The organism is Streptomyces sp. NPDC041814, assembly GCF_055590565.1.
This window is the reverse complement of sequence record NZ_JBVJAM010000015.1, coordinates 1-57,401: the sequence shown is the minus strand read 5'-3', so window position 1 is coordinate 57,401 and position 57,401 is coordinate 1. Positions and strand designations below refer to the sequence as shown.

The 57,401-nt window shown below is 72.2% G+C and carries 46 protein-coding genes, 1 tRNA gene and 1 riboswitch (1 of these 48 running past the window's edge); of the genes, 17 read left to right on the top strand and 30 right to left on the bottom strand.

The annotated features are described in order from the left end of the window. Nucleotides 1–1,463: the 3' portion of an elongation factor G gene (gene fusA / locus ACZ6C6_RS30320; RefSeq protein WP_469207349.1), read on the top strand. It extends 622 nt beyond the left edge of the window; only the last 1,463 of its 2,085 coding nucleotides appear in the window; its start codon lies beyond the left edge, outside the window; its stop codon occupies nucleotides 1,461–1,463. 56 nt (nucleotides 1,464–1,519) lie between these two features. On the opposite strand, the gene ACZ6C6_RS30315 is transcribed toward fusA, so the two are convergent. Further along, nucleotides 1,520–2,971, bottom strand: coding sequence for a glyceraldehyde-3-phosphate dehydrogenase (locus tag ACZ6C6_RS30315; protein ID WP_469207347.1), 1,452 nt, complete (start codon nucleotides 2,969–2,971; stop codon nucleotides 1,520–1,522). A 262-nt stretch (nucleotides 2,972–3,233) separates the two neighbouring features. On the opposite strand from ACZ6C6_RS30315, the gene ACZ6C6_RS30310 reads away from it, so the two are divergent. After that, the gene (locus ACZ6C6_RS30310; protein WP_469207345.1) at nucleotides 3,234–4,946 is read left to right on the top strand and encodes an RICIN domain-containing protein; all 1,713 of its coding nucleotides are present in this window, start codon (nucleotides 3,234–3,236) and stop codon (nucleotides 4,944–4,946) included. 58 nt (nucleotides 4,947–5,004) lie between these two features. Here the strand turns inward: ACZ6C6_RS30310 and ACZ6C6_RS30305 are convergent, their stop codons facing one another. The 4 genes from ACZ6C6_RS30305 to ACZ6C6_RS30290 form a co-directional block, all read right to left on the bottom strand. Continuing rightward, on the bottom strand, nucleotides 5,005–6,828 hold the full coding sequence (locus ACZ6C6_RS30305; RefSeq protein ID WP_469207343.1) for a glycoside hydrolase family 2 protein: 1,824 nt from the start codon (nucleotides 6,826–6,828) through the stop codon (nucleotides 5,005–5,007). A gap of 71 nt (nucleotides 6,829–6,899) precedes the next feature. Then, the gene (locus ACZ6C6_RS30300; protein ID WP_469207341.1) at nucleotides 6,900–7,796 is read right to left on the bottom strand and encodes a carbohydrate ABC transporter permease; all 897 of its coding nucleotides are present in this window, start codon (nucleotides 7,794–7,796) and stop codon (nucleotides 6,900–6,902) included. A gap of 2 nt (nucleotides 7,797–7,798) precedes the next feature. After that, on the bottom strand, nucleotides 7,799–8,734 hold the full coding sequence (locus ACZ6C6_RS30295) for a carbohydrate ABC transporter permease (RefSeq protein WP_469207339.1): 936 nt from the start codon (nucleotides 8,732–8,734) through the stop codon (nucleotides 7,799–7,801). A 22-nt stretch (nucleotides 8,735–8,756) separates the two neighbouring features. Then, nucleotides 8,757–10,130, bottom strand: coding sequence for an extracellular solute-binding protein (locus tag ACZ6C6_RS30290; protein ID WP_469207337.1), 1,374 nt, complete (start codon nucleotides 10,128–10,130; stop codon nucleotides 8,757–8,759). A 250-nt stretch (nucleotides 10,131–10,380) separates the two neighbouring features. On the opposite strand from ACZ6C6_RS30290, the gene ACZ6C6_RS30285 reads away from it, so the two are divergent. After that, nucleotides 10,381–11,442 (top strand): LacI family DNA-binding transcriptional regulator, encoded by a 1,062-nt coding sequence (locus ACZ6C6_RS30285; RefSeq protein WP_469207335.1) that lies wholly within the window; start codon nucleotides 10,381–10,383, stop codon nucleotides 11,440–11,442. A 10-nt stretch (nucleotides 11,443–11,452) separates the two neighbouring features. Here ACZ6C6_RS30285 and ACZ6C6_RS30280 read toward each other — a convergent pair whose 3' ends face one another. The 7 genes from ACZ6C6_RS30280 to ACZ6C6_RS30250 form a co-directional block, all read right to left on the bottom strand. After that, nucleotides 11,453–12,055 carry an HAD family hydrolase gene (locus ACZ6C6_RS30280; protein ID WP_469207333.1) on the bottom strand — a complete coding sequence of 201 codons (603 nt, stop codon included), beginning with the start codon at nucleotides 12,053–12,055 and terminating at the stop codon, nucleotides 11,453–11,455. A gap of 78 nt (nucleotides 12,056–12,133) precedes the next feature. Beyond that, nucleotides 12,134–12,207, bottom strand: a tRNA-Pro gene (locus ACZ6C6_RS30275). Nucleotides 12,208–12,326: 119 nt separating this feature from the next. Continuing rightward, on the bottom strand, nucleotides 12,327–14,519 hold the full coding sequence (locus tag ACZ6C6_RS30270; RefSeq protein ID WP_469207331.1) for a right-handed parallel beta-helix repeat-containing protein: 2,193 nt from the start codon (nucleotides 14,517–14,519) through the stop codon (nucleotides 12,327–12,329). Then, complete coding sequence (locus ACZ6C6_RS30265) at nucleotides 14,516–15,982, bottom strand: M1 family metallopeptidase (protein WP_469207329.1); 1,467 nt, start codon at nucleotides 15,980–15,982, stop codon at nucleotides 14,516–14,518. Before ACZ6C6_RS30265 ends, ACZ6C6_RS30270 begins: the two co-directional genes overlap by 4 nt. Then, nucleotides 15,979–17,652, bottom strand: a complete 1,674-nt coding sequence (locus tag ACZ6C6_RS30260; protein ID WP_469207327.1) for an extracellular solute-binding protein — start codon at nucleotides 17,650–17,652, stop codon at nucleotides 15,979–15,981. The genes ACZ6C6_RS30265 and ACZ6C6_RS30260 overlap by 4 nt, the downstream gene beginning before the upstream one ends. Nucleotides 17,653–17,703: 51 nt before the next feature. Beyond that, entirely contained in the window at nucleotides 17,704–18,564 is an 861-nt protein-coding gene (locus ACZ6C6_RS30255) for a carbohydrate ABC transporter permease (RefSeq protein WP_361021160.1), read from the bottom strand. Nucleotides 18,565–18,646: 82 nt separating this feature from the next. Then, nucleotides 18,647–19,669 carry an ABC transporter permease gene (locus ACZ6C6_RS30250; protein WP_469207325.1) on the bottom strand — a complete coding sequence of 341 codons (1,023 nt, stop codon included), beginning with the start codon at nucleotides 19,667–19,669 and terminating at the stop codon, nucleotides 18,647–18,649. A 340-nt stretch (nucleotides 19,670–20,009) separates the two neighbouring features. On the opposite strand from ACZ6C6_RS30250, the gene ACZ6C6_RS30245 reads away from it, so the two are divergent. The 5 genes from ACZ6C6_RS30245 to ACZ6C6_RS30225 all read left to right on the top strand — a co-directional run bounded on the left by ACZ6C6_RS30245 (nucleotide 20,010) and on the right by ACZ6C6_RS30225 (nucleotide 28,141). Further along, nucleotides 20,010–20,999: a hydroxyacid dehydrogenase gene (locus ACZ6C6_RS30245; RefSeq protein WP_469207323.1), complete on the top strand. Its 990-nt coding sequence runs from the start codon at nucleotides 20,010–20,012 to the stop codon at nucleotides 20,997–20,999. Between the two features lie 95 nt (nucleotides 21,000–21,094). Then, nucleotides 21,095–22,189 carry a LacI family DNA-binding transcriptional regulator gene (locus tag ACZ6C6_RS30240; RefSeq protein WP_469207616.1) on the top strand — a complete coding sequence of 365 codons (1,095 nt, stop codon included), beginning with the start codon at nucleotides 21,095–21,097 and terminating at the stop codon, nucleotides 22,187–22,189. 157 nt (nucleotides 22,190–22,346) lie between these two features. Further along, complete coding sequence (locus ACZ6C6_RS30235; RefSeq protein WP_469207322.1) at nucleotides 22,347–23,741, top strand: M60 family metallopeptidase; 1,395 nt, start codon at nucleotides 22,347–22,349, stop codon at nucleotides 23,739–23,741. A 28-nt stretch (nucleotides 23,742–23,769) separates the two neighbouring features. Further along, nucleotides 23,770–26,190 (top strand): polysaccharide lyase 8 family protein, encoded by a 2,421-nt coding sequence (locus ACZ6C6_RS30230; RefSeq protein ID WP_469207320.1) that lies wholly within the window; start codon nucleotides 23,770–23,772, stop codon nucleotides 26,188–26,190. 28 nt (nucleotides 26,191–26,218) lie between these two features. Next, nucleotides 26,219–28,141, top strand: coding sequence for a DUF2264 domain-containing protein (locus ACZ6C6_RS30225; RefSeq protein ID WP_469207318.1), 1,923 nt, complete (start codon nucleotides 26,219–26,221; stop codon nucleotides 28,139–28,141). On the opposite strand, the gene ACZ6C6_RS30220 is transcribed toward ACZ6C6_RS30225, so the two are convergent. From ACZ6C6_RS30220 to ACZ6C6_RS30195, 6 genes are all read right to left on the bottom strand, one after another. Beyond that, nucleotides 28,142–28,729, bottom strand: coding sequence for a GAF domain-containing protein (locus ACZ6C6_RS30220; RefSeq protein WP_469207316.1), 588 nt, complete (start codon nucleotides 28,727–28,729; stop codon nucleotides 28,142–28,144). Next, entirely contained in the window at nucleotides 28,726–29,460 is a 735-nt protein-coding gene (locus ACZ6C6_RS30215) for a GTP-binding protein (protein WP_469207314.1), read from the bottom strand. The genes ACZ6C6_RS30220 and ACZ6C6_RS30215 overlap by 4 nt, the downstream gene beginning before the upstream one ends. Further along, on the bottom strand, nucleotides 29,438–29,809 hold the full coding sequence (locus ACZ6C6_RS30210) for a DUF742 domain-containing protein (protein WP_469207312.1): 372 nt from the start codon (nucleotides 29,807–29,809) through the stop codon (nucleotides 29,438–29,440). Before ACZ6C6_RS30210 ends, ACZ6C6_RS30215 begins: the two co-directional genes overlap by 23 nt. Nucleotides 29,810–29,811: 2 nt before the next feature. After that, entirely contained in the window at nucleotides 29,812–30,246 is a 435-nt protein-coding gene (locus tag ACZ6C6_RS30205) for a roadblock/LC7 domain-containing protein (RefSeq protein WP_073965658.1), read from the bottom strand. A gap of 7 nt (nucleotides 30,247–30,253) precedes the next feature. Continuing rightward, nucleotides 30,254–32,128, bottom strand: a complete 1,875-nt coding sequence (locus tag ACZ6C6_RS30200; protein ID WP_469207310.1) for a sensor histidine kinase — start codon at nucleotides 32,126–32,128, stop codon at nucleotides 30,254–30,256. 365 nt (nucleotides 32,129–32,493) lie between these two features. Further along, complete coding sequence (locus ACZ6C6_RS30195) at nucleotides 32,494–33,762, bottom strand: MBL fold metallo-hydrolase (RefSeq protein ID WP_469207308.1); 1,269 nt, start codon at nucleotides 33,760–33,762, stop codon at nucleotides 32,494–32,496. 328 nt (nucleotides 33,763–34,090) lie between these two features. Between ACZ6C6_RS30195 and ACZ6C6_RS30190 the strand changes: the two genes are divergently transcribed. Both ACZ6C6_RS30190 and ACZ6C6_RS30185 read left to right on the top strand, forming a co-directional pair. After that, nucleotides 34,091–35,299: a Glu/Leu/Phe/Val dehydrogenase dimerization domain-containing protein gene (locus ACZ6C6_RS30190; protein WP_469207306.1), complete on the top strand. Its 1,209-nt coding sequence runs from the start codon at nucleotides 34,091–34,093 to the stop codon at nucleotides 35,297–35,299. 80 nt (nucleotides 35,300–35,379) lie between these two features. After that, nucleotides 35,380–35,970, top strand: coding sequence for a TetR/AcrR family transcriptional regulator (locus ACZ6C6_RS30185; protein WP_469207614.1), 591 nt, complete (start codon nucleotides 35,380–35,382; stop codon nucleotides 35,968–35,970). 42 nt (nucleotides 35,971–36,012) lie between these two features. Here ACZ6C6_RS30185 and ACZ6C6_RS30180 read toward each other — a convergent pair whose 3' ends face one another. Continuing rightward, on the bottom strand, nucleotides 36,013–37,017 hold the full coding sequence (locus ACZ6C6_RS30180) for a DUF6745 domain-containing protein (protein ID WP_469207304.1): 1,005 nt from the start codon (nucleotides 37,015–37,017) through the stop codon (nucleotides 36,013–36,015). 88 nt (nucleotides 37,018–37,105) lie between these two features. Further along, nucleotides 37,106–37,432, bottom strand: coding sequence for a hypothetical protein (locus ACZ6C6_RS30175; protein ID WP_018100127.1), 327 nt, complete (start codon nucleotides 37,430–37,432; stop codon nucleotides 37,106–37,108). A gap of 174 nt (nucleotides 37,433–37,606) precedes the next feature. On the opposite strand from ACZ6C6_RS30175, the gene ACZ6C6_RS30170 reads away from it, so the two are divergent. From ACZ6C6_RS30170 to ACZ6C6_RS30145, 6 genes are read left to right on the top strand one after another with little or no spacing between them, the layout of a single operon-like run. Continuing rightward, on the top strand, nucleotides 37,607–38,554 hold the full coding sequence (locus tag ACZ6C6_RS30170; RefSeq protein ID WP_469207302.1) for an STM4015 family protein: 948 nt from the start codon (nucleotides 37,607–37,609) through the stop codon (nucleotides 38,552–38,554). Between the two features lie 7 nt (nucleotides 38,555–38,561). Further along, nucleotides 38,562–39,524 carry an STM4015 family protein gene (locus ACZ6C6_RS30165; protein WP_469207300.1) on the top strand — a complete coding sequence of 321 codons (963 nt, stop codon included), beginning with the start codon at nucleotides 38,562–38,564 and terminating at the stop codon, nucleotides 39,522–39,524. Next, on the top strand, nucleotides 39,505–40,650 hold the full coding sequence (locus ACZ6C6_RS30160) for an STM4014 family protein (protein WP_469207298.1): 1,146 nt from the start codon (nucleotides 39,505–39,507) through the stop codon (nucleotides 40,648–40,650). The genes ACZ6C6_RS30165 and ACZ6C6_RS30160 overlap by 20 nt, the downstream gene beginning before the upstream one ends. Before the next feature lie 28 nt (nucleotides 40,651–40,678). Beyond that, complete coding sequence (locus ACZ6C6_RS30155; protein ID WP_469207296.1) at nucleotides 40,679–41,491, top strand: STM4013/SEN3800 family hydrolase; 813 nt, start codon at nucleotides 40,679–40,681, stop codon at nucleotides 41,489–41,491. Continuing rightward, on the top strand, nucleotides 41,488–42,837 hold the full coding sequence (locus tag ACZ6C6_RS30150) for an STM4012 family radical SAM protein (protein ID WP_469207294.1): 1,350 nt from the start codon (nucleotides 41,488–41,490) through the stop codon (nucleotides 42,835–42,837). Before ACZ6C6_RS30155 ends, ACZ6C6_RS30150 begins: the two co-directional genes overlap by 4 nt. A 7-nt stretch (nucleotides 42,838–42,844) precedes the next feature. Then, nucleotides 42,845–43,732: an STM4011 family radical SAM protein gene (locus ACZ6C6_RS30145; RefSeq protein ID WP_469207292.1), complete on the top strand. Its 888-nt coding sequence runs from the start codon at nucleotides 42,845–42,847 to the stop codon at nucleotides 43,730–43,732. Between the two features lie 19 nt (nucleotides 43,733–43,751). Here ACZ6C6_RS30145 and ACZ6C6_RS30140 read toward each other — a convergent pair whose 3' ends face one another. The 3 genes from ACZ6C6_RS30140 to ACZ6C6_RS30130 form a co-directional block, all read right to left on the bottom strand. Beyond that, entirely contained in the window at nucleotides 43,752–44,600 is an 849-nt protein-coding gene (locus tag ACZ6C6_RS30140) for an SGNH/GDSL hydrolase family protein (protein ID WP_469207291.1), read from the bottom strand. Nucleotides 44,601–44,783: 183 nt separating this feature from the next. After that, nucleotides 44,784–45,710: a M23 family metallopeptidase gene (locus ACZ6C6_RS30135; protein ID WP_469207289.1), complete on the bottom strand. Its 927-nt coding sequence runs from the start codon at nucleotides 45,708–45,710 to the stop codon at nucleotides 44,784–44,786. A 3-nt stretch (nucleotides 45,711–45,713) separates the two neighbouring features. Continuing rightward, nucleotides 45,714–45,875: riboswitch (cyclic di-AMP (ydaO/yuaA leader) on the bottom strand. Nucleotides 45,876–46,164: 289 nt separating this feature from the next. After that, nucleotides 46,165–48,255, bottom strand: coding sequence for an alpha-galactosidase (locus ACZ6C6_RS30130; protein ID WP_469207287.1), 2,091 nt, complete (start codon nucleotides 48,253–48,255; stop codon nucleotides 46,165–46,167). Nucleotides 48,256–48,450: 195 nt separating this feature from the next. Between ACZ6C6_RS30130 and ACZ6C6_RS30125 the strand changes: the two genes are divergently transcribed. Next, nucleotides 48,451–49,263, top strand: a complete 813-nt coding sequence (locus ACZ6C6_RS30125) for a tyrosine-protein phosphatase (protein WP_469207285.1) — start codon at nucleotides 48,451–48,453, stop codon at nucleotides 49,261–49,263. Nucleotides 49,264–49,268: 5 nt separating this feature from the next. Here ACZ6C6_RS30125 and ACZ6C6_RS30120 read toward each other — a convergent pair whose 3' ends face one another. From ACZ6C6_RS30120 to shc, 7 genes are all read right to left on the bottom strand, one after another. Then, nucleotides 49,269–49,445 (bottom strand): DUF6126 family protein, encoded by a 177-nt coding sequence (locus ACZ6C6_RS30120; protein ID WP_365682997.1) that lies wholly within the window; start codon nucleotides 49,443–49,445, stop codon nucleotides 49,269–49,271. A 39-nt stretch (nucleotides 49,446–49,484) separates the two neighbouring features. Then, complete coding sequence (locus ACZ6C6_RS30115) at nucleotides 49,485–50,093, bottom strand: helix-turn-helix domain-containing protein (protein ID WP_469207283.1); 609 nt, start codon at nucleotides 50,091–50,093, stop codon at nucleotides 49,485–49,487. Nucleotides 50,094–50,154: 61 nt separating this feature from the next. Then, nucleotides 50,155–51,552, bottom strand: coding sequence for an aspartate aminotransferase family protein (locus ACZ6C6_RS30110; protein WP_365683000.1), 1,398 nt, complete (start codon nucleotides 51,550–51,552; stop codon nucleotides 50,155–50,157). Further along, nucleotides 51,549–53,456 (bottom strand): 1-deoxy-D-xylulose-5-phosphate synthase, encoded by a 1,908-nt coding sequence (gene dxs, locus ACZ6C6_RS30105; RefSeq protein WP_469207281.1) that lies wholly within the window; start codon nucleotides 53,454–53,456, stop codon nucleotides 51,549–51,551. The genes ACZ6C6_RS30110 and dxs overlap by 4 nt, the downstream gene beginning before the upstream one ends. 82 nt (nucleotides 53,457–53,538) lie before the next feature. After that, on the bottom strand, nucleotides 53,539–54,558 hold the full coding sequence (gene hpnH / locus ACZ6C6_RS30100; protein ID WP_469207278.1) for an adenosyl-hopene transferase HpnH: 1,020 nt from the start codon (nucleotides 54,556–54,558) through the stop codon (nucleotides 53,539–53,541). 5 nt (nucleotides 54,559–54,563) lie between these two features. After that, on the bottom strand, nucleotides 54,564–55,217 hold the full coding sequence (locus tag ACZ6C6_RS30095; protein WP_469207277.1) for a phosphorylase family protein: 654 nt from the start codon (nucleotides 55,215–55,217) through the stop codon (nucleotides 54,564–54,566). Then, entirely contained in the window at nucleotides 55,217–57,220 is a 2,004-nt protein-coding gene (gene shc / locus ACZ6C6_RS30090; RefSeq protein WP_469207275.1) for a squalene--hopene cyclase, read from the bottom strand. Before shc ends, ACZ6C6_RS30095 begins: the two co-directional genes overlap by 1 nt. Nucleotides 57,221–57,401 lie beyond the last annotated feature (181 nt).

Here is a 57,401-nt window from a genome sequence, read left to right as displayed (position 1 = left end):
TGCGCGAGGAGGCGGCCCGGCGCCGGCGGCTCCTGGAGGAGGCGGTGGCGGAGCTGCATCCAGCGGCCCTGGAGGAGTTCTGCGTACGCTCCGAGCTCTCCGCGGGGACGCTGGCCGGGGCGCTGCGGGATCTGACCCGGACCGGTGAGGGGGTCGTGGTGCTGTGCGGTTCGGCGTACCGGAACCGGGGTGTCGAACCGTTGCTGGAGGCGGTCGTCGCGTACCTGCCCTCCCCTCTCGACGTGCCGCCGGTACGGGGCCTGCTCGACGGGGCGGTGCAGGAGCGGGCCGCCGATCCTCAAGGCCCCTTCGCCGCGCTGGCGTTCAAGGTGAACGCGACCGCGACGGGCCGGCTGACGTATCTGCGCGTGTACTCGGGAACGATCCGGAAGGGGGAGACGGTGCTGGACGCGACCACCCGGCGCAGTGAGCGTGTCGGGCGCATCCTGCGGGTCCAGGCGGACCGGCATGTGGACGTGGACGCGGCGGTGGCCGGGGACATCGTCGCGGTCATCGGCCCGAAGGCCGTCCGCCCCGGTGCCACGCTGTGCGCGCCCGGCGCCCCGCTGGTCCTGGAACCGCCCGCGGTGGCCGACCCGGTCGTGTCCGTGGCGGTGGAGGCGCGGCGGAGCACGGACACGGAACGGCTGATGGCCGCCCTGGTCCGGCTGGCCGAGGAGGATCCGTCGCTCGTGGTGCGGACGGACCCCGAGACCGGTCAGACCGTTCTCTCGGGCATGGGCGAACTGCACCTGGAGGTGGCCGCGGAGAAGATCCGCCGCGACCAGGGTCTGGACGTCCGGGTCGGCCGGCCGCAGGTCGCGCACCGGGAGACGCTGGTGCGCGGGGTGTCCGGTCTGGTCTACCGGCACGTCAAACAGGACGGCGGGGCCGGGCAGTTCGCGCACGTCGTCATCGACGTCGAACCGCTGGAGGCCACCGACGGCGAGGAGGCGGCGGAGTTCGCTTTCGGTTCGGCGGTCGTCGGCGGCCGGGTACCGCAGGAGTATGTGCGGGCGGTCGAGGCAGGCTGCCGGGACGCGCTGGCCGAGGGGCCGCTCGGCGGGCATCCGGTGACCGGGGTGCGGGTGACGCTGACCGATGGCGCGACGCATCCCAAGGACTCCTCGGAGATGGCGTTCCGTACGGCGGGGCGGTTCGCGCTGCGGGAGGCCCTGCGGGCGAGCGCGATGGTGCTGCTGGAGCCGGTGGTCGAGGTGACGGTCACTGTGCCCGGTGACGCGGTCGGCGGGGTGCTCGGCGACCTGGCCGCCCGGCGCGGCCGGGTCTCCGGCTCCACGACGCGGGGCGGCGCGGCGGTGGTGACGGCGACCGTGCCGCTGGCCGAGCTGTTCGGTTACGCGACGCGGCTGCGCAGCCGTACGCAGGGCCGGGGCACGTTCACCACCCGGGCGACGGGGTACGCGCCCGCGCCCGCCGTCACGGTCTCCGGGACCGGCTGACGGAAGGGTCCCGCCCGCCATCGCGGCGGGCGGGACCTGTCGTCGTCGGGCGGGGGTCAGGCGACCGGGACCGGGACCGGGAAGGTCGGGTACTCGACGCCCGAGACGTACTGGACGACCCGGATGACCTGGCACGAGTAGCCGAACTCGTTGTCGTACCAGAGGTAGAGGATCGCGTTGTCGCCGTCGACCTGGGTGGGGCCGGCGTCCACGATGGAGGCGTGGCGCGAGCCGATGAAGTCGCTCGACACCGCGTCGGGGGCGGTCGTGAAGTCGATCTGCCGCTTGAGCGGGGAGGTCAGCGACACCTCGCGGAGGTGGTCGAGGACCTCGGTGCGGGTGGTCTCGCGGCCCAGCTTCAGGCTGAGGATGGCGATCGACACGTCCGGGACGGGGACGCGGATCGAGCTGCCCGTGATCGTCGCCTCCAGGTCGGGCAGCGCCTTCGCGACGGCGGAGGCGGCGCCCGTCTCGGTGATGACCATGTTGAGCGGCGCGGAGCGGCCACGGCGGTCGGAGCCGTGGTAGTTGTCCAGCAGGTTCTGGTCGTTGGTGAACGAGTGGATGGTCTCCACGTGTCCGCGCAGCACGCCGTACTCGTCGGCCATCGCCTTCAGCGGCGGCACGATCGCGTTGGTGGTGCAGGAGGCGCAGGAGATGATCTGCTCGTCGGGCTTGATCATGTCGTGGTTGACGCCGTGCACGACGTTGAGGACGTCGCCCTTGCCGGGGGCGGTCAGCACGACCTTGGCGATGCCGGGGCGCAGGTGCTTGGACAGGCCCTCGCGGTCGCGCCACTTGCCGGTGTTGTCGATGAGGATGGCGTCGTCGATGCCGTAGGCGGTGTAGTCGACGGAGGTCGGGTCGTCCGAGTAGATGACCTGGATCTCGTTGCCGTTGGCGACGATCCGGTTGTTGGCCTCGTCCACGGTGATCGTGCCCTGGAACTGGCCGTGGATGGAGTCGCGGCGCAGCAGTGAGGCGCGCTTGACGATGTCCTGGCCCGCTCCCTTGCGGACCACGATGGCGCGCAGCCGCAGGCCGTTGCCGGAGCCCGCCTTCTCGATGAGCAGCCGGGCGAGCAGGCGGCCGATCCGGCCGAAGCCGTAGAGGACGACGTCGCGCGCCTCGCGGCGTTCGATCTTGTTGTCCCCGGTGGCGCCGTCGACGGCCTCCGCGGTGAATTCCGCCGCGCTGAGGCCGCGGTCGTCGGCCTTGTAGGTGGCGGCGAGCATGCCGATGTCGATCTGGGAGGGGCCCAGGTCGAGGGTGGTGAGGGCCTGGAGGAAGGGCAGGGTCTCGGTGACCGAGAGCTCCGCGCCGTCGATCTGCCGGGCGAATCGGTGGGTCTTGAGGATGCTCACCACCGATTTGTTCACCAGCGAGCGGCTGTGCAGGAGGACGGTGACGTCCCGCTCGCGGTGCAGCTTCCCGATGATCGGGATCATCGATTCCGCGATCTCCTCGCGGTTTTTCCAGTTGGTGAACGCGTCGTCATTGACAGTCACAGGTTTATCTTTCGAGCTAGGCGGCGCTCATATGGTAACCGGACCTTCATTCGAGCACTCACCCGGTCCGACCGTTCACCCTCGCCTGCCGACGCACATCGACCGCCCCGTGCGCCGCGAGCGGTCGGCGGCTCCGCGTTCAGCAGCTCAACGGAAGCTGTCAACCCTGTTTACATCGATGTACATCCGGCCCTACTGTTTCGCCGTCAGCAGCCCCACTCGGCCACCCCCCACGCCTTCGTGCCCCCGAGGAAGGAAGCCTGTGCTCTCCTTGCGCCGACCCCCCAGACCCTCGCCCCGCCACTCCCCCACGACGCCCCGCCGCCTCGCGCGCTGGGCGGCGCGTGCCGTCGCCCCGGTCCTGGCCGCCGCCATCGGCCTGGCCTCCGCCCCGGCGTCGGCGTCGCCTGCCGCCCCTCCCGCCGCCACACCTCCCGCGCCCGTCGCCGCCGGCGCCACCCCGCTGGGCAGCGGGACCGGCCTCTACCCGAGGGTGATCCGACTGGAGCACAACGGCTCCGCCAATGGCCGCGTGCTCGCCGGGGTCGTCACCTTCAACGGCAACAACGGCGTCGGGGCCATCCACGAGAGCACCGACGGCGGAACCACCTTCCGGCAGGTGGGGAGCGTCGCCGACCCGGAGTCGTCGGGCGGCCAGGGCCTCTGCTGCGCAACCCTCTTCGAACTGCCGCGCCAGGTGGGCTCGTTGGCGCCCGGCACCCTGCTGTGGGCCGCTTCCTCCGGCCAGGACGAGCAGAACCGGCGCATGGCGCTGCGCGTCTGGCGGAGCAGCGACGTGGGCCGGACCTGGTCCTACCTTTCCACCTGCGCCACCGCGACCGGCACGGGCGGGCTGTGGGAGCCGGAGTTCTCCGTAGCCGCCGACGGGGCGCTCGTCTGCCACTACGCCGACGAGACGGACCCCGCGCACAGCCAGAAGCTCGCCGCCGCCCGCAGCTATGACGGGGTCACCTGGCAGGACCGCCGCAACACGGTCGCCGGCTCCTGGGAACCGGACCGGCCGGGGATGCCCATGGTGCGGCGGCTGCCGAACGGCTCGTACTTCATGAGCTACGAGATCTGCAATCCGGGCGGCCAGTACCAGTGCGTCGTGCACTACCGGACCTCCCCGGACGGCTGGGACTGGGGCGACCCCGCCTCGCTCGGCTACCGCCCGGAGACCGTGGACGGCAAGTACTTCCGCGCCGCGCCCACCATCGCCTGGGCTCCCGCGCCGGGCGGCGGGGCCAACGGCCGGCTCCTCCTGATCGGCCAGCAGCTCCTGAACCGCGACGGCACACCCGCCACCGACAGCGGCCGCACGATCCTCGCCAACACGGAGAACGGCACCGGTCCGTGGTACGAGATCGAGGCCCCCGTGAAGGTCTCCGCGCCGACAGCCACGTACTGCCCGAACTACAGCTCGCCGCTGCTGCCCTCGGCGGACGGGCGCACCGTCCTGGAGATCGCGACGGACTGGGACGGCGGCGTCTGCCGCCCGTACGTGGCCACCGGCCCGCTCACCGGCAGCGGTGACGCGGCCGGGGTCGTGGACGGCGCGCGCTACCGGCTGGTCAACGCCAACAGCGCCCAGTGCCTGGACGTGGCCGCCGACTCACGGGACGCGGGCGGCAACGTACAGCAGTGGACGTGCAACGGCCTCGGCCCGCAGGCGTGGACGCTGCGGGCACACGGCGACGCGTTCACCCTGACGGGCGGCAACAGCGGTTACTGCGTGGACGTGGAGAACGGATCCGCCACGCCCGGCGCCAACGTACGGCAGTGGTACTGCAACGCGGCGGCCGCCCAGGACTGGCGGCTGGAGAACGCCGGGCGGGGCTACTACCGCCTGGTCGTGAAGTCCTCCGGGCAGTGCCTGGACGTCTCGCAGGGCTCCCGTACGGCGGGCGCCAACGTCCAGCAGTGGACGTGCAACGGGCAGCAGCCGCAGCTCTGGCGGCTCGAACGGATCTGACGTCGGCGGGTGCCCGCCCCCTCTGTGTCCGGAGGGGGCGGGCACCCTCGTGTCACCGTCAGCCGGCGTCCTGCTCCTCGATCGCGGCGGGCCGCAGCTGGGCCTCCCTGATGCGGGCGATGTCCAGCTTGGTACCCCGGTCGAAGCGGTAGACGCCGTTCTGCTCCTGGAAGACGTCGGTCAGCTGGGTGTAGCAGTAGCCGAACATGTCCGGGTCCGCCAGCAGCACACTGGTCAGACCGGCGAACCGCTCGTGGAACTCGTCCTCGGTGCGCACTCGGTCGCCGTAGCCCCAGGAGACCGTACGGTCGCTGCCCGACTGCGACGCGGCGGCCTCCGGGTCCCACCAGACCCCGCCGAACTCGCTGACGAAGTAGGGCTGGCCCCGGTACGGCTGCGAGTACGCGGCGCCGTTCTCGTAGGTGTTGACGAACGGCTCCCCCTTGGCGAGCCCGGAGACGAGCTGCCGGAAGGCGGCCGGGTCCTGCTCGTAGGTGTGGGAGTCGTAGATGTCGGTCTCCAGGACCCGGTGGGAGTAGCCGGAGGCGTCGATGACCGGGCGGGTGGTGTCCATCGCCTTGGTGGCGAGGAACATCGCACGGGTCACGTCGTCGAGCTGGGTGATCCGGTCGTGGAGCTTCTGGTACGTCTCGTTGAGCGGGCACCAGCCGACGATCGAGGGGTGGGAGTAGTCGCGTTCGACGGCTTCGAGCCACTGGGCGACGAAGGAGGCGTCCGGCCGCTGGTTGTCGCCGGAGGAGCCGCCGACCTCGCAGCCCCAGTCGCCGAACTCGCCCCAGACCAGATAGCCGAGGCGGTCGGCGTGGTGGAGGAAGCGCTCCTCGAAGACCTTCTGGTGCAGCCGGGCCCCGTTGAAGCCCGCCTCCATGGCCAGCTCGATGTCGCGGACCAGGGCCTCGTCGGTGGGGGCGGTCATCAGTCCGTCCTGGTACCAGCCCTGGTCGAGCACGAGGCGCTGGAAGCGGGGGCGGCCGTTGAGGAGGACGGCCTTGCCCCGGATGGAGACGGAGCGCAGGCCCGCGTAGCTCTCGACGGTGTCGACGGATTCGCCGTCGGGGCCGAGGAGTTCGAGGCGCAGCCCGTACAGGTGGGGGTCCTCGGGGCTCCACTCGCGACGCCGGTCATCCGGGACGGGAAGGTGGAGGCGGGGGGCCAGGTCGAGGTCGGCTCGGGCCTCGGCGCGGCAGACCTCGCCGGTGCCGTCGCTGAGGACGGCGCGCACACGGTGGCCGGGAAGGTTGGCGGACAGGGGCAGTTCGAGGTGGAAGGCGCCGGCTGCCAGGTCGGGGGTGATGCGGGGGCGGCGCAGATGCGCGTCGGTGACCGGTTCGGCCCAGACCGTCTGCCAGATCCCGGTCGTCCGGGTGTAGTTGCAGTCGTGGTTCGCGTACTGGACGGCCTGCTTGCCGCGGGCCTGCGGGCCGGACTTCGGGTCGCGGGCGCGGACGGTGATCTCCACCTCGCGGCCGGCCCGGGCGAGGTCGCCGAGGTCGGCGGTGAAGGGGGTGAATCCGCCTCGGTGGCGTACGACTTCGGTGCCGTCCACCCAGACGGTGGTGTCGTGGTCGACCGCGCCGAAGTGCAGCAGCACCCGGCGGCCGGCCCACTCGGCGGGCGGGGTGAAGCGCCGCCGGTACCAGACGGCTTCCAGGAAGTCGGTGTCGCCGACGCCGGACAGCTCGGACTCGGGGGCGAAGGGTACGAGGATCTCGCCGGTCAGATCACGTTCCAGCAGCCCGCGTTCGAGACCGCTGTCCCCCTGGTCGGTCTCGAACTGCCAGGTCCCGTTGAGGTTGAGCCAGTCGCGCCGTACGAACTGCGGGCGCGGGTACTCCGGACGGGGGACGGAGGGGGTCTGCACAGGTACTCCAGATGGATCGTGGTGGCGGCCGGCCGGGAGACCGGCGCCGGGGCAGGGACAGTCGGCGGGGGTCAGCCGCCGCCGAGGCCGGTGGTGGCGACGGAGTTGACGATGCGCCGCTGGAACAGCAGGAACATCACGATCAGCGGCAGCGCGGCCAGCAGGGCCGACGCCATGGACTGGGCGTACTGGATGCCGTACGCGTCCTTGACGGTGGCGAGGCCGACCGGGAGCGTCATCAGGTCCGGGTCGTTGGTGACGATGAACGGCCACATGAAGTTGTTCCACGCGCCGATGAACACGAAGATCGCGACGGCCGCGACGATCGGGCGGGACAGCGGGAGCACGATGGACGTGAAGACCCGCAGTTCGGAGGCGCCGTCGATGCGGGCGGCGTCCTCCAGTTCGCGGGGTATCGCGTCGAAGAAGCGCTTCAGGATGAAGACCATCATGGGCGCCACCACCTGCGGCAGGATCACCGCCGCGTAGGTGTCGACCAGGTGGAACAGCGTCATCTGCTCGAAGAGCGGAACGATCAGCAGTTGCGGCGGGACCATGATCGCGGCGACGGTGACCGCGAGCAGGGTGCGGCGGCCGCGGAAGGTGCCGCGCGAGAAGCCGTACGCGGCGAGTGTGGAGACGGCCGTGGTGAGCAGGGTGACCAGGACGGAGATGAGCAGGCTGTTGAACGCCCAGGTCGGTACGTTGCCCCGTTCCAGGATCTGCCGGTACGCGGAGAGCGTGAAGGCCCCCTTGAACGGCGAGAGGCCCGACTTCATCACGTCCTGCTCGCTCTGGAGCGAGGTGGCGAGCGCCCAGACGAAGGGCAGCAGCCACGCGATGGCGAGCACAGTCAGCGCGGTCCCGGCGAGCGCCCGGGGCAGCCGTCCGTGGCCGAGCAGCAAGGGCGAGCCGGACTCCTCGCGCGGTCGGCGCGGCCTGCGCACGGGGGTGGAGATGGCGGACACGGTCAGCCCTCCTGACGGAAGAAGCGGAGTTGCAGGACGGAGACGACGATGACGATCGCGAAGAAGATGTAGCTGACCGCCGAGGCGTAGCCCAGCCGGTATCCGGTGAACCCGACGTCGTAGACGTATTCGAGGATCGGGCGGGTCGATCCGTTGGGGCCACCCTTGGTGAGGATGTAGATCTGGTCGAAGACCTTGAGGGACGCGAGGACTTGGAGCATCGCGACCAGGACGGTGGTGTGGCGCAGTTGCGGCAGGGTGACCGACCACAGCCGCCGCCAGGCGCCCGCGCCGTCGAGCGCGGCGGCCTCGTCGTACGTGGTGGGCAGGGACTGCAGGGCGGCCAGGTAGAGCAGGAAGTTGAAGCCGACGGTCCACCAGACGGTGAGGGCGGCGACCGACCACATCGCCACCGACTCGTCGGAGAGCCAGCCGACGGGCTCCATGCCCAGCGAGGTCAGCAGTTGGTTGCCGAGGCCGATGTCGGGCTGGTAGAGCCACGTCCAGATGAGGGTCACCACCGTGACCGGCAGCAGGTAGGGGGCGAAGTAGGCCAGCCGCCACACCCATTGGCCGGCCAGTCCGCTGTGCACGAGCAGGGCCATGCCGAGCGCGACCAGGACGAGCGGTACGCACGAGATGACGGTGAAGAAGACAGTGTTGCCGAGGCTGCTCCAGACGTCCGGGTCCCCGAACGCCTCGGTGTAGTTGGCGAATCCGACGAATTCGGTGCCGCGCAGGCTGAGCGAGGCGTCGGTGAGGCTCATCCAGAGGCCCTGGACGACGGGCCAGACCAGGAAGAGCGCGAACACGACCAGGAACGGCAGGACGAACAGCCCGCCGCCCCGGGTCAGCGAGCGGCGGCGCCGGGGCGCGGCCGGTGTCGCGGAGGGTGGCTGCGGGGGCGCCGACGCTCCGGCGGGCGCGGTGGTGGTCACGATGCGGCTCCTTCGGCTGTCGTCAGGCGACCGGGTTGGGTTGGCGCAGCAGCGTGTCCGCCTCGCGGACCATCTGCCGTACCGCGCTCTCGGCGGAGGTGTTGCCCAGCAGCGCCGACTGGAGCGGCTGGCACATGCGGTTCTGGAAGTTGCCGCCGGCTCCGGCGAACCAGTTCGGCGGGTCGAGCACCGCGATCTCACCGGCGGCCGCGTAGGACGACTGGGGGTCGAGCTTCGCGTACTCGGGACGTTCCTGCACCGGCAGATAGGCGGGGATGTGACCGGCGCTCGCCCAGGTCAGGCTCTGTTTGACGATCTCGGCGATGTACCGGTGGGCTTCGCGGCGGCGGGCCGGGTCGGGGTCGTCCTGGTGCGGCAGGACGAAGCTGTGCGAGTCGGCGTAGACGGCCGGCCGGGCGAAGACCTGCGGGAAGGGAGCCGCGCCCAGGTGCTTGATGCCGGACTTGCGGAACGTGGGCAGCTCCCACTCCCCCGCCATGATCATGCCGCCGCGGCCGTCCATGAAGGCGGCCATCGCTCCGTTGTAGTCGAGGCTGTTGGGGTTGGTGCGCCCGTCGAAGAGTTGCTTCATGAAGGTGACGGCCTTCACCGCGGCGTCGATGTCGATCTTCGGCGGCCCGCCGTCGGGCAGCGTGAAGGAGGCCCCGGTCTGGGCGTACAGCGCGGCGAACTGGCGCCAGCTCTGGGCGGTGTCGGTGACGTGCCCGAAGAGCACGCCGGACGTGCCGGTGATCTCGGCGAGCTTCTTGCCGGCGTCCAGGAACGCCTCGGGCGAGCCCATCGGCGCCAGGTGGCCGGAGGAGTCGAGGAGCCCGGCCTTGTCGGCCACGTCCTTGTCGTAGAACACGATGAAGGGGTGGACGTCGAGCGGGATCGCGTAGACGGTCCCGTTGTGCTGGGCGCGCTTCCAGACGGCGGGCTCGAAGTCCTTCTCGCTGACGCCGAATTCGGCGAGGAGGTCCAGGTCGAGCGGGTCGAGCAGGCCGCCGGGGGCGTATCCGGCCAGCCGTGACAGGTGCAGCACGGCGACGTCGGAGGCCCGGCCGCCCGCCGCCGACATGGCGAGTTTCGTGTAGTACGACGGGCCCCAGTCCAGGATCGTCCGGTCGACGTCGAAACCGTCGGAGCCCTTCGAGACGGCGGCGATCATCTCGTCCATGAGCATGCCGTCGCCGCCCTGGAAGAGGTCCCAGACCTTCAGCGCGGACGCCTCGCCCGCGCGGGCCGGCGAGGCGCAGCCGGTGAGCGGGCCCGCCGCCAGCAGCGCGGCCGCTCCCGCGGTCCCGTAACGCAGCAGTTCGCGGCGCCCGATGGCGGGCGGGCGGCCGGGGTCCCAGGGTCCGGGCAGCCCTCGGGCGGGAGGTGCAGAGTTCATCACTGACCTTTCGACGGCCGGACGACGTGCCCGGCCGACGGCAGGCGCCATCGGCACGGCAGCCGTCGGCCGCCCGTGCACATCGGGGGTGATCCGCGCCGGTCTCCCGGAGCGGTGACCTGTTTTTACATCGATGTACATTGGCTGTAAAGAGCTGAGTCATCTCCTGTGCCGGTTGCACCGTCCATCGGTCCGGGGACCGCGGGGGTACGGCATAGACTCGGCGCGTACCGAGGGTGGGGAGTCACGGGTGGCACGACCGAGGATCAAGGACGTCGCACGGCACGCGGGGGTGTCGGAGAAAACGGTGTCCAATGTGCTCAACGACTACGTGCATGTGTCCGACCGGACGCGGCGCGTGGTGCAGGAGGCCATCGACCACCTCGGCTACCGCATCAACCTCGCCGGGCGCCATCTGCGCAGCGGACGCACCGGCATCATCGCCCTGGTGGTGCCCGAGCTCGACGTCCCGTACTTCGCGGAGCTCGCCCGGCACGTCGTCCGGGAGGCCGAAAAGCGCTCCCTGACCGTGCTGATCCACCAGTCGGGCGGCGACCGGGAACGGGAGAGGGCCGCCCTGGCCGGTTTCGGCTCGGACTTCGTGGACGGCGTCATCCTGAGCCCGCTCGCCCTCGCGCCGGACGACCTGCGCGCCCACACCGGACCGCCGCCGACCGTCCTGCTCGGCGAGCTGCTCAACGAGGGCGCGGACCATGTGGCGATCGACAACGAACGCGCGGCCCGCGAGGCCACCGAGCACCTGCTCGCCCTGGGCCGGCGTCGCATTCTCACGGTCGGCGGCCGGGACGACGGCTGCGTCGGTACGGCCCAGGCCCGCACCCGCGGCTTCCGCCTCGCGCTGTCCGGGGCGGGCCTTCCGTACGACCCGGCGTCGCTGCTTCCGGTGGACGCGTTCCACATGAGCGACGGCGCCGAAGCGGTCCGTCGCGTACTGGCCGCCGGCATCCGGCCGGACGCCCTCCTCTGCTTGAACGACCAACTGGCGCTGGGTGCGCTGCGCGCCCTGCACGGTTACGGGGCACGGGTGCCCGAGGACGTGGCGGTGATCGGCTTCGACGATGTGGAGGGCGGGCGCTTCAGCGTGCCGTCCCTGAGCACGGTCGCCCCGGACAAGGAGGCGGTGGCCCGGGTCGCGGTGGACCTGCTGCTGCGCCGCGTCGAGGAGGCCACGCGCAGCCCGGACGCGGCGCACGACCCTGCTCCGGTGTCCCCGCAGGACCGGGTGGTGGCGCACCGCCTGGTGCTGCGCGAGTCCACGGAGGGGGCGGCCGGGCCCGACGGGGTCTGGTGAGCGGCGGAACTCAGTCCGCGAGCAGCCGCTCCAGGGTCCGCCGGAGTGCGGCGCCGCCCTCGAAGAGCACGGCGGTCAGGCCCAGCTCGCGGGCCGCCCGGACGTTGGCTTCCCGGTCGTCCACGAAGAACGCCTCACCGGGGACGGCCCCGAGCAACCCGAGCGCGCCCGCGAAGGCTTCCCCGGCGGGCTTGACCGCACCGAGCACGCAGGAGAACGCGAGCACGTCGAAGCGGTCGTTCACCTCGGGCAGCCGCTCGGGCAGCCCGGCGCGCAGCAACGCGTCGTTGTCCGTGAACAGGGCGGTCGGCCGGTCCCGTACGAGGTCGGCCGCGGCCAGGACGCCGGGGTCGGGCTCGAACGCCCCGCACCAGATGCGGCGCAGCTCCTCGGCCGTACCGGGGAACCCGAGGCGCCGCCGGAGCTCCCGCTCCACGTCACCGGCGCTGCCCTGCCCGCGGTCCCAGGCCGCGATCAGCCCGGAGTCGTAGAGCTCCGCCTCGACGCGCCGCGCGGTAAGCCCGCACGCGGCCCCGAGAGCTTCCAGCCGCCGCTCACGGTGAAAGCGGCAGACGACACCACCGAGATCGAAGAGGAAAACCCGAGGCTTCATGCGGGGAACCTAGCCGGAACGACCGAGGGCCGGTTCTGGATTTCTCCAGAACCGGCCCTGATCCACGACTGTCACCAGTCGGGACGACAGGATTTGAACCTGCGACCCCTTGACCCCCAGTCAAGTGCGCTACCAAGCTGCGCCACGTCCCGATGCCCGTCTGACCTGGGGTTTCCCCCTGGCTGAACGCGCATGAGAACAATACCGCACTTCATCGGGTGGTCACGAACCGCTTTCGCGTCCGCCACGCACCGTGTGCGAGTGGACACGGTCAGTGGATCAGCACCTGGGAGAGAGCGACCCGGCCCGTGCCGGTCTTCACGATGCGGACCGTGCGGGTGCGGCTGTCCAGGTTCACGACGGTGGGGCGGAGGGCCTTGCCGCTGACGTGCACCGTGGTGTCGTCGGTGACGATGTCGAAGTCGGACGTCGTCGTGGAGGCGTCGTTCCAGACCTCCACCTGGCGGATGTGCCGGGTGGCCCCGAGGTCCGCCTGCCACCAGGCGCCGGGCTCCGCGAGGGTGCGGGTGTCGGTGTTGGTGTCGGCGTCCAGGGCGAGCGCGGCGGTGGCGGTGCCGTCCGTCGAGGACTGGGTGGCCGTGCCGGTGCGGGCCAGGTCGGTGCGCAATTGCTCGACCGGGCCGCCGTGGGCGCCGGCGCGGGCGGCGACGGCCAGGGCGGCGGCCGGGAGGCGGTCGAGGCCGGTGTGGTTGCCGGTCATGACGGAGCCGGTGCCGCCGAGGGCGGGGGCGGCGGTGTCGGTCCAGTTGCCGCGCGCGGTGTTCCGGATGCCGTAGTCCGCCCAGTTGGACACCCACTTGTAGCCGATGCGGGTGATGACGTTGTTCTCGACGGTGATGTACGAGGACTGCTCGTCCAGGTAGATGCCGTTGCCGTCGCGCTCGGTGTTGCCGTACGCGGAGCGGTTGATGTAGTTGCCGCCGACGACCGTGCCGGGCTGGGCGCCCTGGGTGTAGATGGCGCCGCCGTCGTGCTGCTGCCGGGCGACCTCCATGACGTCGGTGATGCGGTTGCCGGTCACCTTGTTGTCGCGCAGGACGGACTTCTGCGCCTCGGGCTGGTTCCAGCCCCAGCCGACGGATATCGCCGAGTACGGGAGGTGGTCCAGGCTGTTGTGGTCGACGGTGAGCTCCGCCTCGTAACCGGCCCAGATACCGACCGCGTCGGTGTACTCGACTCCGGTGCGGCTGATCGTGTTGTACGCGACGGTGTTCCGCTCCCCGGCGAGTGCGGGCTCCGGCATGGGCTCGGTGTCGCCGACGTAGACCGCGCCCGAGGAGAGGTCGGTGAAGGTGGAGCGGGTGAGCGCGCTGTCCTTTGTGCCGGCCTCCAGGACGGCTCCGGCGCCGCCGAGGTGGGTGAAGCCCGCGGTGTCGACGGTGACCCGCAGGCCGCCGCGCACGGTGAGCGCGGCGGCCGGTTTGGTGTAGTAGCGGCCCGCGTGGTCGACGGGGCCGGTGGCTCCGGTCAGGGTGAGACCGGCCTGCATCCCCGCGTAGCCCTCGTCGGTGCCGGGCTGCCGGTAGGCCGCGTACGCGAAGCCGATGCCGCTGACCGTGAGGTCGTGGGCGCCGTCCACGGTGAGCAGCTGTTCGGTGTGCGGGGTGACGGCCCGTGCGTGGCGCATGTTCTCGCCCTCGCGCGGGAGGTAGGTGACGGTGCGGTCGGCGGAGCTCCACACGAACTCGCCCGGCTCGTCCAGGAGTTCGGCGGCGTTCTCGAAGAAGGCGACACCGCTGTAGCGGGTGGAGTCGACGGCGGTGGTGTCCCAGGCGGGGCCGGTGCGGTCGGTGCCGCTCGCGGAGTTGGTCCAGCAGGGCTGGGCGAAGGTGAGGGTGTCACCGCTGACGTCCGCGATCCGGCAGTGGTAGTTGCGCCAGCGGACACGGATGACGGCCTCGGCGTCCGTGGGGTGCGCCCAGCGGTCGATTCCGGTCGCGGTGGCGCCGGTCATACTGTCGGCGGTGGCGTCGCAGGTGGCGGCGGGGCATGCCTCGCCGCGGGCGCGGGTGGCGCGGCGGCCGTCCACGAAGAGCTGGCGCGGGGTGACCCCGGCGGGGACGGGGGCGGTCCAGGTGCCGTCGGCGTTCTCGCGCCAGCCGGTGAGGTCCCGGCCGCCGGAGAGGACGGGGTGGGCGCCGGGGGCGGCGGCCCAGGTGGTGCCGGAGTCGGCGGCGCCGAGCTCCAGGGGCGCGTCGAGCCGGTACGTGCCGTCCTTCAGGAGTACGCGGACGGCGCGGCGGTGCTCGGTGCGGGCCAGGTCACGGGCGCCCTCCGGGGTGCAGGGGCGGGCGTTGGTGCAGGCGGAGCCGCGGCCGTCCGGGGCGGCGTACAGGGTGCGGGATGCGGGCGCGGCTCCGGCCGGGGCGGCGAGCAGGGCGGTCAGGAGGGCGGCGGTGGCGGATGCGGCGGTGGCTCGTACGACGTTCAGGGGGCGATTCACGCGGTGGCCTTCCAGTCGGGGTGGCCGGGCATGGGCGGGTTGACGGCCCCGAAGAGCCAGTCGCGCAGGAACGGGTCGAGGGAGCGGTCGCGGGTGACGTCGACGGTGTGCCGGATGAACTGCTCGGAGGTGTACGTGGAGTCCTTGAAGCGCTTCACCCACTCGCGCATGACCGTGTCGAAGGAGCGCCGGCCGATGCGCTGGTTCAGGGCGTAGAGGACGAGGGCCCCGCCGTCGTAGATGTTGGTGCCGCCGAGGGCCTTGGGCAGTCCGGGCGGGCCGTCGGCGGCGCGGACGGCGTCGAGCTTCTGGTACGTGGCCTTCATCTTGTCTGCCAGGACGGACCAGCCGCGCTCCTCGCCGTACAGGCCGGCGTAGTAGACCGCGGGGCCCTCGTTGAGCCATGCCTGCTGCCAGTCGTGCGGGGTGACGGAGTCGCCGAACCACTGGTGGACGAGCTCGTGGACCATGGTGGTCTCGTAGCCGGGCTGTCCCTGGGCGTTGAGCTTGAACCAGTTGGTGCCGAAGAGGGACAGCGTCTGGTTCTCCAGCGCGTCGGTGTAGCCGTCGTAGATGTGCACCCCGTAGACGGAGAACGGGTAGCGGCCGAACTTCACCTCCAGCCAGGCCAGATGGTCGGCGGTGCGGGCGACGACCGGGGCGTACGTGTCCTCCTGGCCGCGGGGCACGATGTGGCGCAGGGGCAGGCCGCGGTGGCTGCTGCCGTACAGGTAGGTGCCCTTGACCACGGCGATGCCGATGAGTTCGGTGGCCATGCGCTCGCGGAGGGCGAAGTGCCAGACGGCCGAGCCGTCGGAGCGAGGTGTGCGGTGCGTGAACTCGCCGTTCGCGGTGGCGACGTATCCCTCGGGGGCGCTGATGTGGAAGGTCCACGTCGCCTTGTCGGAGGGGGTGTCGTTGCAGGGCAGGAAAGTGTCGGCGCGGGAGGACTGGGCGGCCGACGCGAAGCCGCCGTCGCTGCCGAACCGCCATCCGGTGAGGCCGAGCCGGGGCGCCTTGCCGTTGCCCCGGTAGCGGATCTCGACGGTGAACGCCTGGTGGTCGCGGAGGGGGCGGGCCGGGGTGACGGTGAGTTCCTGGCCGCTCCGGCCGGCGGTGAGCTGCCAGGTGGCAGGGCGGCCGGCGACGGTGACGGCGTCGATGGTGTGACCGTCGGTGTCCAGGTTGAAGGCGGACAGGTCCTGGGTGGCCTTCGCGCTGATCTCCACCGTGGCGGCGAAGTCGTACGTCACCGGAGTGAAGTCGAAGGTGAGGTCGTAGTGGGTGACCTGGTAGCCGCCGTTGCCCAGCGTCGGGAAGAGCGGGTCGCCGACGCCGTCGGAGCCGGGTTCCGGGCGGAAGCCGCGTGGCAGGGCGGCGGCGGGGGTGGAGAGGGCGGGGACGGTGACGGTTGCCGCCACCGCCGCGCCGCCGAGTGCGAGGACCGAGCGCCGGGTGGTCACTTCTTCCCCTTCTGGAAGGCTTCCTCGAACTCGCCGCGGGCCTTCTCGCCGCCCTTGGCCAGGTAGTCCTTGACCAGCTGGTCGTAGGCGGACATGGGCTTGCGGCCGGCGACGATGTCCTTGATGACGTCGCCCTTGAGCGTGCTGAGGCTGCCGTAGCCCTTGGAGTCCCAGGTGGGCGAGGAGTACCGGAGCGTCGCGTCCGGCACCATCATCGGGATCATCTTGCTGAAAGCCTCGTGGACATGGCGCACGCCCTGCTCGGAGTCGGCGCTGAAGACCGCCGGGACCGCGGAGGCGGCGAACTTCCAGGGCACGGTGACGTCCTGGGTGCCCTGTTTGGTGAGGGCCGGGTTGCCGTTGGCGTCACGGGTGAAGTCCTTGCCCTCCACCCCGTAGTTGATCAGGGTGTATTCCAGGCTGCCGAACGGCGAGGCCGCGAAGTCGGCGAACCGCAGGATCTCCTCGACCCGTTCCCCGGAGGCCTTGCTGATGTGCGTGTTCTGGAGCGCGACGTTGTCCATCCAGGTCACGGCACCCTTGCCGACCGGCACGAACGGGCGCGGATCGAACTTCTTGTCGATCGCCTTCATCGTGGCGACGTAGCCGACACCCGGCGCCAGGTAGCTGGGCATGCCGTCGTAGACGTACGCGCCCTTGCCGTTCTTGAACATGTCCGTGTACTGGGCCTTCTGGGCCCCGGACATCTGGAGGGTGCCCGGGTAGTAGCAGCCGGCCTTGTACAGCAGCCGGGCCGTCTCGACCGCCTCGCGGTACTCCGGGGTCTCCAGGTCGAGGGTGAACTTGCCGGTCTTCTCGTCCAGCCGCCAGGAGGCGGGGGCTCCGGCGGACATGGCGATGACGGTGGTGGCCCCGGCGATGATCGCGTACTGGTCCTTCTTGGGCCGGGTCAGCTCCTTGCAGACCTCCACGAAGCGGTCCAGGTCGGTGATCTGGTCCAGGCTGGTGACGCCGACCTCTTCGAACAGGTCGTGGCGGTAGAAGCCGGCGCCGCCCGTTCCGGAGCGGGCGATCGGGATGCCGTAGAGCTTGCCGCCGAAGATCGCGCCCTGCCAGGCGGCCTCCGGAATGGCGGCGAGGTTCGGGTAGTCCTTGACCGCGTCCCCGGCGAGGTGCGGGGTGAGGTCGGCGCACTTGGCCTGCAGGAAGGCGGCCTTGTTGTCGACGCCACCGCTCTCCGGGTACATGAAGAGGTCGGGCAGGCTGTCGCTCGCGACCATCGTGGAGAACTTGGTGCTGTAGTCGTCGGAGGGCACACCGGTGATGTCCACCCGGGTACCGAGCAGCTTCTCGATCTCCTGCCAGGCGGCGTTCTTGCCGCGCGAGGGCGGCGGAGGCGAGAACGTCTCCATCGTGGCGCTGATCGCCTCGGCACCCTTGAGCGGAGTGCCCTTCGTGGCCCGCAGCGGCTTGGCCGGGTAGCTGAAGAAGCCCTGCGGGACGCCGGCCGCGGTGCCCTCCAGGTCGGGCTTGAGCCCGATGTTGCGGACGGCGCTGCGCGGGAGCAGGGACGCGCTCTTGGCCTCGGCCTTCGCGGTCGTGCCGCCGTCACCGCAGGCGGCCAGCAGTGGGGCGGCGGCCAGTCCGAGACCGACGCCGGCACCCAGGCGGAAGAGTGCTCTGCGGTTGATGGGGGTGGAGCTCGACACCTGGATCTCCTTGGAAGAGGGAAGGGAAGGAGCGGGGGGTGGCTGCTGCGCTCAGCCCTTGACGGCTCCGGTGAGCACGCCCTTGGTGAAGTAGCGCTGGAGGAAGGGGTAGACGCAGAGGATCGGGACGACGGCGATGACCAGGACCGCCATCTGCACAGCCTGCTGCGGGGCGAGCACTTCGCCCGCCGAGGCGGCGTCGAGGCTCTGGCCCTGGAGGACGTAGGTGCGCAGCACCATGGGCAGCGGCCACTTGTCGGAGTCGTTGAGGTACAGGAGCGAGTTGAAGAAGGCGTTCCAGTACGTCACCGCGTAGAAGAGGCTGATGACGGCGAGGACGGCCTTGGACAGCGGCAGGACGATGCGGACCAGGATGCGGAAGTCCCCGGCGCCGTCCACCTTGGCCGCGTCGTACAGCTCCTCCGGCAGGTTCATGAAGAAGGAGCGCAGGACGACCAGGTTGAAGGCGCTGACCAGGGTGGGCATGACGAGCGCCGCGTAGGTGTCGTACAGGCCGAGTCCCTTGACCAGCAGGAAGTTCGGGATGATGCCGGCGTTGAACAGCATGGTGAACAGGGCTGTCATCAGGATGAAGCGGGAGCCGGTGACCTCGCGTCGGGAAAGGCCGTACGCCATGCCGACGGTGACGAGCAGGCTGGCGAGGGTGCCGAACACGGTGATGCCCACGGACACGATCAGGGCCCGGCTGACGACACCGCCGGTGAAGATCGTGCGGTAGGCGTCGAGGGTGGGGTGGTCCGGCCACAGGACGAGGCCGGAGCTCTTGATGATGTCGGTCTGCGAGGCGAAGCTCGTCCCGATGACGCCGACGAGCGGGTACGCGACGGCCAGGACGACCACGACGACGGCGACGGCCTTAGCGGTCTGACCGATGCGGGTCGGGCGCTCCATCCACGGCGGACGGCCGTCGGACTTGCGTACGGGGGCGGGCGGGGACTCCGGTGTGGTGGTCCGGGCCGTGGCGCGCGTCTTCTCAGCGGTCAGCACCGCGGTACACCCCTTCGTGGCCGAGTCGGTGGGCGAACTTGTTGGCGCCCAGCACGAGTGCGGTGCCGATGACCGCCTTGACGAGTCCGACGGCGGCGGCGACGCCCCAGTCGTTGTCCTTGATGCCGTGGTAGTAGACGTAGGTGTCGAGCACCTCGCCGGCGTCCGGTCCGACCGCGTCGCGCTGGAGCAGGATCTGCTCGAAGCCGACCGAGAGGATCTGCCCGAGGTTGAGGATGAGCAGCAGGATGAGCACGGGCGCGATGCCCGGCAGCGTCACGTGCCACAGCCGCCGCCGGGGTCCCGCTCCGTCGATCGCGGCGGCCTCGTACTGCTGCCGGTCGATGTTGAGGAGGGCGGCGAGGATGATGATCGTGCCCCAGCCGGCGTCCTTCCAGGCCACCTGGAGGGTGAGCAGCCAGGGGAAGGCGTCCGGGTCGCTCATCATGTCGTAGCGGGGCAGGCCCATGCTGCCGAGGACGTCGGGGAGGACGCCCGCGCCGCCCAGGATCTGCTGGAAGATCGAGACGATGATGACCCAGCCGATGAAGTGCGGCAGATAGACCACGCTCTGCACGAAGCGCCTGATGCGGTCGCTGGCGATGCTGTTGAGCAGCAGGGCCAGGGCGATGGGCACCGGGAAGAAGAACACCAGCTGGACGAGGGCGATCTCCAGGGTGTTGAACGTCGCGCTCCAGAAGGCCGGTTCGCTGAACGCGGCGGTGAAGTTGGCGAAGCCCACCCAGACGCTGTGCATGTAGCCGAGGTAGGGCTGGTAGTCCTGGAACGCCACCACGTAGCCGAGCAGCGGCACGTAGTGGAACACGATGAAGTAGAGCAGGCCGGGCAGGGTGAGCAGCAGCATCACCCGGTCGCGTTTGAGGCGCTGTCCGAGTGTGAGCCGGTGCGGGGCGGCGAGGGCCGGGCCGGGCGGCGGGGCAGGCTCCTCGGCCTGCTTTCGCCGCGTTCGCCGCTTTTCGCGCGGCAGCGGGGGTGCTGTGTCAGCCATGGTGGGTCCTGTTCGGCTGGGTGGCGCGTGGTGTGCCTTCTGCGGCGGCAAGTTAGTAAGCGGTTAACCCAAGCGTCAAGGGATCTGGGCGAACGTCTTCATCGGCGGTCCGCCTTCGGGGCGAATTCCTGGGTGGTGAATGCCAACAAAGCGGCTCTATCTGCCCGTTCCGGCTGGTCGCACGCTTGACGGTCGGCCATGGACGTCCCTAGCGTGCCGGTCATTCGATAGAACACGATTACTATCCGGAGGCAGGGTGCGAACCACCGAAGAGGCGCCGGCCCGTTCCGGTGCCGAGGCAGCGGAGCCGCCCGGGCGGCGGCCGCGCACGGTTCTGGTCATGAGCACGGGGCTGCTGGACGACGTCTTCCCGCCCGCCGTCCGGTCGCGTCTTGAGGAGACCGCCGAACTGCTGGATCCGGCGGTGATCAGCGAATTCGACTCGCCCGCCGCCGCCCGGGCCCTGTCCGCCGCGGAGGTGCTGCTGACCGGCTGGGGCTGCCCGCCGGTGGGCCCGGCGCTGCTGGACCGGGCGCCCGAACTGCGGGCCGTCGTGCATGCGGCCGGCACCGTGAAAACGTTTCTTTCACCGGCCGCGTTCGACCGCGGCATCGTCGTCTCATCGGCCGCCGCGGCCAACGCCGTGCCGGTGGCCGAGTACACCCTCGCGGCGATCATCATGGGCGCGAAGCGCGTGTTCCCGCTCGCGGGCCTCTACCGGGCCCGCCGCACCCACCGCACCGCGGCCGACCTGGACCGTCACCACTGGCTCGGCACCCATGGTCTGACCGTAGGAGTGGTCGGCGCCTCCCGCATCGGCCGCCGCGTGATCGAGCTGCTGCGGACGGCGCTGGACGCGGAGGTCCTGCTGCACGATCCGTACGTGAACGCAGCCGAGGCGGCCCTCCTCGGCGTGACCCCGGCCGACCTGGACACCCTCGTGGCGACGAGCGACGTGGTGACCCTGCACGCCCCGGACACACCCGAGACCCGGAACATGCTCGACGCCCGCCGGATCGGCCTGATGCGCCCCGGGACACTGCTCGTCAACACCGCGCGCGGCCCGCTCGTCGACACCGAGGCGCTCACCCCGCACCTGGTCAGCGGCCGGCTCGACGCGGTCCTCGACGTGACCTCGCCCGAGCCGCTGCCGCCCGGCCACCCCCTGTGGGACCTGCCCAACGTGTTCCTCACCCCGCACCTGGCGGGCGCCCAGGGCAACGAGGTCGGCCGGCTCGGCGCCCTCGCCGTGGACGAGCTGGCGCGCTACGCCCGGGGCGAGCCGTTCGGGCACCCCGTGCACCGGGCCGACCTGGGGAGGATCGCGTGACCGCCCTTCCGTCGCGGGCGCCAGGATCGCGGCGGACCGCGCCCGCCACGGCACTAGGCTCGTCGTCACACAACAGCCTTCAGGGGGTGAGCCGGATGCGCCGGCAGAGCACGGCCGGGGACGGACAGCGGCGGGCGACGGTCACCGACGTCGCCCGGCGCGCGGGCGTCTCGACGGCCACCGTCTCACGCGTCCTGAACCGCAACTACCCCGTCGCCGACGCGACGCGGGAGCGTGTGGAGTCCGCCATGCGCGAGCTCGGCTACGTGGTCAACGCGCACGCCCGCGCCCTGGCCGGGGTCTCCAACCGCACCGTCGGCATCATCGTCAACGAGGTCATCGATCCCTTCTACGCGTACATCGCGCGCGGCGTCGAACGGGAGGCGGCGCTCGGCGGACGGCTCTGCCTGGTCTGCTGCACCCAGGGCGACCCGCAGCGCGAGCTGGCCTTCATCGACCTCATGCACGAGCGCCGGGCGGACGCGGTCGTGGTCGTCGGCGGCTCCATCGCGGACCGCGGCTACACCTCGGAGCTGACGCGCCGGGCGCGCGAGCTGGACGCGGGCGGTTCGAAGCTGGTCCTGTGCGGCCGGCCCCCGCTCGGCGAGTCCGCGCCGACCGTGGCCGTGGAGTACGACAACGAGGGCGGCGCCTTCGCGATCACCGACCACCTGCTGATGCAGGGGCATGAGCGCATCCTCTACCTGGGTGGTCCGCCGAAGCTCTCCACCACCCGCGACCGGCTCGCCGGGCACCGCCGCGCCCTGGAGCTCCGGGGGGTACCCGTCGATCCCGAACTGGCCCAGCCGGGCGCCTTCAGCCGCGGTTTCGGATACCGCAGGATGGCCGAACTCCTGCGGGACGGGCCGGAGTTCACCGCTGTTTTCGCGGCCAACGACATGGTGGCGGCCGGAGCGGCGCAGGCCCTGGAGGAGGCGGGCCTGCGGGTGCCCAAGGACGTCTCGCTGGTGGGGTACGACGACATCCCGGTCGCCCAGGAGCTGCGGCCCCGGCTGACCACCGTCCACGTCCCGCTGGAGGAGATGGGCCGCCAGGCGGTACGGCTCGCCGTGTCCGGCGGGGATGAGGACGACTGGCGGGAGCCGACCACCGGGGCGCTGCGGCTCGGCACCCACATCGTGGTACGCGATTCCGTGGCACCGCGGTCCGGCAGACCGCTCCGCAAGTGACCGGTTACTTCCCGCCTGTCCGCAGTTGGCCATAGAAAATCACAGTAACTTCGCGACCCCTCTTGCGGCTCGACAGCAACCGCTTACATGCTGACGGAGCACCCCCACCGTTCCGGACGCCTTCGCCCCTCGTTCATGACTGCAGGGAGAGTTCCGCATGCGTAAGCACACCCAGTCCGCCGCCCCGGCCGCCTCCCCCGCCACCGAATCCGCCTCCTCCGTGAGCCGCCGGGCCGTCCTCGGCGCGGCGGCGGGCGCGGGAGCGGCGGTGGCCCTCGGCCTCACCGCGACCGCCGCCCAGGCCCGGCCCGGGACCGGCCTGCCCACCGGAGGCCCTTTCTCCGTGACCGTCAGCGGACGCCCCTCCGCCGAGGCCGAACGGCTGCGGCTCGGCCAGGCGTTGCGCGGCTCGGAGTTCCAGCCGACCGGGCTGTACGTGCCCCCGGGCACCGCGCTCCCGCTCACCGTCCAGCCCCACGACGGCCTGGTCCCCACGCTCTGGATCGGCGCCTGGGACTACTACGGCGAGGTCACCGAACCCCGCAGCTACCCGCTGGCCGCAGGCGCCAACACGGTGACCGACCCGCACGGCGGCCCGGTCTACCTGACGCTCACCGGCCGCGGCGAACGGGCGAGCGTGGTGTTCCGGTCCGGAGCGGTCCGGATGCCGGTCTTCACTCTGGGCAGCACCAGCGAGGCGGACTACCAGCAGCAGCTGGACACACTGGCCGAGTCGCCCTGGGTGGAGCTGCGCGCCCCGCACACGATCATGACGCTGACCCGCGAGGGCGCCCTGCTGTACCGCGACGAGGACCACGCGGCGCTGCTCGGGCTCGTCGAGACCATCATCGACTCGCACGCCCGGATCAGCGGCCTCGACGGCTCGAAGCCGGTGCACGAGCGCAAGGCGGGGCCGTACCACTTCACCGAGGTCAGCAAGGTGCCCACCGATGTCGGCGCCTACGCCACGCACGGCTACAACGGTTTCCCGCGCGCCTATCTGGACCGGGCCACCACTGTGGAAGGCCTGCGCACCCGGGGCTGGGGGCTGTATCACGAGCTCGGCCATCTCCATCAGCAGATGGCGTACAAGCCGGGCGGCCTCACCGAGGTAACTGTGAACATCTACTCGCTGGCCGCGCAGCGCACCCTGGGGCAGCCATCGAACCTGCTCACGGTAAGCCCGTCGACCGGTCTGACCGTTTTCCAGAGTTCGCGCGCCAAGTTCGGCACGCCCGGTCTCACCTACGAGAAGTCCTTCGGGGCGTACGAGAAGCTCGTGCCGCTGCGCCAGCTGGAACTGGCCTTCGGGGAGGACTTCTGGCCGCGCATGCACAAGCTGGTACGCGAGGAGAACCCGCAGTCCCACTACACCGAGGACGCCAAGCGCTACCGGGCCCTGGCCACCTACTCCAGCCGGATCGCGGGCTACGACCTCACCGACTTCTTCGTGAACACCTGGGCATTCCCCATCGATGCCACGGGCCGGGCCGAGGTGGCCGCTCTGAACCTGCCCAAGCCGCCTGTCGACCCGAGCACCCTCTCCGACTGACACCGCGACGACGAGGAAAGGAGTCATCATGCGACTGAGCAGAAGGACCCTTCTCGCCGCGAGCGGCGCCACGGCGTCGGTGGTCCTGACGACGGGTCCGGCCAGGGCGGCGCGGACCGGGGCAGCAGCCGAGGCCGAGGAGGACTCCGTCAACGACTTCGACGCCCTCCTGGAGCGGGCCGCGACCCTGCTCACCGGCGGCGCCTTCGACACCTCGGACCCCGACTTCGCTGCCGGCGTCGCCACTCTGGACAGTACGGCGGGCGCCCTGTGGGACGCCCTGGACCGGGGCACCAGTCGGACCGCCCTGTGGTCCGACCTCTCCCCGCTCGCCGACCCCGGCAACTTCGGCCAGAGCTACACCCGGCTGCGCACGCTCGCCGTCGCCTGGTCCACCCCCGGCACCTCGCTCTCCGGAAGCGCGGAGACGGCCGACGCGCTGCTCGGGGCCCTGCGGTTCGCGTATGACACGGCCTACCACCCCTCGGCACCCGAGACCGGCAACTGGTGGTTCTGGGAGATCGGGGCGCCCCGCGCGCTGATGGACTGCTGTGTCCTGCTGCGCGCGCACCTGCCCGCCGCCGATCTCGCGGACTACCTCGCGGTCGTGGACCGGTTCTGCCCCGACGCGGACCGCCGCACCAATTACCCCACGCTGCCCGAGACCGGCGCCAACCGCACCGACAAGGCGGTGATCGTGGCGCTGCGCGGGCTGCTCGGCAAGGACGCTGCCAAGGTGGCGTCCGCCCGTGACGCCCTCTCCGACGTACGCGACTCCGGCCGCAACAGCCTTTTCCGCTATACGACTTCGGGTGACGGCTTCTACGAGGACGGCTCGTTCGTCCAGCACGCCGAAGTGGCCTACACCGGTTCCTACGGCACCGTCCTGCTCGGCGGGGCGGCCTGGCTGCTGTCGCTCCTGGCCGGCTCCGCCTGGGCGGTGACCGACCCCGAGGTCGCGGTGATGTACGAGGCCGTGGAGCGGAGCTTCGTCCCGGTGGTCTTCGACGGGCTGATGATGGACGCGGTGCGCGGCCGGGCCATCTCCCGGGAACGGGCAGGCGACCACCGCGACGGGGCGGCGGCGGTAGCCGCGATCCTGCTCCTGGCCACGGGCGCCCCGGCGGAATGGTCGGACCGCTGGCGCCCGCTGGTCAAGGGCTGGCTCACCCGCAACCGCACCACCCCGTTCACCGCACTCGCCACCCTCCCCCAACTCGTTCTGGCCAAGGCGGTGCTGGCCGACAGCGGGACCCGGCCCGCACCCCGCACCACGGGCAGTTTCGTCTTCGCGGACATGGACCGGGTGGTCCACCGCCGCCCCGGCTGGGCCTGCACCTTGTCGCTGTCCTCGAAGCGCATCTCCGCGTACGAGGCGGGCAACGGCGAGAACCTGCACGGCTGGTACACCGGCGACGGCATGACGTATCTGTACGACGGCGACGACCTCGGTCAGTACAACGACGGGTTCTGGCCGACCGTCGACCCGTACCGCCTGCCGGGCACCACGGTGGACACCCGCCCGCGCGACGACCTCGGCACCGGGGCGGGCACCTCCACCTACCGGCCGCCGAACGCCGTGGCGGGCGGCGCCGAACTGGACAGCCGGTACGCGGCCGCCGCGATGGAGCTGATCGGCGCCCCCGGCAGCAGCCTGCGGGCCCGGAAGGCGTGGTTCCTGCTCGACAACACGGTCGTGGCGCTCGGCGCGGGCATCACCTCGGGCGACGGCCACCCGGTCGAGACGGTCATCGAGAACCGCAATCTTGGCGCGGACGGCCGCAACCGGCTGCTCGTGGACGGCGTCCCGCACTCGGCTGCGGCGGGGCACAACAGCGCGCCCGGAGAGGCCCGTTGGGCGCACATCGAGGGGGTCGGCGGCTATGTGCTGCCGGACGGGGCAGCCCTGCGCACCCTGCGCGAGGAGCGCACCGGCACCTGGCGGGCCATCGACACGGGCGCGGACACCGGCGGCAGCACCGACCCCGTCAACCGCCGCTATCTCACCCTCTGGCTCGACCACGGCCCCGCCCCCACCGACGCCGGGTACGCCTATGTGGTGCTGCCCGGTGCCTCGGCTGCGGCGACCGCCGCCTGGTCGGCGTCCCGGCCAGTGCGCGTCCTCGCCAACAACGCCACGGCGCAGGCGGTGGAGGACCGCAGGACCGGTCTGACCGCCGTGCACTTCTGGGCCGCCGGTACGGCCGCGGGCATCACCGCGTCCGGTCCCGCGACGGTCCTGGTGCGGCGGCGCGGCGGGCGGGCATCCGTGGCGGTGTCCGATCCGGGCCGGACGGGCACCTCCGTCACGGTGGGCCTGCCGTTCGCCGTCCGCGGGGCGACCGAGGCCGACGCCACCGTCGAGGTCACCCCAGGGCGCCGGCCATTGCTCACCGTCGCCGTCGGCGGCTCCCGGGGCCACACCCACCGCGCCGAACTCGTCCAGTAACCCCGCACACACCAGGAGCACCGCCGTCATGTCCGTCGCCCCGCATCTGCACCTGCCGCCCACCGACCGGATCCTGTCCTCCCGCACCGGCTGGACCCGGGCCCATTGGGAGGCGACAGCCGACCGGATGCTGGACGCGCTGACGCCGTACGCGACACCGGGCTTCGCCCAGTACCGGCTGCCCGGCCGGAACAGCTGGTCCGGTGTCGTGTCTGACGGACTGGAGGGTTTCGCCCGGTCGTTCCTGCTGGCCGCGTTCCGGATCGCGGGCGCGGGCGGGGCGGTCGACCCCGCCCTGACCGAGCGGTACGCGGCGGGGCTCGCGGCGGGGACCGATCCGGCGAGCGGTGAGGCGTGGCCGCGTCTGACGGACTGCTCGCAGCAGCTGGTGGAGGCGGCGTCGGTGGCCGTCGCGCTGCACGAGACCAGGCCGTGGATCTGGGACCGGCTGGACGCCCGGGTGCAGGAGCGGGTCGCCGACTGGTTCTCCGGCTTCGTCGGCGGGCGCACCTGGGACAACAACTGGCGCCTGTTCCAGGTGGTTTCCGAGCAGTTCCTGGCGTCGGTCGGCGCCCCGTACAGCAAGTCCGACATCGAGGGCGGGCTCGACCGGATCGAGGACTGGTACGTCGGCGACGGCTGGTACACCGACGGCAGCGGGCGCAATTTCGACTACTACATCGGCTGGGCCATGCATCTGTACCCGCTGCTGTGGGCGCGGATCGCCGGCCCGGACGGCGACGGCGGCCGGGCGGCCGTCTACCGGGAGCGCCTCGGGCGCTTCCTGGAGGACTACCCCCGTTTCTTCGGCGCCGACGGTGCCCCGGTTCACCAGGGCCGCTCGCTGTGCTACCGCTTCGCGTCGCTGGCCCCGGTCTGGATGGGCGCCGTCGCGGACTGCACCCCGCTCGCGCCCGGGCTCACCCGGCGCCTCGCCTCCGGGGCGCTGCGCCACTTCGCGGAGCGCGGGGTGCCCGACGAGCGGGGGCTGCTGACGCTCGGCTGGTACGACACGTTCCTGCCGACGACGCAGCCGTACTCCGGTCCGGCGTCACCGTACTGGGCGAGCAAGGGCTTCCTCGGGCTGCTGCTCCCGGCCGACCACGAGGTGTGGACGGCGCGCGAACTGCCGCTGCCCGTAGAGGAGTCGGACACCTACACCGCGCTTCCGGCGCCCGGCTGGCTGCTGCACGGCACCCGGCACGACGGGATCGTCCGGCTGGTCAACCACGGCAGCGATCACCATCCGCTCCCAGCGGCGGGCGACGCCGACCCGGACGCGGGGGCGGAGGACGACGACCCGCACTACGCGAAGCTCGCCTACTCGACGGCGACCGCCCCGGAGTCCGCGCCGCACGCCTTCGCCCGGAACATCGACAACCACCTGGCGCTGCTGGCCCCGGACGGCACCCCGTCCCGGCGGCGCCGCATCCACCCGGTGCGTTGCGAGGACCGCGTCGCCGCGTCCTGGTCGGCGGCCCGGCTGCCGGACGACGCGCACGCGTACCGGATCGAGACGACGAGCGTGCTGCACGGGCCGTGGGAGATCCGGGTGCACCGGGTCGAGGCGCCGGAGGGTGCCGTGGTCCGGGAGGGCGGCCACGCCGTCGCGCACCGGACGAGCCCGTTCGCCACCTCGGGCCCCGGCTGGGCGCTCGCCCGGACCGCCGACGGCCTGTCCAGCGCGGTGGTCGGGCTGTACGGCTGGGACGGCGGGCCCGAGGGCGCCGAGGTGGCACGGGACGTGGAGTCCAACGCGTACGGACCGCACTCGGCCGTCCCGTATCTGCGCGGTGCTCCCCACCCGGGTGGCCGGAGCGTCCATGTCACGCTCGTGGTGCTCTCCCGGGACAGCGTCCACCCCGAGGCGCTCCGCACGGCCGTGCGGGTGCGGGTGGCCGGGGAGGCGGTGACGCTGGGCTTCCTGGACGGCCGCACGGTCGAGGTCTGATCAGAAGCCCGGTTCGTGCTCCTCCCTGCGGTCGAGATGGCCGATGAGCTCCTGCGCCAGGGACTTGATGGTGTCGAGCCCCGCCCTTCCCCAGGAGCGGGGCACGGTGTCCACGGCGCAGACGGCGCCCAGGGTGATTCCGGTGCGGTCGATGAGCGGTGCCCCCAGGTAGGAGCGGATGCCTATGTCGTCCACGACCGGGTTGCCCGCGAAGCGCGGGTAGTCGCAGACGTCCTCCAGGACGAGCGCCTTGCGCCGGACGACCACGTGCGGGCAGTAGCCGTGGTCGAGGGCCACGTAACGGCCGTTGCGGCCGCTGCCCGCGGCGGTGGCCCCCAGGTCCGAGCCCCTGCGGGTCCCGGCGGGGGTGTGCAGTCCGGCGTAGAACTGCCGGTTCCCGTCGATGAAGTTGACCATCGAGAACGGCACGTCCGTCACTTCGGCCACCCTGTCGGCGAAGGCGTCGAAGTTGTCGAACGAGGCGTCGTCCCGCTCTCCCAGCCCCAGGCTCCGCAGCCGCCGCGTGCGGGCGGGCGCTTCGCCGTCGACCGGGGTGAGCAGCAGCCGCCCGGCGGCGCGCGGGATCACTGCCCGGCCCCGAATCCGGCGTGCCCGGGGAGCGGCACGGCGTCGTCGGTGGCGTTGATGAGGTGCTGGACCAGCGTCACCAGCGTGCCGGTTCCGGAGCTGGCGATGCGGGCGTCGCAGAGCACGACCGGCACCTCCGGCGACAGGTCGAGCGCGGCGCGGACCTCCTCGGGGCCGTAGCGGTGGGCGCCGTCGAACTCGTTGACGGCGACGACGAATCCGATACCGCGCCGCTCGAAGAAGTCGACGGCCGCGAAGCACTCCTCCAGTCTGCGGGTGTCCGCGATCACGACGGCTCCCAGCGCGCCCTGCGAGAGTTCGTCCCACATGAACCAGAAGCGTTCCTGGCCCGGTGTGCCGAACAGGTACAGCACGTGCTGGTCGTCCAGCGTGATGCGGCCGAAGTCCATCGCCACGGTGGTGGAGGTCTTGGATTCGACGCCCTCCAGGCTGTCGGTCCCGGCGCTCGCCTGGGTCAGCAGTTCTTCCGTGCTCAGCGGCGCGATCTCGCTGACGGCGCCGACGAACGTCGTCTTGCCGACGCCGAATCCCCCGGCGACCAGCACCTTCAACGCGACGGGGAAGCCCTCGGGCGCGGCCTGCGGCGGGACGTACTCGGCGGTGGCGGTGTCCTGCCCGTACCCGCCGCCGGATCCGTCGTCCGCGTAGCCGTAGCCATAGCCGGAGCCGTCCGGGTAGCTGTAGCCGTCAGAGCTGTCGTCGTAAGCCATCGAGCACTGCCTCCAGCAGATGTCGGTCGGTGGGCATGTCTTGGAAGGCGGGCGCGTGTGCGGTGACGGCGCCGCAGTCGACCAGGTCGGAGAGGAGGACCTTGGTCACGACGGCGGGGAGCCTCAGATGGGCGGCGATCTCGGCCACCGATGTGGGGCCCTCGCAGAGTCCCAGGGCCACCGAGTGTTCGGGGCCGAGGTGGGTCTCGGGGACGCTTCCGGTGGCCATCACCAGGGACAGCAGGTCGAGCACGGCCGTGGGACGGGTACGGCCGTTGCTCACCGTGTAGGGGCGGATGAGGCGGCCCGCCGCGTCGTCCAGCAGCGGCCCTTCCTGGGTGACCGCCATGGTCACAGCCCCGCGGTGCCCGGTGTCCCGGCCGTCTGTCTCACCGGGGTCATCAGATAGGGCCGCACGCTCTTCACCAGCATGGTCATCTCGTAGCCGAGGACGGCGGCGTCGGCGTTGCGGCCGGCGAGGACGGCCAGACAGGTGCCGGAGCCGGCGGTGGCGACGAAGAGCAGCGTCGAATCGAGCTCCACGACCACCTGCCGGACCTCGCCGTTGTCCCCGAACCTCGCCCCGGCGCTGCGGCCGAGCGAGTAGAGGCCGGCCGCCAGAGCCGCCATGTGGTCGGCGCTGTCGGCGTCCATGCCGTGGAGGGACTTCACCAGCCCGTCGGCGGAGAGCAGGACCGCGCTGCGGGTGTACGGCACGCGCTGGACCAGGCCGCTCAGCAGCCAGTCGAGGTCCGAGACCTGGCCGGACGGCGTATCGGTCGCCATGGGGCATCTACTCCTTGATGGGGTTCGCTGCGAGTGGGTCGTGGTCGCCGGGGTGGGCGCCGGCTCCGTGCAGTTGCGCGGGCTGGGCGGCGCCCCGGACGGGGAGCGGGCGGGCCGGTGCGCCCAGTTGGGCGGCCGTCGTCATGTGCGTGGCTCCGGCCGGCGCCTCGGGCGCGGGTTCCCGCTCGGCCTCGGCCCGGGCCTCGGCGAGGTCGATGCCGCGCCGGAAGGCGGCGACGAGCCCGGGGTCGTGCAGGACGGGTTCGTCCGCGGACCGGGGCGCGGGGGCCTCCCGGAGCTGCGGGACCAGGTGCTCCTGGTTGGCGCGCCTGGGCAGCAGGGGCCGGTCGGCCGCGGTCTTGGGCGCGGTCCCGTCGTCGGTCGCGGCGGCGGGCGGCGCGTGGTCCGCGGCCCGGTCCGTGCGCTCGATGCGCATCGGCAGGGGCGGGGCCTCGTCCTGGCCACCCGGGCCCGGCCGGGACGGAGTCCGGTGCGGGCTGGGCTGCTGGCTCGGGACGTAGGGCCGGCGTTCCGGCTCGGGGGCGGGCGCCGGTTCGCGCGGGGCCGGGCGGTCCTCCAGGGGCGGCGGGCGGTGCACGGGGCCGGTGGGCGGGACGGGTGCTTCTCCGGCGGCGCCGGGGGCGTCCTCGTCGGCGCCGAGCAGGGTCTGCGGGAGGACCAGGACGGCCTGGGTGCCTCCGTAGATGTTGCTCTGGAGCCGTACGGCGATGCCGTGCCGGCGGGCCAGCGAGGCGACCACGAAGAGGCCGATGCGGCCGTCCTGGAGGAGGCGCGCGACGTTGACCTGGTCGGGGTCGGTGAGCAGGGCGTTCATCCGCTTCTGTTCGTCGCCGGGCATGCCGAGTCCGCGGTCCTCGACCTCCAGGGCGAGCCCGGCGGTGACGCGCTGGGCACGCAGCAGGACCTGGGTGTGCGGGGCGGAGAACACCGTGGCGTTCTCCACGAGTTCGGCGAGGAGGTGGATGACGTCGGCCACGGCGTGCCCGCGCAGGGTGCCGTCGATCGGGGGGACGAGCTTGACCCGGGGGTACTGCTCGACCTCGGCGATCGCCGAGCGCAGCACCTCGGTCATGGTGACCGGGTTGCTCCACTGGCGGCGGGAGACGGCGCCGCCGAGCACGGCGAGGTTCTCGGCGTGGCGGCGGATGCGGGTGGCGAGGTGGTCGACGTGGAAGAGGCCCTTGAGCAGGTCCGGGTCCTCGACCTCGTGCTCCAGCTCGTCCAGCAGCTGGATCTCGCGGTGCACGAGCGACTGGAGGCGGCGGGCGAGGTTGACGAAGACCTCGACCTTCTGGTCCTCGCCGCTGGGCTCGGCGAGCCGGGAAGCCTCGACGACGGTGGCCACGGCGGCCTCCTGCTGGCGGCCCAGCTCCTGTGCCAGCAGCTCGAAGGGGTCGCCGCCGGGCGGCTGGTTCTGCGGGGCGCGCCGGGCGGGCACGGGCTCTCCGTTGCGCAGCTGTTCCACGACGCGTTGCAGGTCGGCCTGGTGCTGGGCGCTGGTCCGGCGCAGCGCGAGGCAGCGGCCGAAGACCGTGGTGGCGGCGCGGTTGGCGGCCAGGAAGGCGGCGAGGATCGCGGCGAGCGCGAGGGCGGCCGCCGAGCCGAGGGCGATCCAGAGCTCCGTGGACGGCCGTGCGTGGCCCGCGCGGGCGGTGAAGATGACGGCCCCGGCGCCTGCGAGGGCGACGGCGAGGGCCGGCAGCACGGCGGTGCGCAGGAGTTGAGGGCGTATGCGCGCCTCGGGGGTCGGGCGGGCGGCGCGTGGTCTGGCCGCGGCCGAGTGGGAACGGGCGCCCGGTCGGCCGTGCCGCCCGCCCTCTCGTCGATCCGGTCGCGCGTCGGGTGCGCGAAGTTGAGACATCAGCGTCCTCGGTACGTGGGGCCCCAGGCATCTGCGTTCATGTGGTGGCACCTACGGTGGTCGGGCATTCTCGGGTCATCGGCCGGGCAGGCCCGGAGAATATGAGCCCACCGTTGATCACCGGGCACACACGGTAGTCGCCAGAAGTGCGGCCGCGATGGGCAGTTGTGGAACTTGCCCGCCATCCGTCCCGCTCTGGTATGAGCGCTCGCACGGGCGACCGATTCCCGCGGGCAGGTTTCCGGGGCCGCCACCGTTCCCGTACGCGCGTGAGCCCCCTCGACGTGGGCCGAGGGGGCTCGTGTGCCGGTGCGCGGAGGCGCCTCCCGGACCCGAGCGGGGTCGCGGGAGGTGAAGCCGGGGGATCAGGGCTGGGGTGCCCGGTCGAGGTCCCTGCCGGAGTCCGGCGCGGTGCTGTCCGCCGGTTCGTGGAGCTGTACGTGGACGGGGGGCCAGTTGCCCCAGCCGGGGGCCGGTTCGGCGGCGACGGCGCGCCACCACGGCTCGACGGGCGGCGGATCTGCGGGCTCGAACGGCTGGCCGGGGCGCGGGGCGGCCATGGTGACGCCCACGGACCGGGTGGCGCGCATCGACCACTCGGCCGGCTCCGCCCAGGGGTGCAGCGCGAGGTTGAACGTCCCCCAGTGGATCGGCAGCATCACGCCCGCGCCGGGGTCGTCGCCCTGGAGGTCGAGGTGGGCGCGCACTCCCTCGTCGGGGCTCATGTGGATGTCGGGCCAGGCGCCCGGCTCCGGCACGCTGTCCGTGCGGTCCTTGGGCCAGTACTGGCTGTACGCGCCGATCTGGATCATGGTCGCGTCGAACGGGCCGTGCTCGGCGCCGATGGTCCGGAAGCCGGGGAAGTATCCGGTGTCGCCGCTGTGGTAGATCCGGTGCTCGGGTCCGGCGACGGCCCAGGAGGCCCAGAGGGTGTGCTGCTGGTTGCGCAGGCCGCGTCCGCAGAAGTGACGGGCGGGGGTGGCGGTGAGGCTGATGCCGGCGACCGCGGTGGTCTCGTTCCAGTCGAGCTCGCGGAGCCGGTCGGGGGCGACGCCCCAGCGTTCCAGGTGGGCGCCGACGCCGAGCGGGACCGCGAAGACCGTGTCCGTACGGGCCAGGGCGCGGATCGTCGGGAGGTCGAGGTGGTCGTAGTGGTCGTGCGAGATCACCACCACGTCGACCGGTCCCAGGGCGCCGAGCGGCACGGGGGCCGGATGCAGGCGCCGGGGTCCGGCGAACGCGAAGGGGGAACAGCGCTCGCCCCAGACCGGGTCGAACAGCACGCGCCGCCCGTCGATCTCGGCGAGGACGCTGGAGTGCCCCATCCAGGTGATCCGGAGCCCGGAGGCGGGCGGCCGGGCAAGGTCGGCGACGGTCGTGGCGTGCACGGGCACCGGGGCGGCGGGTGCCCGGAGCACCCGCTCCTCCTTGCGGAAGTAGACCCGGGCGAACTCCAGGGTGGAACCGGAGGGTCTGATCCGCGCGCCCACCGGGTTCTGGAAGACACCGTCGGCGAACTGGGGGGACCGGCGGATGCGCTCCATGCGTGCGCCGTCCGGGTCGGCCCCGAAGGCAGCGGGGCGCAGCGCACGCAGCCGGGTGCGGAGCGGGAGCCTGTGGTCAGCGCCGGTCACGGTGTCTCCTGAGGAGTCGGGGTCGTCCCATTATGGCCAAGGGGTACGACTGTGCGAGAGCGGAACACCCGGGTGGGGGCGTTCCGCACCGACCGCCTTGCCCGCGTCGCCGTCCGTACACGTGCCCGCCTCCCGCGATACCGGCGCGTTCCGGCCACCGGGGCCGCGCGGCGGCGGAGGCCGCGTTGACAGGGGCACCCGGGCTCCAGATACTGACCGACGGTTCAGTAATGCGGCCGGTGACGACGTCCCGCCGGTCCCGGCCGCCCGGGACCGTGACCCGCCCGCCCCGGGACCACCCGCCGACAGTGACCGAGGAGCACTCCCGATGACGACGCCTCCGGTGTCCCCGCCCGCCCCGCTCATCTCGCTGACCTGGACCGATCACGCCACCGGCTGCCGGGGCCACCTCGTGGTGGACCGGCTGGTGCGCGGGGTGTCCAGCGGCGGCCTCCGGATGCGGCCGGGCCTCACTCTGGAGGAGGTGGCGGGTCTGGCCCGGGGCATGACGATGAAGGAGGCCCTGCACTTCGACGCGGACCGGCCCGGGGCCCGCTACATACCGCTGGGCGGCGCCAAGGGCGGCATCGACTGCGACCCGCGCGACCCGGCGGCGTACGGCGTCCTGGTCCGCTATCTGCGGGCGGTGCGCCCGTACATCGAGAGCGTCTGGACGACCGGTGAGGACCTGGGCCTCTCGCAGGACCTGGTGGACCGCGCGGCGGCGGAGGCGGGTCTTGTCTCGACCGTGCAGGCCGTCTACCCGCTCCTCGACGACGAGGCCGGGGCCCGGCGCCGGCTGGCCGACGCCTTCGCCCTGGAGGTGGACGGCATCGGCCTGGACGAACTGGTCGGCGGCTGCGGGGTCGCCGAGGCGGCGCTCGCCGCGCTGGACCGGGACGGGGTCGCGTACGACGGTGCGCGGGTGGCTCTCCAGGGGCTCGGGACCATGGGCGGGGCGACCGCCCGCTTCCTCGCCCGGGCCGGGCTCCGCGTGGTCGCCGTAGCCGACGTCAAGGGCACGATCGCGAACCCGGACGGGCTCGACGTCGAGGCGCTGCTCGCGGCCCGGGACGCGCACGGAACCGTGGACCGGGGCGCGCTGCGCGCCGGTGACCGGGAGCTTCCGGCCGACGCCTGGCTGGTCCAGGACGCGGAGGTGCTCGTCCCGGCCGCCGTGTCCTACGCCGTGGACGCGGCGAACCAGGCCGGGATCAGGGCCCGCTGGGTGGTGGAGGCCGCGAACATGCCGGTGCTGCCGGAGGCCGAAGCGCTGCTCGCGGCGCGCGGGATCACCGTACTGCCCGATGTGGTGGCCAACTCCGGGACCAACGCCTGGTGGTGGTGGACCCTGTTCGGCGACATCCGGGCCGACGCGGAGGAGGCGTTCGCGCACACCCGGCGGGCGATGCGCGAACTGGTCGGCCTGGTGCTGGCCCGCGCGGCCGAGGACGGCTGCACCCCACGCGCGGCGGCGCACGCGGTGGCCGCCGACCGGCTGCCGGTGATGGCGGAGCGCTTCGGCTGGTACCGCTGACCCGGGGCCGCCCGGCCTGCTCCGGTCCGCCCGGGGCGGGCATTGGTTAGGGTGACCGCGTGGCAAGAGTGCGGTTGGGAGTGGCGGAGCGGCGCGAGGAGTTGCTGCGTGCCGCCGTCGAGCAGATCGAGGTGCGCGGTGTCGCGGCCGTGCGGATCGCCGATGTGGCGTCCGTGCTCGGCGTGAGCAACGCGCTCGTGCTCTATCACTTCTCCACCAAGGAGAAGCTGGTCGCGGCCGCCTTCGCGCACGCGGCCGAGAGCGATCTCGCCCATCTGCGGAAGCTGTTGGGCCGCCGCACGACCGCCGTACGCAGGCTGCGCGCGGCCGTCCGCTGGTACGCGCCGACGGGCCAGGCCAAGGGCTGGCGGCTGTGGATCGAGGGCTGGGCCGCGTCCCTCCGCGACCCTGCCCTGCGCAATGTGGCCGGCGACCTCGACCAGCAGTGGAAGGCCGAGCTGGCCGAGGTCATCGAGGAGGGCGCGGCGGCGGGCGAGTTCCACTGCGACGACCCGATGTCCGTGGCCTGGCGGCTGACCGCCCTGCTGGACGGGCTGGCCGTGCAGATGACCTCGTACAACGGTCCGCTGTCCCGGGCCACGATGCTGGAGTGGACCGAGCAGGCGCTCGCCCGTGAACTGGGCATCGACCACGAGACCCTGACGGCCTGACCGAGCTCCCTCGCTTTCCGCCCGCTCCCCCGGGCGTCCCGGTCAGGTCTGCTGGAGCGGCTCGTAGACCTCGCTGTCGAGGCCGAAGGTCCAGGCGACGCCCTCCCGGGCGGTCCTGGTCCTGGGCGGGACCCGGAGCCAGTAGGTGCGGTGGGTGCCGTCCGGTTCGGGCGTCGAGTTGACCACCTCGACCATGGCGACGTCCTCGTCACCGGTGAGCGCGATCCGCCAGAGGATGCCCGTCTCGTCGCGGTGGACCGGCTCGGCGCCCGACTCGGTGAGGTAGCGGTCGTAGCCGTAGTACTCCAGCATCACGCGGCGCAGCTCCGCGTTCTCCTCGGAGCGGATGCGCTCCGGGGTCAGCGCGGCCAGCTCGTCCAGGAACTCCCGGGGCACGGGCATGCCCCGCCAGGCGTACAGCGCGAAGCCATCCGGGTAGCGGAGCGCCGGTCCGTCGCCCCGGTCGAGGCGGCCCGCCTCGTCGCGGTGCAGGGCCTCCGGGCGCTCGCAGATCACGGCGACCCGCTCGTAGGGCCACCACCAGCCCGCGTTCCGCGCCACCGCCGCCAGTCCGTCGAGCCGGTCGCCCCGGCCGTCGAAGGCGGCGAGCCATGCCGCGTCGTGCTGCCCGAGCACCGCGTCGAGCAGGACCAGGCGCACCCGGGACTCGGCTTCGGTGTCCGCACCGGCGAGGTCGGCGACCACCCCGGCCCGTATCCGCTCGGCGAGGCCCGCGGTGCTCTCCCAGAGCTGTGCACCGGTGGCCGACCAGAGGGCGGACCAGCCGGCCGGGCCCAACGCGTCGTACACCCGGCGCCGTTCCTCCGCCCAGGGGCGGGTGCGCACCTCGTCCCGGACCGAGCGCCCCGGGGCGGTCAGCCTGCCGACGGCCTCGACGGCTTCCCTGGGCGAACCGGCCCAGACGAACTCCTCCGGCTCGGCCAGCCCCGCGCTGCGGTAGGCGAGCCGGACCCCATCCTCGGCGGCCGCCCGGTCCGCCGCGCCCGTCGCCGCCGCCACGCCCCGCCAAGAGTCCACGTACTGCATCGGTTTCCCCGTCCCCTGCTTCCTGTTCCGCTCTGATTTCCTGATCCCGCGCCCTGCGGTCCCACTGCCCCGCTCGCCCGGCCGTCGCTCAGTCGGCGACGATGCGGACCGCCCCCGGCGCGTACTCGCGCTGGCGCACCACGCGGAACCAGCCCTGGGGCAGCGGGATCGTCGCGTGCTCCTCGTGCACCACGCGCCCGCCCTCGGGGAGATGGAGCAGCATCGGGCCGAACACCCCGCCCTCCCGGATCAGCCGGCCGGGCCCCGGCACCGCGTGCGCGTGTCCGGTGACCTCACCGAGCGCGAGGACCAGCCGGCCCCGTGCGTCGCGCAGTTCGCCCGCCGCCTCCAGGAGGTGCGCGGGCACCGCCGACTCCTCCAGTGGCACGATCAGTACATCGCCCTGCCGGTACACAGACCTCTCCCCTCCGTGGCGGCACCCGGTGCGCCGGCCACATCGAAAACGCTACGGCGGGGGTCTGACAATCGGCCGTCGTGCGGTCGCGGGCGGGGGCGGTCGCGTTGTTGTCAGTGGGCCTTGATAGACCTTGCGGACATCAATCCGTCGCCGTCATCAGGAGCTCAGGGCATGTCCGTGGACCACCTTCACGAGTTGCTCGGCCTTCCGGCCGTCGATTTCCAGTCCGGTACGGACGGCGGCCCCCGGCCCGCCGCCGACGCAGCCGCCTGGCGGGTGTCCATCGACGCCTACGAGGACGAGGGCACCTGGGAGGAGGAGTTCAACGCCTTCCTGGAGGAAGTCGATCCGGCGGGCGTCCGGGCGCTGATCATCGGGCAGTGGGGCGAGTCGTACGAGGAGAAGTCCTCGTACCCGATCGGTCTCGTCATCGCGGCCGCCGACCGGCTGACGTCGCTCGAAGCGGTGTTCGTCGGGGATCTGACGATGGAGGAGGCGGAGATCTCCTGGATCGAGCAGAGCGATGTCACCGCGCTGCTCGACGCCTTCCCCGCGCTGGTGGAGCTGGGTGTGCGCGGCGGCTCCGAGCTGGTCTTCCCGGCGGCGAAGCACGAGCGGCTGCGGGCGCTGACCATCGAGACGGGCGGGCTGCCGCGCGAGGTGGTGCGCGGTGTCCTGGAGAGCGAACTGCCCGCGTTGGAACGGCTGGAGCTGTGGCTCGGTGTCTCGGCCTACGGCGGCGACGCCGATGTGTCGGACCTGGCGCCGCTGCTGGCCGGGACGCGCTTCCCGGCCCTGCACCACCTCGGCCTGCGCAACAGCGAGATCCAGAACGAGATCGCGGCCGCGGTGGCCTCGGCCCCGCTGGTGGCACGGCTGAAGACCCTGGACCTGTCCTGCGGCACGCTCGGCGACGAGGGGGCGGCCGCTCTCCTGGAGGGCCAGCCGCTGACCCATCTCGACGTGCTGGACCTGCACCACCACTTCCTCACCGAGCCGATGGAGCGCCGCGTCACCGAGGCGCTGGAGCCGCACGGGGTGCGGGTGGACCTTTCGGAGCGCTGTGAGCCGTGGGACAACCGCGGCCCGGCGGGCCGGTACGTCACGGTGTCGGAGTGACGGCGCGATGACCGGCATCGATCACCCCTGCTCCTTCCACGGCATGCCCGTCTTCACCCTGCCGGAGCCGGGCGACGAGCGCCCACTGCCTCCGGCGGACGCCACGGCCTGGCGGCTGGACTGCGGTTGGGAGGGGCTTGAGTTCGCCGCCGTGTGGAAGCACTTCCTGGAGACGGTCGACCCGGCCCGGGTCCGGGCCCTGGTGATCGGCCACTGGTGGCAGGGCAACTACAGTTCCCTGGCTCCCGTGGTGGAGCTGATCGCCTCGGACGCGGCCCGGTTCCCGGCACTGCGCGCTCTGTTCCTCGCCGATGTGGTGGGCGAGGAGTGCGAGGTGTCGTGGCTCCAGATGTGCGACATCACACCGGTGCTCCAGGCGTTCCCGCGCCTGGAGGAGCTGGTGGTGCGGGGCGGTGGCAGCGGGCTGAGCGAGGAGACGCTGGAGCTGCACCCGGTGCGGCACGAGGCGCTGAAGGCCCTGCGCTTCGAGTCCGGTGGTCTGCCCGGTCCTGTGGTGCGCGCGGTCGGCGCCTGCGAACTGCCCGCGCTGGAGCGGCTGGAGCTGTGGTTCGGCTCCCAGTGGTACGGGGGCGACGCGACGGTGGCGGACATGGCTCCGCTGCTGTCCGGGGGCGGTCTCCCCCGGCTGCGTCATCTCGGGCTCCAGAACAGCGAGATCCAGGACGAGATCGCCGTGGCGGTCGCCTCCGCACCGGTCGTCGCGCAGCTGGACTTCCTGGCGCTGTCGATGGGCACCCTCAGCGACACGGGGGGTCTGGCCCTCCTCGAAGGACAGCCGCTCACCCATCTGGGCGGCCTGGACCTGCACCACCACTACCTCGGCGACGAGGTGATGGAGCGCTTCGTGGAGCTGTCCCGGCGCCACGACGTCCACGTCGACCTGGCCGAGGCGGACGTGTGGGACCCGGACGACGAGGACGATTCACGTTATGTCGCCGTCAGCGAGTAGCGGCCCGCCGCGCCTCGCGGTCGTCGGCAATCCGGGCAGCCGCCGCGTCTCGCTCTTCCAGGACGCGGTGGCCGCCGCCGGCCTGCCCGAGGCGCGTACGGTCCCCTGGCTGGACGTGCTGCGGGGCGGGGCGCGCTTCCTGCCCGGGGAGACCGTGCGCGTCGAGTCGCCCGGCGAGGACGCGGAGGTGGACCGGCTGCTGCGCGGGGCCGACGAGCCGACGCGGGTGGAGGGCTCGGCCCTCTGGTACGCGCGGTTCACGGCCGCCGTACGTGAGGTGGCGCGGGCCGCGCAGGAGGCCGGCGCGCACCTGCTGGACGCCCCGGCCGACATCGCGGCGCTCTTCGACAAGCGGCTGTGCCACGGGGTGCTGGACTCCGCCGGGGTGCCCGTCCCCGCGTCACCGACCTCCGGCCCGGCCGGGGCGCCCGTGCGCGGCTGGGACGATGTGCGGGACCTGATGGCCGCCCACCGCATGCCCCGGGTGTTCGTGAAGCCCGCACACGGCTCGTCCGCCTCCGGCGTGCTGGCCGTGGAGACGGCGGGCGGGGGCAGGATCCGGGCGGCGACCTCCGTCGAGCGGGACCCGGCCGGCCGGCTGTACAACTCGCTGCGGGTCCGCCGCTGCACGACGGAGCGGGAGGTCGCGGCGGTGGTCGACGCGCTGGCGCCCGACGGGCTGCACATCGAGCGCTGGCTGCCCAAGGCCACCCAGCGCGGCCGGGCCGCCGACCTGCGCGTCGTCGTGGTCGCCGGGCGGGCCACCCACGCCGTGGTGCGCACCAGCGCGTCGCCGATGACCAATCTGCACCTGGGCGGGGCGCGGGGCGACCTGGCCGGGGTGCGGGCGGCCGTCGAGGCGGCGGGCGGTAGCTGGGGAGAAGCACTGGCGATCTGCGAGCGGGCCGCCGCCGCCTTCCCGGACACCCTGTGCGTCGGCGTCGATCTGCTGCCCCTGGCCGGCTGGCGGCGCTTCGCCGTCGGCGAGGTCAACGCCTTCGGGGATCTGCTGCCGAACCTCACCGGCCTGCCCGGCAGCGGCGCCGAGGGCCTGGACACCTACGCGGCGCAGATCGCCGCCGTACTGGAACGAGCAAGGAACGACCGTGTCAGCACGACCCCCTGAGCGCCTCCCGGCCCCCTCCGATCCCGATATGAGCGAGGTCGTCGGCAGCCACGACCTGCTGTTCGTCACCCTGGACACCCTGCGGTACGACGTCGCGGCCGAGCTGGCCGCCGCCGGGCGCATCCCGAATCTGGCCCGCCATCTGCCGGGCGGTGTCTGGGAGAAGCGGCACGCTCCGGGCAGCTTCACGTACGCCTCCCACCAGGCGATGTTCGCGGGGTTCCTGCCCACCCCGGCCGCACCCGGGCCGCACCCCCGGCTGTTCGCCGCCCGGTTCGCCGGCAGCGAGACCACGGCGGAGCGCACCTTCGTGTTCGACACCCCGGACCTGGTGTCGGGGCTCGCGAAGGAGGGGTACCGCACGGTGTGCGTCGGCGGGGTGGGCTTCTTCAACCTGCGCGGCCCGCTGGGCTCGGTGCTCCCCGGGATGTTCCAGGAGGCGCACTGGGAGCCGGAGTTCGGCGTCGCCTCGCCCACCTCGTTCGAGGCGCAGGTGGCCCGCGCCGAAGAGGTGGTCGCCGCCCTGCCGCCCGAGCAGCGGCTGTTCCTCTTCGTCAACGTCGCCGCGCTCCACCAGCCGAACTGGTTCCACAGCCCCGGGGCGAGCCGCGACGCCGGTGACAGCCGTGCGACGCACGCCGCCGCCCTGGAATACGTGGACGCCCACATCGGCCGGCTCTTCGCCGCCGCGAGCAGCCGCCGCCGTACCTTCGCCATCGTCTGCTCCGACCACGGCACGGCCTACGGCGACGACGGCTACACCGGTCACCGGCTCGGCCACGAGTCCGTCTGGACCGTCCCGTACGCCCACTTCTTCCTCGAACCGGGGGCCGTCCGATGACCGTGCCGCACACCGTCCGCCCGTACGAGAGCTATGTGTACGCCTATCCGCACAAGACGGCGTACCGCCCGCTCGCCGAGCAGCCCGGCGGGCGGCCCGAACTGGGCGAGCTGTGGGCGGGGGAACGCAGGGACGCGCTCTCGCTCTACATGCACATCCCGTTCTGCGAGGTCCGCTGCGGCTTCTGCAACCTCTTCACCCGGATCGGCGCCCCCGACGAGCTGACCGCGCGCTATCTCGACGCGCTGGACCGGCAGGCGAGCGCCGTGCGGGAGGCGCTGGGCGACGCGGAGCCGGTCCGGTTCGCCGCCGCGGCGTTCGGCGGGGGCACGCCCACGTTCCTGACGGCGGGCGAGCTGGAGCGGCTGTGCGACATCGCGGAGAAGCGGATGGGCGCCGATCTGCGGTCCGTCCCGCTGTCCGTGGAGACGTCCCCGTCGACCGCGACCGCCGACCGGCTCGCGGTGCTCGCCGAGCGGGGCGCGACCCGGATCAGCATCGGGGTGCAGTCCTTCGTGGAGGCCGAGGCCCGCGCGGCGGTCCGCCCGCAGCACGCCGCCGACGTGGAGCAGGCGCTCGGCCTCATCCGGGACACCGCTATACCCGTGCTCAACATCGATCTGATCTACGGCATAGACGGCCAGACCGAGCGCACCTGGCGCACCTCGCTGGACGCGGCGCTGCGCTGGCGGCCGGAGGAGCTGTACCTCTACCCGCTGTACGTCCGCCCGCTGACCGCCCTCGGCCTCCGCTCCCCCGGCGACGCCGACGCGGCCTGGGACGAACAGCGCCTGCGCCTCTACCGGGCCGGCCGCGACCACCTCCTGGCCCACGGCTACGAGCAGGTGTCGATGCGGATGTTCCGCCGCGCCGACGCCCCGCGCGCGGAGGGGCCGGACGACTACGCGTGCCAGACGGACGGCATGATCGGCCTGGGCTGCGGCGCCCGCTCCTACACCTCGCGGCTGCACTACTCCTTCGACTACGCGGTCCGGATGAGCGAGGTGCGGGGCATCATCGACGCCTACACGGCCACCGAGGACTTCTCCCGCGCCGAAGTCGGGCGGTACACCGACGGGGACGAGGCGCGCCGCCGTCATCTGCTCCAGTCGGTGCTCCAGGCGCAGGGCATGGCCGTGGACGACTACCGCGAGCGGTTCGGCACCTCGCCGTACGAGGACTTCCCCGCGGAGCTGGCCCGGTTCGAGGCCCGGGGCTGGCTCGACACGGGGGCGCGGGGGCTGCTGCGGCTGTCGCCGGAGGGGCTGGCGTACTCCGACGCGCTGGGCCCGGAGCTCTTCTCGCCCGCCGTGCGGGCGGCGATGGCCGCGTACGAACGGAAGTGAGTGGGCCGTGGACCTGACGATTCTCTACCGGGGCCCGCTCGCCTCGTGCGACTACGACTGCCCGTACTGCCCGTTCGCGAAGCGGCGTGACAGCGGGGAGCAGTTGCGGGCGGACAGGGCGGCGCTGGAACGCTTCACGGTGTGGGTGGCTGCGCAGACCGGTGACCGGATCTCGGTGCTGTTCACGCCGTGGGGCGAGGGTCTGGTGCGCTCCTGGTACCGCCGGGCGATCGTGGAGCTGGCGGGCCTCCCGCATGTGCGCCGGGTCGCGATCCAGACGAACCTGAGCGGCCGTACGCGGTGGCTGGCCGAGGCTCCGGAGGCGGTCAGGGAACGGATCGCGCTCTGGTGCACGTACCACCCGGGGCAGACACCGTACGAGCGTTTCCTCGGCCGGTGCGCGGAGCTGAGGGACCTCGGGGTCCGGCACAGCGTCGGCGTCGTGGGGTTCGACGCCCATCTCGGGGAGGCGCGACGGCTGCGCGCGGCGCTCCCCGACGAGGTCTACCTCTGGGTCAACGCCGCCGAGGGGCACACCTACACGGACGAGGAGGCGGAGCGGTGGACGGCGATCGACCCGCTGTTCCCGTACAGCCGCCATCCGCACCGCTCGGCGGGGCTGCCCTGCCGGACCGGTGAGTCGGTGATCTCGGTGGACGGGGACGGGACGGTGCGCCGCTGCCATTTCGTCCGGGCGGAGCTGGGCAATCTGTACGACGGGAGCTACCGGCGGGCGCTGGGGCCGCGGGGCTGCCCGCTCGCCGTCTGCGACTGCCACATCGGCTATGTGCACCTGGAGACGCTGCCGCTGTACGACGTCTTCGCGGGCGGGGTCCTGGAGCGGATACCGGCGGCGCTGCCGCTGCCCCCGGTCGCCGCGACGCGCGGCGACTGAGGACAGCGGGAGGGGCCGGTCAGAGCGGCAGCAGATCGGGCCGCTTCGGCTCGACGTGGTCCCCGGAGGACTCGCCGCGCAGCCGCCGCCCGATCCACGGGACGAGGTATTCGCGCGCCCAGTGGATGTCGTCGCGGCGGATCTCCAGCGTGCCGCGCGGGGGCTGCGGCGGCCACGGCTGGTCCGGGTCGGCCGGCACGTCGAGGCCGAGGACCTGTGCGGCGCGGAGCGCGACGCGGGTGTGTCCCTCGGGCGACAGGTGGAGCCGGTCGCCGTCCCAGGCGCGCCGGTCCTGCACCGAGCGCAGCGACCACAGGTCGAGGACCGGGCAGTCGTAGCGGTCGGCGATGGCCCGGACATGGGCGGTGTAGGTGGCGATCTTGCCGCGCAGATGGCGCAGCACGGGAACGCCACGGGTGTCGAAGCCGGTGGTGACCATGACGGTGCCGACCGACCGTGTGAGGTCGGCGACCGCCCGCTCGAAGCGTTCGGCCACGTCGTCCGGGTCGGTGCCCGGCCGGATGATGTCGTTGCCGCCTGCGCAGAAGCTCACCAGATCGGGGGCGAGTTCCTTGGCGCGGGGTACCTGCTCCTCGACTATCTGGTCGAGGAGGCGTCCTCGTACGGCGAGATTGGCGTACCGGAAGTCCCCGTGCGCGGAAACGGGTGAGACCTGGGTCGCCGGGCCGGGCTCCGGGAGCCGGTCCGCGAGGAGTACCGCGAGCCGGTCGGCCCAGCCGACGAACGTGCCGTCCGGGCCGGGGTCGCCGACTCCCTCGGTGAAGCTGTCGCCAATCGCCGCGTACGACCCGATGGCGCCCTGTCGGTCGATGGCGCCCTGTTGAAGGTTGTTCGAATCGTCTGCCACAACCGCATATCCTGCACCCCGGAATGTGACCTACGCGACCGTAATAAGGGGTTGACGGGTGGTGAGATAAACCACCCGGTCAGTTTTCGGTAAAGGGGGAATAAGCAGAGGGACGGCGCACCGCCGTGCGCCGTCCCTCTGTGCCGTTCAGTGACCCGGATCACCGGGCCGGTACTGCCTGGATCAGACGTAGATCCCGTGCGACGCCAGGTAGGCGATCGGGTCGATGTCCGAGCCGTACTCCGGGCCGGTGCGGACCTCGAAGTGGAGGTGCGGGCCGGTGGCGTTGCCGGTGGAGCCGGAGAGGCCGACCTGCTGGCCCGCGGTCACGGTCTGGCCCGCCGAGACGGAGAGCGAGGACATGTGGCCGTACTGGGAGTAGTGGCCGTCGGCGTGCTTGATGACGACCTGGTTGCCGTAGGCGCCGCCCCAGCCGGCGGTGACGACGGTGCCGGAGGCGATGGCCTTCACGCTGGTGCCGGTGGAGACGGGGAAGTCGATGCCGGTGTGGCTGCCGCTGGACCAGTTGGCGCCGGAGGCGCGGTACGCGGTGGTGTGGTTGCCCGGGACCGGGTGGACGTAGCCGGAAGCGTTGTCCTGGGAGGCGGGGGCCTTGGTCTCGGTCTGCGCCTCGGTCTTGGTCTCGACCTTGGGCTCGGCCTTGGTCTCCGCCTTGGGCGCGGCCTTCGTCACGGTCTTCTCCGCCGTCTTGGCGGGGGCCTCGGACGTGGTGGCGGCGGGGGCCGCCTTGGCGCCGAGGGTCAGCTTCATGCCCGGGAAGATCAGGCTCGGGTTCTCACCGACGACCTCGCGGTTGTCCTGGTACAGCTTGTGCCAGCCGCCCTTGAGGTGGTGCTGGGCCGCGATCTTCGACAGGTAGTCGCCGGAGACGACGGAGTACGTGGTGGTGCCGGTGCTCTTCGCGGGCGCGGCCGGGGCGGTGTGCGCGGCGGCCGACTTCGACGTGGCCGGGGCGGACTGCTCCGCGGCGTGGGCACCGGTGGCGCCGAGCAGCGGGAGCGCGATGACGGCGCCGCCGGCGCTCGCGGCGACGACGCCGCGGGCGATGGTGCTGGACTTGGGACGGCGGTGCTTACCCGAATTGGGCATGAAGAATTTCCTCTCCGGCGCCTGCGAGGTGAGCTGTCGGGTTCGGGCTGGAGATGCCCGGCCGCGCCTGGCGCGGCTTCACCCCTAGCCGTCCGGTCGTCCCGGTCGGCGGCTTACCTGGTTCCCCCGCTCCTGCCACACGGTGAAGGGATGCGAATTCCGGACGGCGGCAGGATTGGGCGTTCCATCCGGATGGACATGGAACGTAAGCGAGCCTGGACGGCGGAAACAAGCCGCGGGTTCGGCGCCGGATTCGGCACCGGAATTGCGGTGCCGAATTCCGGTCACACTCCGTGGATTACGGATCTTGGCTTTCCGCGCGGCGCGGGGATTACCCAGCCGGGGCGTCACCACACACCGTCACGGATATGATCCCGCTCACGAGCGGGTGATCATCTCCCTAGCAACCGGGGCACTTTGTCCATAACGCCTTAATACGGACATGTCATGGCCATCATCCACGGCGCAGCCGCACCACCCGCGCGTCCAGGTCGCCGCGCAGCCCCGTCCGCAGCCCGTGGTGCATCAGCAGCGAACCGTGGTGCACCGCCCCGGTGTCCAGGCAGGTGTACGTCGCCTCCGGGTCGAGCCCGCGCAGCCGCAGCGCCGGCGGCTCCTCCCCGTACCGCTGCGCGTGGAGCCACGCCAGCACGACGGTGTCCGCACCCCGCACGTACTGCACGGCGCTGAGCCCGGGGCCCGGGGCGCGCAGCCGGTAGAGCTCGCCCAGCTGCACCACCGGGCGGATCTCCTTGTACAGCTCCACCCACCCGCGCGCCTCGTCCAGTTCGGCCGCGCTCCACTCGGTGAGGTCCCCGCCGATCCCCAGCACCCCGGCCATCGCGCTGACGAACCGGAAGCGCAGCGAGGAGCGGCGTCCGTTCAGCTGGACGTTCGGGCTGTCGGTCACCCAGGCCGCCATCACGCGCGCCGGGTGGAGATGCCCGAAGCCGTGCTGGATGGCGAGGCGGTCCAGCGGATCGGTGTTGTCGGACGTCCAGACCTGGTCCGTACGCGAGAGGATGCCGAGGTCGATCCGGCCGCCGCCGCCCGAGCAGGACTCGAAGGCGACGCCGGGATGGGCGGCTCGCAGCCGGTCGAGCAGCGCGTAGAGGGCGTCCACGTGCTCGGTCCACAGACGCTGGGGGTAGTCGGCGCCGGGCCAGCCGGCATCCGAGAAGCAGCGGTTGAAGTCCCATTTCACGTAGTCGACGGGCGTGTCGGTCAGCAGGGCGTCCAGGCTCTCCCACAGGTGGGCCCGCACATCGGGGCGGGCGAGGTTGAGGACCAGCTGATTGCGGAATTCGGTGCGTTCCCGGCCGGGGAAGTGCTGGACCCAGTCCGGGTGGGCTCGGTAGAGGTCGCTGTCGGGGTTGACCATTTCCGGCTCGACCCAGATGCCGAACCGCATGCCGAGTCCGTGCACATGGCGGGCGAGCGGCCCGAGGCCGTCGGGAAAGCGCTCCGGATTCGGCGTCCAGTCGCCGAGCCCGGCCCGGTCGCTCACCCGCCGGCCGAACCAGGCGTCGTCCACGACGAACAGCTCGACGCCCAGCGCGGCGGCCCGGTCGGCCAGGGCCCGCTGCTGGTCCTCCGCGATGTCGAAGCCGGTGGCCTCCCAGGAGTTGTAGAGCACCGGACGCGGCTCGGCGGCGTCCGGGATCACATGGGCGAGCTGCCAGGCGTGCCAGGCGCGGCCGGCCCCGCCGAAGCCGTCCCGGCTCCACAACCCGGCGAAGACCGGGCTGGTGTACGACTCCCCCGGCGCGAGCCGCAGCAGCCCGGAGTCGTCGTATCCGGCGCCGCCGGTGATCTGCACGAGCCCGTCGGGCAGCCGCTGGACGGCGATGCGCCAGGAGCCGGACCAGCCGAGCGCGCAGCCGTAGACCTCCCCGGAATCCTCGGTCGCGGCGCCGTCCGCGTCCAGGGCGACCCAGGGCAGGCCCTGGTGGCCGGTGTGACCCCGCCGGCTGGAGAGCAGGTGTTCCCCGTACGCCAGCTCGGTACGCTCCAGCTGGGTCTCCGCCGCCCAGCGGCCGTGCAGCCGGGTGAGCCGCCAGGCGTCGCGCGCGGGCAGCGCCCAGGCGGCGGCGTCGGCCCGCAGCAGTTCGAGGGGCGGCCCGTCCGGTCCCGTGTGGGTGAGCGTGGTCCAGCGTTCGATGACGTCGGAGTCGTCCCGCATCCGGTAGTGCAGGGTGATCGCGAGGCGGTGCACCGGGTCGTCGAAGGAGAGCCGCAGTTCGTCGCCGTCCACCGAGTCCCCGGCGAAGACCCAGGCGGTCCCGCGCACCTCGTCGGTGCGCACCGACAGGGCGGGGCGGACGAACCGCGGTCCACCCTCCACCGGATACTCCTCGCGGCCGTCGAGCGGGGACTCGAAGCCCCGGGCAGGCGGTGCGGGCGCCGCGGCCAGGGCCCGGGCCGCCGGAAGGGAGATGCGCGGGCCCCAGTGGAGATGCAGCAGTTCGTGCCGCTCCGTGAGGCACAGGGCGTAGCTTCCGCTCGCCCCCGTCAGCAGCCAGATCCGGTCGCCGGTCTCGATCATCGCGCCCCCGTCCACATGCGTTCACAGATTCACACAGGTCCGCACATCATCGACCGTCCCCTGAGCGAGGGCAACGGTGCATGCCCGGAAATCCGGCTGCGGCGACCGAGTGACAGTCCGGGGAACCGATGTCGTATCGTCGCGGCCATGGGCCCGCCGGCGACACGCGCCCGGGCAGAGCCTCCAGGAGTGACCGTGACGCAGCAACTGCCGCAGACCCCGCCGACGGAGCCCGTTCTCACCGGTGTCCGCAACTTCCGCGACGTGGGCGGTCTCCCCACCGCCGACGGTCGCCGGGTGCGGCAGGGCAGGCTCTACCGCAGCGGTCACCTGGCGCACGCCACGGCAGAGGACGCGCTCTTCCTCGGCGGGCTCGGCCTGCACACCGTCTTCGACTTCCGCAACGCGGCCGACCACAAGCTGGACGGCCTGGACATCGAGCTGCCGGGCGTACGGAATGTGAGCATCCCGCTCAGCGACCCGGCGGACGGCGCCGAGTTCTGGCGGATGGTGCGCGACGGCAACCTGACGGAGCTGCGCTCGATCCTGGCCGACGGCAAGGGGACCCGCCGCATGGTCGCCTCGTACCGCTCGATCATCCTGGAGCGCACCGCCGAGCACAGCCGGGTGCTGCACGCCCTGGCCGAGGACAGCGTGCCCGCTCTGATGCACTGCGCGGCCGGCAAGGACCGGGCGGGGCTCGCGATCGCGGTGACGCTGCTGGCGGTGGGCGTCGGGCGGGAGACCATCGAGGCCGACTACCTCAAGTCGAACGACCCGCACCGCCGCTACCGCATCCGGCGCAGCGACACCTCGGCCGCCGGGATGTCCCCGGAGGTGCTGGAGCTGCTGAACCCGCTCTTCGGCGCCCAGCCCGACTACCTCGCCGCGGCCTTCGCGGCCATTGACGAGACCTGGGGCGGCACCGACCGCTACCTCACCGACGGGCTGAAGCTCACGCCCGCCACCCGTGAGCGGCTGCGCGAACGGCTCCTCGACGAGAGCTGAGCGGCCTACTGGTTGTGCATGCCGACCGCGAAGAGCAGGTACAGGAACGCGGCGATGACGTGCCCGGCCACGAGGTAGGCGAAGAGCCGGATGACGAGTCCGCGCGGCATCTTCCTCTCCTGGCTGTCGGCGCCGGGGCGCGGGGCCGGGGTGAGCGGGTCGTAGTGCTCTGAATCGGACATGACTGGCCTCTCTGATGCCGGGGGTCCGGCGGAAACGTCTCAGCCGCGGTGGACCCGGCCGCCGAGGCACAGGTCGGCGGCGGGGCTCTGCAGCAGGGTGTGGACGAAGAGCAGCTCGGCGCCCTCGGATTCGGGGGCCGCGATCCGGTGCGGGGTGAGCGAGTCGAAGTGCGCGCCGTCCCCGGGCGCGAGGTCGTGCACCGTCTCGCCGAGCGTCACCCGGAGGCGGCCGGTCAGGACGTACAGCCACTCCTCGCCGGGGTGGACGCGGACCAGATCGCCCTGGGCGCCGTACGGGACGCGGACGCGGAGCGCCTGCATCGCGCGGCCGGAGCCGCCGGCCTGCTGGTACATCCAGCCGTCGGCGGCCGCGCCCTCGAACGGGCGGCCGCGGACGATCGCGTCACGTTCCGGGGGCGTCTCGCCGAGGAGCTCGGAGACCGTCGTACCGTAGATCCTGGCCAGCTGGAGCAGCATGGGCAGCGAGGGCTGACGCCGGCCCGTTTCGAGCCGGGAGAGGTGGGCGGGCGAGAGCCCAGCCCGCTGGGCCGCGGTCTCCAGGGTGAGACCACGGCCTCGGCGCAGATCGCGCAGGCGTGGCGCGACACCGGGCAGCTCGCCGGCCGCCAGGTCGTCCGGAGGGTTCATGCCTCCATTGGGCCAAAGTCTTTCCCCGGAGGCAAATTTCTTGCCTCCGGGGCAAAAAGGCTCAGCGGTTGGCGACGGCCTGCTTCACCAGAGTGCGCCCGAAGTCCCACATCAGTCCCCCGCCGCTGTGCGCGTCGTCCATCACGGCGGTGAACGCCTCCACGAAGCGGTCGACGTCCGCGTCGTCGATGACCAGCGGCGGGATGAGCTTGATCACTTCCAGATGGTCGCCGGAGACCTGGGTCAGGATGCGGTGCTTCTGGAGCAGCGGCACGACGACCATCTGCGCGAAGAGGCCCTTGCGAGCCGCCTGGAGCATGGTCCAGCGGCTGCGGAGCTTCAGCGAGGTGGGGCGGCCGAACTCGATGCCGATCATCAGCCCGCGCCCCCGCACCTCGTGCAGCAGCTCGTAGCGTCCGACGAGCGCGGACAGCCGTTCGCGGAGCAGGTCGCCGGTGCGGCGCGCGTGCGCGACGGTCTCCTCGTCCTCCATCACCGACAGCACCGCGAGCCCCGCCGCCATCGCCTGGGCGTTGGAGCCGAAGCTCGCGGAGTGGACGAGGACCCGGTCCATCGAGGAGTAGACCCGCTTGAAGATCCAGTCCTTGCCGAGGGTCGCCCCGACCGGGACATAGCCGCCGGAGAGCGCCTTGGCGACGCAGACGAGGTCCGGTTCCACGCCTTCCTCGTGCTGGTACGCGTAGAAGTCGCCGGTCCTGCCGAGGCCGGTCTGCACCTCGTCGGCGATGAGGAGGGCCTTGTGCTTGCGCAGCAGTTCCTGGGCCTCGCGCAGATAGCCGGGCGGCGCCGCGAGCACCCCCTTCCCCTGGATCGGCTCCACCACCAGGGCGGCCACGTCGCCCCGCTTCAGCTCCCGTCGCAGCGCGGCGAGGTCGCCGAGCGGGACCGCGGTGTCGGGCAGCAGCGGGGCGAAACCGTCCCGGAACCCGCCCTCGCCGTTGACCGAGAGGGAGCCGGTGGTCAGCCCGTGGAAGGCGTGGTCGCAGTAAAGGACGCGCGGCCGGCCGGTGGCGTACCGGGCGAACTTCAGGGCGGTCTCGACGGCCTCGGTGCCGCTGTTGCCGAAGAAGACCCGGTCCAGGTGCGGGCTGTGGCTCAGCAGCTTCTCGGCCAGCAGCCCGGGCAGCGGCTGGCAGTCGAACCGGGTCAGGTCGGCGAGCGAGGCGTCGAGGACGTCGTGCAGCGCCTTGCGTACGACGGGATGGTGCCGGCCGAGCCCCATGACGCCGAATCCGGCGAGCATGTCGAGGTAGTCGTTGCCGTCCGCGTCCCAGAAGTGCGCGCCCTCGGCCCGTTCGTAGACCTTGTCGAAGCCGATGGTGTGCAGCATGCGCGGGAGCTGGTGGTTGAGGTGCTTGCTGTGCAGCTCGTAGCGTTCGGCGCCGCGTTCGGCGAGAAGCCGCGCCAGATCGAAGCCCTTGGGCTCGTCGTCCTTCATGCCCCGCTCTCCTTGTACCCGTTGCCGGCAGCCGCCTTCCGGGCGGCCGCGACGGCGCTGATCCGGCCGGCGATCTCGACCGGTGTGAGTCCGATGTCGGCCAGCACCTCGGACCGCTTGCCGTGCGCGAGGAACTGCTCGGGGATGCCGAAGGTGCGCAGCGGTACGTCGATTCCCGCGTCCCGGAGCGCCTGTCCGACCGCCGAACCGACACCCCCGGCGCGGCTGTTGTCCTCGACCACCGCGACGAGCCCGTGCGCGGCGGCGAGCGGCGGCAGCGCCGCGTCGACCGGTTTGACCCAGCGTGGGTCCACGACGGTGCAGCGGATGCCGGCGCCCGACAGCAGTTCGGCGGTGCGCAGGCAGACGGAGGCCATCGCGCCGACGGCGACGAGGAGCACACCGGCGTCCTCGTCGCGCCGCAGCACGTCCATCCCGCCGATCCGGCCGACCGCCTCGATCGTCTCCCCGACCGACTCCTTCGGGAACCGCACCAGGGTCGGAGCGTCGTCCACCGCGACCGCCTCGCGCAGTTCCTCGCGCAGCCGGTCCGCGTCGCGCGGGGCCGCGATCCGCAGCCCGGGCACGACCTGGAGCAGGGACATGTCCCACATGCCGTTGTGCGAGGCCCCGTCGGGCCCGGTGACACCGGCCCGGTCCAGGACGAAGGTGACCCCGCACCGGTGCAGGGCGACGTCCATCAGGAGCTGGTCGAACGCCCGATTGAGGAAGGTGGCGTACACGGCGACGACCGGGTGCAGCCCGCCCGTGGCGAGCCCCGCCGCACTGACCGCGGCGTGCTGCTCCGCGATGCCCACGTCCCAGACGCGGTCCGGGAACGCCTCGGCGAACTTCGTCAGCCCGACCGGGTCCAGCATCGCGGCGGTGAGCGCGACGACGTCCGGGCGCTCCGCCCCGATCGCCGCGATCTCGTCCGCGAACACGGAGGTCCAGGACGGGCCGGCGGCGGGCACGAGCGGGGCACAGGTCAGGGGGTCCATCGCGCCGACGGTGTGGAAGCGGTCGGCCTCGTCGCGCAGGGCGGGGGCGTAACCGCGCCCCTTCTCGGTGATGCAGTGGACGAGGACGGGGCCCCGGAAGCCCTTGGCCCGGTGCAGGGCGGCCTCGACGGCGGCGGTGTCGTGCCCGTCGACCGGCCCGATGTACTTGAGTCCCAGGTCCTCGAACAGGCCCTGCGGGGCGACGAAGTCCTTGAAGCCCTTCTTGGCCCCGTGCAGGGCCCCGTGGAGGGGCTGACCGATGACGGGGGTGCGTTCCAGGAGGCCCTTGCCCCAGGACAGGAAGCGTTCGTAGCCGTCGGTGGTGCGCAGGGTGGCGAGGTGGCGGGCGAGGCCGCCGATCGTGGGCGCGTAGGAGCGCTCGTTGTCGTTGACCACGACGATCAGGGGGCGGTCCTTGGCGGCGGCGATGTTGTTCAGCGCCTCCCAGGCCATGCCGCCGGTGAGGGCCCCGTCCCCGATGACGGCGACGACGTGGCTGCCGCGGCCGCGTACCTCATCGGCCTTGGCGAGGCCGTCGGCCCAGCCGAGGACGGTGGAGGCGTGCGAGTTCTCGATGACGTCGTGCTCGGACTCCTCGCGGGACGGGTAGCCGGAGAGCCCGCCCTTGCCGCGCAGCTTGGAGAAGTCCTGGCGCCCGGTGAGCAGTTTGTGCACGTAGCTCTGGTGGCCGGTGTCCCACAGAACCCGGTCGACGGGCGAGTCGAAGACCCGGTGCAGGGCGATGGTCAGCTCCACCACCCCGAGGTTGGGGCCCAGGTGGCCGCCGGTCCTGGCCACGGCCTCCACCAGGAACGTGCGGATGTCGTCGGCGAGTTCGCCGAGTTGTGACGCGTTCAGTGCCTTCAGATCGTGCGGCCCCCGGATGCTCTGCAGCAGCGTCATGCCCGGGCCCCCTCTCTGTGGTCCTGTTCCTGCTCACGGTGATGGCCGGGCTCCGCACGGGAGCCCGGCCGGGTGTCGCGGCTCAGCCGTTGCCGCTGACGGTCTCGCGCATGGCGCGCAGGGACTCCTTCAGGGAGCCCATGGTGGCGAGGACGGCGGTGGGCTCGTAGCCGCAGTGCGCCATGCAGTTGGCGCAGCGCGGGTCCTTGCCCCGGCCGTACTTGTCCCAGTCGGTCTCCTCGATGAGCTGCCGGTACGTCGGCACATAGCCGTCGCTCATCAGGTAGCAGGGCCGCTGCCAGCCGAACAGGGAGTAGTTGGGGATGGCCCAGGCGGTGCACGGGAAGTCGGCCTTGCCCTCCAGGAAGTCCAGGAAGAGCGGCGAGTGGTTCAGCCGCCACCGGCTCCGGTTGCCGCCGGCGAAGGACTTCTTGAACAGCTCGCGGGTCTGCTCCACGCCCAGGAAGTGCTCCTGGTCGGGCGCCTTCTCGTACGCGTAGGCGGGCGAGATCATCATCTCGTCCACCTTGAGGTCGTCGTTGAGGAAGTTGAGCACCTCGATGATGGTCTGCGGGGTGTCGGTGTTGAAGAAGGTGGAGTTGGTGGTGACCCGGAAGCCGCGCCGCTTGGCCTCCTTGATCGCCGCCACCGCCTCGTCGAACACCCCTTCCTTGGCGACCGACTCGTCGTGCCGTTCGCGGAGCCCGTCGATGTGCACGGCGAACGCGAAGTACGGCGAGGGCGTGAACTTCTCGATCTTCTTGCGCAGCAGCACCGCGTTGGTGCAGAGGAATACGTACTTCCTCTTCGCCACCAACTGGCGCACGATCTCATCGATCTGAGGGTGCATCAGTGGTTCGCCGCCGGCGATGGAGACCATCGGGGCGCCCGATTCGAGCACGGCGCCGACGGCCTGGGCCACGGGCATGCGCTGCTTGAGGACTCCGGCCGGGTGCTGGATCTTCCCGCAGCCCTCGCAGGCGAGGTTGCAGGCGTACAACGGCTCCAGCTCGACAATCAGCGGAAACTTGTCCCGCTTGCGGAGCTTTTGTTCAATGAGGTACGTCGCAACCTTGATGGACTGACGAAGCGGCATGGCCATCTAGCTCACCTCCTGGGGAGCAGCAAAGATCGGTGCCATTCATAGAAAGCCGGCAGGACGGCACGAAGAACGCGGAAAGCCGATATTCCACCGCGGAACGTGCCGATGCGGACGAGCTCATGCTCAGGAGCGTCCACGACCACCCGTACGGCGGCAACCGGGCGTGGCCCGGACCGCAGGGCGGTGCGCAGGGTGGCGGCGGACTCCATGTCCACCGCGATCGCCCCGGTGGCCCGCAGCTCGGCCCGCTCATGTCCCCGGACGACATGGTCGGACCCGGTGAGCGGGCCGGTGTGTACGGTGCGCCCCGGTACGGCTCTGGCCAGCGCCTCGGCCAGCAGCTCCGCGCCGGTGCACGGGACGGGGTCCCCGGCTGCCCGGGTCTCCTCCGCCACCACGAGGTCGCCCGGGTGCATCCCGGGCGCGAGGCCGGCGCAGAACCCCGAGGCGATGACCGCGGTGTCCGCCGCCGCCCCGCCGTCCCGCCCGAGCGCGCGCGCCACGGCGGTCTCGGCCGCCCTGGGGCCCATGCCGGTACGGAGCACGGTGACCCGCTCCGGGGCGTCCGTCGCCCGCCCCCTGCCGGTGCGCAGGGCGAGCTGTTCGATGCCGAGCGCGCAGGCGATCAGCAGCGGGGCGGGCGGCCCGGCCTCTGCCATCAGGCCCCCTCGCGCGTCGGCGTGCGGCCCGCGAACGGGTCGCCGTGCACGTACCGCCCGAGCGCGGTGAGCGGGAAGACCTGCCGGTAGAGGTGGTAGTTGATGGAGAAGTCCCAGGGGAACCCGGTACCGGTGAAGTAGGGCTCGTCCCAGGAGCCGTCGGCCTGCTGGGTCTCGGCCAGCCAGGCGATGCCCCGGGTCACGGCGACGGTGTCCCGCCGCCCCGCGGCGAGCAGCGCGAGGAGCGCCCAGGCGGTCTGGGACGCGGTCGACGCTCCCTGGCCGATCCACTTCTCCTCGGTGTAGGAGCGCAGGTCCTCGCCCCAGCCGCCGTCGTCGTTCTGGATGGACTCCAGCCAGTCGACCGCGCGCCGGATCGCCGGGTGCGACGGGGGCAGCCCGGCGGCGGTCAGCGCGGGGACCACCGACCCCGTTCCGTAGACGTAGTTGACGCCCCAGCGGCCGAACCAGCCGCCGTTCGCGTCCTGTTCGGCCAGCAGCCACTCGATGCCGCGCCGGGTGACGGGGTGTGCGGCACGGCCCTCGACGGCCAGCATCTCCACCACGTGCCCGGTGACGTCCGCGGACGGCGGGTCGATGACCTCGCCGAAGTCGCAGAAGGGCAGCCGGTTGGGGAAGGGGCTGGTGTTGTCCGCGTCGAAAGCGCCCCAGGCCCCGTTGCGGGACTGCATGCCGACGTTCCAGCGCACGCCGCGCTCGATCGCGGCGTCCAACCGGGCCTGGTCGGGGTGGCGGACCCGGCGCAGGGCCAGGACCACCTCCGCGGTGTCGTCGATGTCGGGGTAGTTGTCGTTGTGGAACTCGAACGCCCAGCCGCCGGGCTCCAGTCCGGGCCGGCGCACCGCCCAGTCTCCCGGCCGGACGATCTCCTCGGCGAGCATCCAGTCCGCCGCCTTCACGAGCGCCGGGTGGTCGGGGGCGACCCCGGCGTCGGCGAGTGCGATGGTGGCCAGGCAGGTGTCCCAGACCGGGGACTGGCACGCCTCGATCATGCGGGTGCCGTCCTCGCGCCACACGGCGAAGCGGTCGAGCGATTCGAGGCCCGCCCGCATCACCGGGTGTTCGAGGTCGTAGCCGAGGAGGTGCAGGGCGATGACCGAGTAGACGGCGGGCGGCTGGATGCCGCCCCAGCAGCCGTCGTTCTCCTGGCGTTCGATGATCCAGCGGGCCGCGGAGTTCATCGCGACCCGACGCAGTCCGCGCGGCGCGAAGCGGTGATAGACGTGCAGCGCCTTGTCGAGCCGCTGGAAGAGCCCGTCCCAACTGCGTGCCGGAGCCGGGCGTTTGGGCGGATTGGGGTTCGCGGGGTCGGTGTGCAGCTCGTCCAGGGCGAAGGGGGCCGGCCGTACCGGCCGCTTCGCCGACACGATGGTGAGCGGCACGATGGTCTGGCGGGCCCAGCAGCCGAAGTCGTAGATGTTGAGCGGGACCCACTTCGGGAAGAACATCAGCTCCGGGGGGAGCTCCGGCAGGTCGTCCCATTTCCACCAGCCGAAGAGGGCCAGCCAGATCCGGGTGAAGACCCGGCTCGCGGCGATGCCGCCCTGCTCCCTGACCCAGCCCGCGGCGCGGGCCATGTGCGGGTCCTCCGGCCGGTCGCCCGCCAGTCTCAGCGCGACGTAGGCCTCGATGGTCGTGGAGAGGTCCGCGGGGCCGCCGTGGAACGTCGTCCACGTCCCGTCACCGAGCTGTTCGCCGCGGATGAAGCCCGCGGCCGCCCGGACCGTGGCGGGGTCCTGGATACCGAGGAACTGACGGAGCAGCAGGTCCTCGGCGTCCATCGTGACGTTGGTGGCGAGGTCGCCCTTCCACCAGCCCTGCTCGTCCTGCCTGCCGAGGAGATGCTCCACCGAGCGCTCCGCGGCCCGCCGCGCGGCGGCAAGTACTGCGTCCGCGGCGATGGTTGATTCGGTTGTCTTCCTACTGGCCGAGGCTGCGCGGGGGTCAACGGCCCCGGTGCTTCCGTCGGTCGTCGCTGTCATGGCTTCCCCTTCGTGCAGGTGGTCCTCTGCTGTGCTGGGGTCTCCGTCGGGCGGCGCCCCGGGGGGGGCCCGGCCGCCCCCGCCAGGCAAATTGGCCCACAAATGAACAAAAAATTAGGAAAACCAACAAATACCCGGGCGCCGTGTGCGTCGCCCCCCCCGGGTGGGGGCATTGGGCCCC

Coding starts and splice junctions, on each gene's coding strand:
- ACZ6C6_RS30290 (WP_469207337.1), bottom strand. CDS start 10,130: ATGAACTCTGCACCTCCCGCCCGAGGGCTGCCCGGACCCTGGGACCCC.
- ACZ6C6_RS30280 (WP_469207333.1), bottom strand. CDS start 12,055: ATGAAGCCTCGGGTTTTCCTCTTCGATCTCGGTGGTGTCGTCTGCCGC.
- ACZ6C6_RS30255 (WP_361021160.1), bottom strand. CDS start 18,564: ATGGAGCGCCCGACCCGCATCGGTCAGACCGCTAAGGCCGTCGCCGTC.
- ACZ6C6_RS30250 (WP_469207325.1), bottom strand. CDS start 19,669: ATGGCTGACACAGCACCCCCGCTGCCGCGCGAAAAGCGGCGAACGCGG.
- ACZ6C6_RS30245 (WP_469207323.1), top strand. CDS start 20,010: ATGAGCACGGGGCTGCTGGACGACGTCTTCCCGCCCGCCGTCCGGTCG.
- ACZ6C6_RS30240 (WP_469207616.1), top strand. CDS start 21,095: ATGCGCCGGCAGAGCACGGCCGGGGACGGACAGCGGCGGGCGACGGTC.
- ACZ6C6_RS30235 (WP_469207322.1), top strand. CDS start 22,347: ATGCGTAAGCACACCCAGTCCGCCGCCCCGGCCGCCTCCCCCGCCACC.
- ACZ6C6_RS30230 (WP_469207320.1), top strand. CDS start 23,770: ATGCGACTGAGCAGAAGGACCCTTCTCGCCGCGAGCGGCGCCACGGCG.
- ACZ6C6_RS30225 (WP_469207318.1), top strand. CDS start 26,219: ATGTCCGTCGCCCCGCATCTGCACCTGCCGCCCACCGACCGGATCCTG.
- ACZ6C6_RS30215 (WP_469207314.1), bottom strand. CDS start 29,460: ATGGCTTACGACGACAGCTCTGACGGCTACAGCTACCCGGACGGCTCC.
- ACZ6C6_RS30210 (WP_469207312.1), bottom strand. CDS start 29,809: ATGGCGGTCACCCAGGAAGGGCCGCTGCTGGACGACGCGGCGGGCCGC.
- ACZ6C6_RS30205 (WP_073965658.1), bottom strand. CDS start 30,246: ATGGCGACCGATACGCCGTCCGGCCAGGTCTCGGACCTCGACTGGCTG.
- ACZ6C6_RS30200 (WP_469207310.1), bottom strand. CDS start 32,128: ATGTCTCAACTTCGCGCACCCGACGCGCGACCGGATCGACGAGAGGGC.
- ACZ6C6_RS30190 (WP_469207306.1), top strand. CDS start 34,091: ATGACGACGCCTCCGGTGTCCCCGCCCGCCCCGCTCATCTCGCTGACC.
- ACZ6C6_RS30180 (WP_469207304.1), bottom strand. CDS start 37,017: ATGCAGTACGTGGACTCTTGGCGGGGCGTGGCGGCGGCGACGGGCGCG.
- ACZ6C6_RS30170 (WP_469207302.1), top strand. CDS start 37,607: ATGTCCGTGGACCACCTTCACGAGTTGCTCGGCCTTCCGGCCGTCGAT.
- ACZ6C6_RS30165 (WP_469207300.1), top strand. CDS start 38,562: ATGACCGGCATCGATCACCCCTGCTCCTTCCACGGCATGCCCGTCTTC.
- ACZ6C6_RS30160 (WP_469207298.1), top strand. CDS start 39,505: ATGTCGCCGTCAGCGAGTAGCGGCCCGCCGCGCCTCGCGGTCGTCGGC.
- ACZ6C6_RS30155 (WP_469207296.1), top strand. CDS start 40,679: ATGAGCGAGGTCGTCGGCAGCCACGACCTGCTGTTCGTCACCCTGGAC.
- ACZ6C6_RS30150 (WP_469207294.1), top strand. CDS start 41,488: ATGACCGTGCCGCACACCGTCCGCCCGTACGAGAGCTATGTGTACGCC.
- ACZ6C6_RS30135 (WP_469207289.1), bottom strand. CDS start 45,710: ATGCCCAATTCGGGTAAGCACCGCCGTCCCAAGTCCAGCACCATCGCC.
- ACZ6C6_RS30130 (WP_469207287.1), bottom strand. CDS start 48,255: ATGATCGAGACCGGCGACCGGATCTGGCTGCTGACGGGGGCGAGCGGA.
- ACZ6C6_RS30120 (WP_365682997.1), bottom strand. CDS start 49,445: ATGTCCGATTCAGAGCACTACGACCCGCTCACCCCGGCCCCGCGCCCC.
- ACZ6C6_RS30115 (WP_469207283.1), bottom strand. CDS start 50,093: ATGAACCCTCCGGACGACCTGGCGGCCGGCGAGCTGCCCGGTGTCGCG.
- ACZ6C6_RS30110 (WP_365683000.1), bottom strand. CDS start 51,552: ATGAAGGACGACGAGCCCAAGGGCTTCGATCTGGCGCGGCTTCTCGCC.
- dxs (WP_469207281.1), bottom strand. CDS start 53,456: ATGACGCTGCTGCAGAGCATCCGGGGGCCGCACGATCTGAAGGCACTG.
- hpnH (WP_469207278.1), bottom strand. CDS start 54,558: ATGGCCATGCCGCTTCGTCAGTCCATCAAGGTTGCGACGTACCTCATT.
- ACZ6C6_RS30095 (WP_469207277.1), bottom strand. CDS start 55,217: ATGGCAGAGGCCGGGCCGCCCGCCCCGCTGCTGATCGCCTGCGCGCTC.
- shc (WP_469207275.1), bottom strand. CDS start 57,220: ATGACAGCGACGACCGACGGAAGCACCGGGGCCGTTGACCCCCGCGCA.